We start from the raw sequence: 57,671 nt of genomic DNA on the forward strand, positions 1-57,671 counted from the left end.
CGTATCAAGTAACCAATGACTAAGCATAAAAATACCCTCATAATCAAAAGATGATAAGGGTATTGTGAAGCAACCAAGAGATCAGTCAACCGATCAAAAATACCTTAACTGATCGGTGTTAGCTAATTGCGGCTTTTTTAATGTGTTGTTTAAATTATTTAAACTCTAAATTACTTTTTTACTTGAGCATCTAACGATTCGCCATTCACTTCACTAGAATCGTCACTCATTAGATATAAATATGTAGGCATTAAATCCTCTGGTGTAGCAAGTGCGTCTCTATCTTCACCTGGATATGCAGCAGCTCGCATTGAAGTACGAGTAGCGCCTGGGTTAATACAGTTTACACGAATATTCGTTTTGCCTACTTCACATGCCCATGTTTGCATCATACCTTCTACTGCAAATTTTGAGATGGCATAAGGCCCCCAAAATTCACGACCTTTGCGGCCTACACCTGATGATGTAAATACGATCGATGCATTATCAGACTTACGAAGAACAGGAAAAAGTGCTTTAGTGATCATTGCTTGTGCAGTCACGTTTACTTTCATTATGTTTTCGAACGTAGATGAGCAAAAATGTTCAAGCGGACCGAGTGACCCTAAAATACCTGCATTATTAAGCAACCCGTCAAGGCGTCCAAACTGATATTCGATTGTTGCAGCAAGGTCACGGTAGTTTTGCTTCGTTGCGCCTTTTAAATCCATAGGGACTATTGCAGGTTTAGGGTAGCCAGCATTAACAATTTCATCGTAAACACATTCAAGTTTATTAGTTGTTTTTCCTAATAATATAACTGTAGCGCCGTATTTTGCATACGTAATTGCTGCAACTCGGCCAATACCATCACCGGCGCCTGTTATTAAAATAACTTTATCTTTAAGTGCGTTTTCAGCTGCTTGATATGTGTGCATAAAAGTACCAATTCATATAATTTTTTTGATTTTAACATAGCGAAACGTGAAGTAATCGAATTTATTGTAAAATTAGGTGGCGAAAATAGAAACTTTACGTTAAGTTTAACTGGTCTAATGTCTCATTAATAACCTGATTACATTGTTTTAACTTAATACACTGATTAAACACACTATAAAAATAAAATACGTGCGGAGCCAACAATATGAAAAAAATGCTACTTTCACTCTCGGTTACAGCTGCTTTAGCAGGTTGTGGCGGTGGAGAAACGTTAACAGATGTCAAAAACGACACAGCACCAGTTATCCCAACAGCAACAGTTACATTTGATCCAGCAGCAGGTATCTTATCGGTACCTAATGATTTATTAATGAGTGGAACTCAAGACGGTACACTTAATATTCCTGGTGAATTAGATGACAACAATGTGTCTATTTCGCGCGCAGCTTATGCAAACCCTCAACTTGCACTAGGTGCACTTGATGGTTGGTCTTCGCAGGTTCCTTATAAAATCGATTTAACATTCCCACCAAATGTGAGTTTAGATGAAGCGTCTGCTGGGACCCCTGGTACAGTAAGAATTTTTGAAGTTGTAATGGGTGCAAGTTTAACTGATGCAGAATGTTCAGTTGTAGCTGCCGGTACTGCTTGTAAATTGATCGGTGAGCTTACTTTTGGTGTTGACTTTGTAACTCAAGCTTCAGGTGATGGCGTTGCAATTATTCCTTTAAAACCATTTACGGCAGGTAGCTCATACATCAATGTATTAACTACTGGTCTTAAAGATTCATTAGGGCGCTCTATTGAGCCTTCTTCTACTTATGGGCTGGTTAAACAAGAAGCACCATTAATTACAGAAGCTCAACTTGGTTTGCAGGGTGCTGTTAACAGTTACGAAAATGTAGTTGTAAGCTCGGGAGATATCGCAAAAGAAGATATTATTTTTTCTAGTGCGATGACTATTCAATCAGCAGGCCCTGTACTTGGGACAATTAAAAAGTTACTAGCTGCAAGCTTGCAACAGCCTGCGTTACCAACTCCTGCGCTTCAAGTTCCTGAACAGCCTATGGTAAATGTACAACAAGTATTTGCTTCTCAGGGTGTAGAAGTCTCTGCTGCTTTCTCTGGTGTGCAATATCAAAAAGGTAGCATTATGTTACCGATGTATTTAGGTACGCCAACGGGTACAGATATTAGTGATTTAAGTGATACATATTGGCAAGGTATGTGTGATAACGCGGTGGCAATAATTGGTTATAAGGCCGTTGCAGGCGATGCATTTCCGACAGATCCTATTAGTGAAAATGATGGTTTATGTTCTGCATTAAGTGACGGACAATTACGTGACTTAGGACTAGACAGCACACGTCATTTAACAAAATACAACTCAATTCCAAAAGTACAAAGCATGGCAAATGTGCCAGTGCAAGTTACTAAACCTATTTTACCGATAATTAATGGTGTCCGTGCACAGTTACAATTAGATCCTATCGCAATGCCTGAAGGTGGATGGCCTGTTGTGATTATGCAGCACGGTATTACAACACAAAAAGAAAGTATGCTTGCTTTAACTGCGCAGCTTTCTATTCAAGGCTTTGCAACGGTTGCTATTGACCATCCAAGACATGGTGAGCGCGGAATAGATGTTGATGGTGATGGAACAGACGACTTTAATGCAACAACGGGTTCTGTGCTTAGTTACATGAACTTAAGTTCATTACTTGTTGCACGTGATAGCTTACGTCAATCGGCTGCTGATTTATTAGGCCTTCGTTTAGGCTTAAACTTTATTAACGATACAACTATTAATAGTAAAGACGTTACCTACATTGGGCATTCGCTAGGTTCTATTGTTGCTCCAGCATTTATTGCTCAAGCTAATACGCCAATGGCAGAAACGCTTGATCCGCTATTTAATGTAAACACGGTAGCTCTTGCAAGTGGTGGTGGCGGTATAGCAAGCTTCTTACTTGAATCTGCTGCGTTTGGTCCATTTATTCAAGGTTCAGTACTTTCACAAGCTGGTACAACAGAAGCTGATGAATTTACTGCATACTTACAAGGAGATGCAGTTTCTAACTGTGGCTCATTAATACCAGACATGGAAGCTTACTTGACATGTGGTTACAACGAATATATTGCATCACTTACCACTGCGGGTGAAACGACTAAACTTACTAACATTCAAGGTGTATTTACACAGTTTGCTTTTGCGGCGCAAACAGCGCTAGATAGTGGTGATCCAACGAACTACGCAGCCACTGTGAAAGCATTAGGTACTCCTGTTTATACTAATGTTGTTGTGGGTGATGGTGTTGATAACAAGCCTGACCAAGTGATACCACCAATGGCAGCTAATAATCCTATTTCTGGCACAATTCCATTAGCTAACTTGATGGGTCTTGAGACAGTAAGTTCTTCGCAATCATTGAGTGAAACACCAGCAAGCTACTTAGTTAAATTTACTAAAGGGCATCATGGTTCTATATTAACTCCAGCTCAAGATGCTGCAAAGGCTGCAACTGTTGAAGGCAGTGCTGCCGCTAATGCGGAAATGCAGTTGCAAGTAGCTACTTACTTAGCTGCTCGCGGACGGATGTTATTAGTTTCCAACCCTGAGGTTGTGACTGATTAATAACCAGTAAAATAATTAACCTTTAAAAGCCACTGAAAAGTGGCTTTTTTTTGCTTTAAAGCATGCTAAATTAGCTGAAATTTATAAATGGAGAAACCAGTTGGAATTTTTATACGAATACGGTTTGTTTTTTGCTAAAACAATTACTTTTGTTATCGCTATAGCAGTTATTTTAATGCTAATAGTTGGCGCTGCAGTTAAGCCAAAGGCCAAAAAAGGTGAAATACAAATTGACGATATATCAGAGCAGCTAGTTGAACTTAAAGAAAGTTTTTTACAAAATACGTTGGGTAAAAAAGAGCTTAAAGCGCATCAAAAACAACTTAAATCAAAGAGTAAAAAAGCAGATAAAGATGAGCCTAAACCTCGTTTATATGTAATTGACTTTGTGGGTAGTATGGACGCTCACGAAGTAGAAAGCTTACGAGAAGAAATAACGGCTATTATCTCTATTGCCGATCCAAGTAAAGACAAAGTACTTATTCGTTTAGAAAGTGGTGGCGGTGTTGTACATGGCTACGGACTTGCTGCATCTCAGTTACAGCGTATTAAAAGTGCGGGTATTCCTCTAAGTGTTGCAATTGATAAAGTGGCAGCAAGTGGTGGTTACATGATGGCGTGTGTCGCGGACGAGATACTTGCAGCGCCTTTTGCAATAGTTGGATCTATTGGTGTGATAGCTCAAATACCTAACTTTAATAAAATATTAAAGAAAAATGATGTTGAATTTGAGCAAATAACAGCAGGTGAATTTAAACGCACACTTACTTTATTTGGTGAAAACACAGATAAGGCCCGTGAAAAATTTCGTGAAGAAATTGAACAAACACATGATTTATTTAAAACGTTTGTAAGCACTCAACGTCCAAGCTTAGATATAAGCTTAGTTGCGACAGGTGAGCATTGGTTTGCAACTCAAGCGATTGATAAAGGCTTGGTAGATGTTATAAAAACAAGTGATGATGCATTGCTAGAGCAGCAACATGAGCGCCAAATTTATAAGATTAAATACAAAGTTAAAAAAGGGTTGAGCGATAAGCTAGCTCTTGGCTTGAGTAGTGGTGTAAATAAAGTGGGAATAAACTTACTTTCTAAGTTTAAGTCGTTAAATCCTTAGATTAGAATCTTTTTCAGGATTCAGTTTAATTATTTTTACTCGAAAAAAAACCTTGATGGATTGCATCAAGGTTTTTTTATAGCTATATAAATGTAGCTTATGAATCAATAGATTTATGATAATCTTCTAAGTCTTTAGCTGCATTAGGGTCGTTAAAGATGCTCTCATCTAGCTCACCTTCAGACTTGGCAACAACACAGGTAACCATACAATCGCCGGTTACATTAACTGCTGTACGTGTCATATCAAGTAATCTATCTACACCGATAATAATTGCAATCCCTTCTACAGGTAAGCCAACTTGGTTAAGTACCATTGCCAGCATTATTAAACCAACACCAGGTACGCCTGCTGTACCTACAGAGGCAAGTGTTGCTGTTAATATAACCATTAAATAATCAGATATTGTCAAATCGACACTAAACACTTGTGCAATGAACACGGTAGCCACACCTTGCATGATGGCAGTGCCATCCATGTTAATGGTAGCACCCAGTGGGATAGTAAATGAGGCAACCGAGTTATTAGCACCTAACTTTTTAGTAGCAGTTTCAAGTGTAATAGGCATAGTTGCGCTTGAGCTCGAGGTACTAAATGCAAATAAGCATGTGTGCTTCATTTTTGCTAAGAAAATAAGCGGGTTTAAGCCCGTTAATATTTTTAAAAGCAATGTGTAGTTTACAAAAGCATGTAATAACAGTGCAAGCACTACAACGCCAAAGTACTTCGCTAAGCTCACAATTAAGTTAAGCTCAATTGTTGTAAACAGTTTTGCCATTAAAAAGAACACACCATAAGGGGCAATATTCATTAAAAGCGTAACTAGTTTTAAAATCACAGTGTTTAAATCTTCAAATACGGTAGCAACACGTTTTCCTGCTTTACCACTTAATGCCATTGCTACACCAAATAAAAGCGCAAACACAATAACTTGAAGCATATTGCCTTTGGCCATTGCTTCAAAAGGATTTGTAGGAAACATGTCTATAATTACACGTGCAAGGGTAGGTGCTTCTTTAGCATCGTAGGTTGCATTAGATGGCAAGCTTATACCTTCACCAGGGCTAAATAATAAGGCAAGTGTAATCGCCACTGTTATAGCAATAGCTGTAGTTAATAAATATAAACCAATAGATTTACCACCTAGGCGGCCTAGTTTTTTAGGGTCGCTTAAGCTACAGGTACCACAAACAAGCGATACAAAAACAAGAGGCACAACTAACATTTTCAAGCTGGCAATGAATATTTGACCACCGACATGGAAAATACCATCAACAAAAAAGGCTTTAATTGGCAAAGAGAATAACCCAAGTGGTATTAGATAATCGTCTTCACCAGCTAATATAGCCTGAAATATAAAACCTACTGCAACCCCAAGCGCCATACCAATCATGATGCGAGTGGTTAAACTCATTGAACGGATTTTTGACATATTTCCTGATCTACATTTTATAAATTTGCCATAGACTACCAGCAAGGAAATATTTACTACAGAAAAAGTTAGTATTTATTTAAAAATATTTTGCACAAAAAAGTAATAAAAAACTGTGATTTTAGACTAAGTTATAGGTTAATATTAAGTGTAAATTAATTTTAATTATAATAACAACGCTAGGGAGAGGTTCATGCCTTTAATGCGACTGCTCGGCATTTCATTGCTAAGTTTTTTACTCACAGCCTGTGGTGGCGGTGGGTCACTTGAAAAAGACGGTTCTATAAGTGATGGTAATTCCACTACAGAGGCTGCTACATACTCGGTTTCATTAAATGGGTATTCTCAAACAGACGCAACAGAGTCAAATTCTGTTACCGCTACCTCCTCTTTAGATTTACGCGCAATTCTTACTCAAGACGGGGTAATTGTTGCGGGTAAGCGCATTACGTTTACATTAGAAGATGAGATTGGTGAACTGTCTCCATCAAGTGCATTAACCCAGAACGATGGTATTGCAACCGTTGAACTTACAGCCGGTGCTCAAGCCGGTGCTGGAGAAGTAACCGCTACTTATACAGTCGATGGTGAATCTTATACAAGTACTTTTGCTTTTCAATCAAGCGGTGGGCAGGGTGATGATACTGGTGTTAGTGGGTCAACAACTCTAACAGTAAATATTGTCGATGAAAATGGTGCTAAGTATTCGGATACAAATCCGGTTACAACTGACAACTTAGGCACGGTTACAGCGACTTTAAAAAATGATGGAGTTGCACTTAGCGAGCAACTTGTTACATTTACTACAAGCTTCACAGGTAAAATAACGCCAGACTTAGGAACTGCAATTACAAACTCAGCGGGTGAGGCAAAAGTGACTCTCTCTAGTGGTAGTTTTAAAGGCGCAGGTCAAGTTGTTGCAACTTATAATCCTACGAACTCAACAGAAGTGAGTAATACAGCTGTATTTTATTCATCAGGTGATTCTGCACCAGTTGATTTGGCACAATTCTCTATATCAGTAAAGCTCTTAACAGGCTGTAACGCAGGCTGGGACGATAATCGTTCTAGTGTAAAACTTGACCCTACACAAGCAGCATCGAGTTGTACGGTAGCTAATACAATCTCTTCATCAGAACTAGGTGAATTATTTGTTGAAGTCATTGATGAGCAAAGTGGTGAAGGTAGTAAAAATTCGCTTGTTAATATTTCAACAAATTTAGGTTCTGTTCTCCCTTCATCTGGGACAGCCCTTACCGATAACTTTGGTATTGCTTTACTAAAATTGCAGCCTGGAAATACTGGTGGCGCAGGTACTGTGACTGTAACGTCTGTAGGTGAAAGTAATTCAACTAATTTTGCTGTAGGTATTGCTGATTTAACCCTAGAGGTTGATAACGGGCTTAATAAAGATACTTCAGGAAATGTTATTCCTTTAAAAGCAGGTGGTAGTACCGTTATTGAAGTAACACTTTTAGATGAAGATGGTAATTTATACTTAACTCCAACAGATGTTGAGTTCAGCTCAACTTGTGTAATTAGTGGCGACTCAGTAATTGATGCATCAGTAAAATCATCAAGTGGTATCGCAACATCAACATACCGAGCTACAGGTTGTAGTATTGATGATGATATTAATATCACGGTTGAGACAGGCGGTAAAAACTTTACTGCTACTACGATTATTCCTGTGGAAACATCAGCGGTACAATCAATACAGTTTGTTGATGTCAGCGAAACATTTATTGCATTACCTCCAGGTGAAGGCGGCGCCCCGACTCAATCGATTGTTAGATTTAAGCTAATAGATGCGGATGGCCTTGCATCCACGCAGCAACGTATTGATTTCAAGTTAACAGATTCAGTGGGTGCAGCTAAACTGTCGCTTAGAACAAGTGATACAAATAATGAAGGCTTTGTTCAAACAACGGTTGAATCTGGCATAGTGCCTGGTCCATTAGTGGTAAAAGCGTGTTTTATTTCTAAAGAAGATGTTAATAATTTACCTGAAGGTGATGACTTAACATGTTGGGTTGATGATGTAGAACTGTGTACATCAGAACCAAACAATGAAATTTGTCCAGACGGAACACTTACTTTAGTACCATTGAGCGAGCAGATAAGTTCTGTATCGGCTCAATTAACACTGGCTTCGGGCGTAACAGACCAAAACAGTTTTGATGCAAGCCCAAATACGTTTAATACTAACTCACTTAATTATAACGGTGTTTTAAATGATATTACGGTATATTTTGGTGACCAATTTAATAATTATAACGGTGACGGTGTAGAAGCAACTATTTTAGCTGAAGCTGGTGTTATTGGCTCATCTAGCAATGAAGTTACTTGTAAAACTGACGATGCTACCTGTGTTGTAACCTGGCGCTCTCAAGGGGACCGTCCATTTTATGATTATAAGTGGGGTAACCGAATTGGCGATATTGATGGGGACGCAACAACTACTGAAGGTATTAATCCAAAAACAGGTATTATAAATTGTGACCCATATTTTGGTATTGCAGCTCCTTGTATAAATGGTATTACACGCGCTAAAAATAATGCTGATGGTGTTGTTATGGGAGGGCGTGTAAGTGTTCTCGCTGTCACTAAAGGACAAGAGAACTTTGTAGATGAGCAAACTACTGATGATGTTAAACGCACCAATGGCTTGTTTGATATTGGTGAATATTATACTAGTTACGATTTACCTGAAGCATTTATAGATCACAATGAAAATGCTGCCTTCGATAAAGCAAACTGTAGTGATGCAGATGCTTCAAATTATGACCCGTCTACGGATGAATGTTCTGAGTTAATTTCACGAGGTGGTCATAATGAAACATGGCGAGACCTAGATAATGACGGTATTTATGACTTTGCAGATGGTAAATATAATGGCTTATTATGTAGCGAAGCCGCTGAAAATGCAGGTGAGTGTTCTCGAGAGCTAATTGAGGTGCGTAAACAAATTGAATTGGTTATGTCTGGAGATAACCCATATGTTCGTTTTTCTGTGCTGAAAACAACGGATATTCTTGATGCGCCGTATCCTGTTTACGTACCAGCAGATTGCTCAAGCTCTATTGTTGCTTCTCTGGAAGGTTCTGATGTGCTAGAACGTTGTGATGCTGAATCTATTAATCTATCTACGGTTAACGTTATTATTGATAACCCAGATTATGATGATACGGATCCAGATGAAACAGATCCTGAAACACTTACTATTGATATAGGTCTAAGTGGTATTACAGTTCGTATTCACTACACAGATGAGTTTGGTAATCCACTACCAGCGGGTACAACTGTATCTATAGCCTCTACAAATGGTGACTTATCTATTATCGAAAATAACGCTATTATTCCAAGTACGAATACGGATAAACCAATGTATTCAGATGTTCGTATTTCTCGTGAAGCGGATGGTAATGATAAATTTGACGGTGTACTTTCAATAACATTTGAGTTTACTACTCAGGCTGGTGGCACTAAAACAGTCTCCAAAGGAATCGAAATTTACGATAGTAAATAAGGCTTTATTTTAAAAATGCCAACCTTTAGGTTGGCATTTTTGTTTCTGTTCTATATATTCCACATCAATTAATCTAAAAACACTAGTTTGTTTAATTTAACGACAAAAATTGTTCGTTTATTCAGTAAATACTGAAAAGTTTGTATTAAAAGCTTGTAACAACTAGTGTTTGTAGATATACCTATAAATATTCGCGCCGCTTATGTCGGCAAAACACATTTTCAATATTTGGTTAGAAATAGGCAACTATGGGCAAATCGCTAGTAATTGTAGAGTCTCCTGCTAAGGCTAAAACAATTAATAAATATTTAGGTAATGACTTCATCGTAAAGTCCAGTATTGGGCATGTACGAGATTTACCTACTTCAGGTTCGAGCAAAGCTAAAGTGCCGGCAACTAAAACGCCAGCAGAAGTTCGTAAAATGGAACCTGAAGAGAAAGCAGCGTATAAAAAGCAACGAGATTATACAAACTTAGTCGCGCGTATGGGTATAGACCCAAACCAAGGCTGGGATCCGCATTACGAAATACTGCCTGGTAAAGAAAAAGTTGTTCAAGAATTACAAAAGCTGGCTGAAAATGCAGACCAAATATATCTCGCAACGGATTTGGATAGAGAAGGGGAAGCAATTGCTTGGCACCTTCAAGAAATCATTGGTGGTGATCCTGCTAAATATAAGCGCGTAGTTTTTAACGAAATTACTAAAAACGCAATACAGCAAGCGTTTGAAACACCTGGCGAGCTTAATACTGATATGGTTTATGCTCAGCAAACACGTCGCTTTTTAGACCGTGTTGTTGGCTTTATGGTATCACCTTTATTGTGGGCCAAAGTGGCCCGTGGACTTTCTGCAGGACGAGTTCAGTCTGTTGCGGTACGTTTATTAGTAGAGCGTGAGCGCGAAATTAAGGCGTTTATCCCTGAAGAATTTTGGGATATCCATGCTGACGTTAAAAATACTGAGTCTGAATTACGTTTAGAAGTAGCCAAACAAGCAGGAAAGCCTTTTAAGCCTGTAAATGAAGCTCAGGCTAGCGCAGCGGTTAAAAGCCTTGAGAATGCAGAATACAAAGTAATTAGCGTTGAAGAAAAACCAAGTAAAAGTCGCCCAAGTGCGCCATTAATTACTTCAACCATGCAGCAAGCGGCAAGTACGCGTTTAGGTTATGGCGTTAAAAAGACCATGATGCTTGCTCAGCGTTTGTATGAAGGTGGTTATATTACGTATATGCGTACCGATTCAACTAATCTTTCAAAAGATGCCGTTGAAATGTGTCGTGAGTATGTAACAAACGAGTTTGGTGCTAAATACTTACCAAAAGATCCAATTAGCTACAGCTCTAAAGGCAATGCACAAGAGGCGCATGAGGCAATACGTCCTTCAAGCGTTACCGTGTTATCTGGTCATGTTGAAGGTGTAGACGCCGATGCTAAAAAGCTGTACGAGCTAATTTGGCGTCAGTTTGTAGCGTGCCAAATGGTACCTGCTGAATACGATTTAACAACACTAACTGTTGCAGCTAACGACTTCCAGCTTAAAGCGAAAGGCCGTGTGCTACGCTTTGATGGTTGGACAAAAGTACAACCTGCGATACGTAAGAAAAACGAAGAAGATCAATCACTACCGGCTGTTAAAGAAGGTGAAGTCCTTACTTTAATCGAACTCGATCCTAAGCAGCATTTTACTAAACCGCCAGCGCGCTTTAGTGAAGCAAGTTTAGTAAAAGAGCTTGAAAAACGCGGTATTGGTCGTCCATCTACTTATGCGTCAATTATATCAACGATTCAAGATCGTGGTTATGTACGTGTAGAAAACCGCCGTTTCTTCGCTGAAAAAATGGGTGAAATAGTTACCGATCGCTTGGTTGAAAATTTCACTGATTTAATGAACTTTGATTTTACAGCTAAAATGGAAGGCCGTTTAGATGATATCGCTGAAGGCGAGCGTGTATGGACTCAAGTTCTAGATAAGTTTTATGCTGATTTTTCAACGCAATTAACTGTCGCTAAAGACGAGCCAGAGAACGGTGGCATGCGTCTTAACGAGATGGTTGAAACCGATATTGAATGTCCTACGTGTAGCCGAAAAATGGGTATACGAACGGCATCAACTGGTGTTTTCTTAGGGTGTACTGGTTACAGCCTTCCGCCAAAAGAGCGTTGCACTACAACAATGAACTTGGTGTCGGGTGATGAAGCAGTTGCAGCTGATGTAGAAGATGTAGAAACTGAAAAGTTAATGCAGATGAAACGTTGTCCTATTTGTGAAACTGCAATGGATTCATACCTAATCGACGAAACCCGTAAATTACATGTGTGTGGTAATAACCCCGCATGTAAAGGGCATATTGTTGAAGAAGGCACCTTTAAAATTAAAGGCTATGACGGACCAATTATCGAATGTGATAAATGTGGCTCTGACATGGAACTTAAATCGGGTCGTTTTGGTAAGTATTTTGGCTGTAATAATGACGAGTGTAAAAACACACGTAAACTACTTAAAAGTGGCGAAGCTGCTCCACCAAAAGAAGATCCTGTTCACATTACTGAGTTAGAGTGTGAAAAGTCAGATGCGTATTTCGTATTACGTGATGGCGCCGCTGGTATATTTTTAGCTGCAAATACTTTTCCTAAGTCTCGTGAAACACGTGCACCTAAGGTAGAAGAGTTAAAACGCTTTAGAGACCGTATCTCGCCTAAGTTTTATTACTTAGCAGATGCACCTGCTAAAGATCCTGATGGTAATCTTGCTGTTGTACGCTACAGCCGTAAAAATAAAGCTCAGTATGTTATGACTGAAGTTGACGGTAAAGCTACTGGCTGGACTGCTCATTATGAAGCAGGTAAATGGACAGAAGAAGCGAAGAAAAAGGCAGCACCTAAAAAGAAAGCTGCTGCAAAAAAGGCACCAGCTAAAGCAAAGCCTAAAGCGAAAGCTAAAAAAGAAGATGAATAAGCACGTTATCGCTTATTCATAACTTCTTATAGGTTTTAAAAAACCATAAAAAAACCGGAACGCACAGCTTGTGTCTATTCCGGTTTTTTTGTGCCTAGTTAAATGTTTTCGCAACGGCTTTATTAGCAGTACATTCAACTAAGCGTATTGGAGATACCAATTTTATTAAAAACATGGTCATTATATTGCACTAAATAACCCACTCACTGCGTTAAAAAACATTCATATAAAACAACTATATGTCATGCTATTTCACTTGCTATTGAGCTATTTTCTTAGCGCTATAATAGATCACTAATTTAATGCAATTTGTATGATTAAATCTTAACAGAAGATACTTTTTTATAGCCTTCAGATTCAAGCTCATCATTTACGCATTTTAATACGTAGGCATTTAGCTCTTCATTGCTTACGTCATCATCTTTAGCCCAGTTAACACACATTTCTGTGTATTCTTTTACCATTTCGGCTGAAGCTGTTGGCGCATCGTCTGCTACCGCGTAAGTCGCAGATACTGCAAATAGTGGAGCTACGATTAATGCTAGCAATGCTTTTTTCATTCGTTTATTCCTAAAAAAATGGTGTGATGACTGATTTACCCAGTTTAAGATTAGGTTTAAACCAGTAGTGCCCAATCCAGAACAACTCTGTTGGTACACTGATTTTTAAACGAAAACGAAATAAAAGATAACGAAATTTTTTTATCGTGAGGATGAGTAATTTACTTGTCAGGATTTCGCAGCATTGTGTTGCAGTGGTTTATAAGCTAAGGTCGCTTTTTTTAATTAAAAGACAAACCAATGTCATCACACACCCCTAATAAAAAACCACGCCAAGCTAATAAAGTAGAGCATGCATTAGAATCTTTTATTTTTAAAGGGCGTTGGCTACTAGCCCCATTTTTTGTGGGTTTACTATTTGCAGTTGTACTGTTGTTAATAAAGTTTTTTAAGCAGCTTTATTTAATGGGTATTGCGACATTTACAGCAACCAATCAAGAGTTACTTGTCGGTATTCTAACTTTAGTTGATACGGCATTATTAGCGGGGTTATTGCTGATCATTACATTTAGTGGTTACGAGAACTTTGTTTCTAAGCTTAATATTGATAATCACGAAGACAGACCATCTTGGATGGGAAAAGTTGGTTTTTCAGGTCTAAAGATGAAATTAATAAGTGCGATAGTCGCTATTTCGGCTGTTGAGTTATTAAAAGTATTTATAAACTCAGGCGCATATCCAAGTGATGAGCTACTTTGGAAAGTGACTATTCATGTCACGTTTGTAATGTCAGGCGTTTTATTTGCTTTAACTGACTACTTAAACAGTAAAACCCAAAGTCATTAGAAAAATTAAACGCATAAAAGAGCCCAAGTAATTTACTTGGGCTTTTTATGTTTAGAGCTTAGCTGTAATATTAAGTGTAATTATTGATGTCATTAACACTTTGCATAAAAGCAAGCGAAAGGCTCAAGTGTTAGTGTGTCTTGGCTTAATTTTGCGCTGTGGTGGCTAAGCTCATTGTATTCTTTAACGATTGATGTTGGCATATCAATACTTGTTTGTTGAGAGCTTAGATTAAACATGCACAGCATTTTTTGCGGTCCAAGCGTTCTATAAAAAGCAAGCACAGGCTCAGGCGTTTCAATAAACTCAATATCACCCTCTAGTAAAACAGTTTGGCTTTTGCGCCACGCCATAAACTCACGATAGGCGTTTAAAATTGAGTTGCTATCATTAGTTTGCACAGCGACTGATTGCTGTTTGTGTGCATCATCAACAGGTAGCCAAGGTTTTACATCACTAAACCCCGCATGAGGTGAATCAACTTGCTCCCAAGGCATTGGCGTTCTACAGCCATCACGCCCTTTAAAGTTAGGCCAAAATGTTATGCCATATGGGTCTTGTAAGTCTTCAAAGGCAACACTTGCTTCACCTAAACCTAATTCTTCACCTTGGTACATACATACACTGCCACGAAGGGAGGCAAGTAGGGCGGTTAGCATTTTACATTGCTGAGGGTTTATTTCGCCATTTTCGCTCCAGCGACTTGCTACGCGCTCTACATCATGGTTGCTAAATGCCCAACACGGCCAACCCTCAGTCATACGTTGTTCAAGAGTTTGAACCGTAGTTCTAATATATTCACTTGAATAATCATTTGTTAAGAGCTCAAAGCTATATCCCATGTGCAGCTTATCGCCACCTTGTGTGTACTGCGCCATTGTCGCCAATGAATCTTCTGATGAGATTTCGCCAAGCGATACAGTACCTGGGTATTTATTAAGTAATGTGCGAATGTCTTGCATAAACTCAATATTTTCTGGCTGAGTGTTGTTGTAGTAATGATACTGAAATGCGTATGGGTTATCTTCACTAAAACCACGACCCTGGCGCTTATCTTTTGGTTTAGCTGGGTTATCGCGAAGTTGTGCATCGTGATAACAAAAGTTAATAGCATCTAATCTAAAGCCATCAACGCCTTTTTTAAGCCAAAACTCTACGTTATCAAGTACAGCTTGTCTTACGTCAGGATTATGAAAGTTTAAATCGGGTTGTTCGGTTAAAAAGTTATGCAAATAATATTGCCCACGGCGAGGTTCCCACTGCCACGCGCCGCCACCAAAAATAGACAGCCAATTATTAGGTGCTGTGCCGTCATCTTTAGCTTCAGCCCAAACATACCAATCCGCTTTATCGTTATTATGATTTTCGCGGCTATCTGTAAACCATTGGTGTTGATCTGATGTATGGCTTAGTACTTGGTCAATTATAATTTTAATATTGCGATCATGGGCTTGGCTAATAAGTTCATCAAAATCGTTTAAATCACCAAAAAGCGGGTCAATGTCACGGTAGTCACTAATATCGTAGCCAAAGTCTTTCATCGGCGATTTGAAAAAAGGTGAAATCCAAATTGCATCAACGCCTAAGCTTTTAATGTAATCAATACGATTAATAATCCCTTTTAAGTCACCAATACCATCGTTGTTGCTATCTTGAAAGCTACGCGGATAAACTTGATAAATAACCGCACCTTTATACCACTGCTTTTGGGTCATGCTTTTCTCCGTCATTCCACACAGTATTTAGACTATTCTTTATTGTGATTACGATTAATCACGTTATTTTCAAAAAGCATACGTGAAGCCTTTAATTCTGTAAAAAGTCTGCATACGTATGCACTAAAAATAATGCAATAAAATTATTTAAAATAAGCGCTTAGCGCATCTTTAGCGGTGTTCGTTTTGTGTGTTTAATGTTTACCAATTATGTTATTCATTCATTTTTTAGTTAAATTTAACCTAACAGTTTGTACTGTAAAGGAAATATACCCTCGGTTTTACTAGAAATGGTCTGACCAATTTAACACTTAGTAAATGTGCAATTATTTAAACGTTATATAACAGCGCTAATTAATTTCATCTTGTTTACATTCAAGTAGGAAGGCTATTAGTTTTCTACAAAATAGATTTAATCTGCCATGCTCTTCCAGTGTTTTTTGTTTTGTTTATTTTCAATAAAATCATATGGTTAAAATTATATGTATGTAATGTATGTTAATATTAGGCTACATTGAAATTGTTGAATACGTATGCATAAAGTTGTTAATAAAATAAATCTGGCGTTAATATTCATTCTGACAACAAAATTAGCTCGCCTTGTTTAACTATCACTTAAACATTGAATGCGGGTATCACAATATGGGTAACGGGAAAACATTATGTCTATGTTCAAACCAAGTATATTAACTTTAGCATTAACAGCTGCAGGCTTATCAAGCTTTGCTACACAGGCTGCTCAAGAAGATACAATAAAAAAAGATGATGTAGAAGTTATCGAAGTTAAAGGCTTTCGTGGCAGTGTTGTAGAATCAATCAACACAAAACGTTTTTCTACACAGGTTGTAGAATCTATTTCTGCAGAAGATATAGGTAAGCTGCCAGACTCTTCAATTGCTGAATCGATTGCGCGTTTACCCGGTTTAACCGCACAGCGCTTAGACGGCCGAGCAAGTCGTGTCTCTATTCGTGGTTTTGGCGAGAATGAAAGTGGCACAACGTTTAACGGTCGTGAGCAGGTATCGATTGGTGATAACCGTGGTGTAGAGTTTGACCTTTATCCATCAGAAATAATGAGCGGTGTAACCGTTTATAAAACGCCAAATGCAAGTATTGATGCTGAAGGTATCGCCGGTGTAATTAACATGCAAACAGTTCGTCCTTTAAGTAAAGGCGAACGTGTTGTACAAGTAAATGGACAGTATGAGCAAACCAGCTTTGGTAAATTAAACCCTGACGGCAGCGACGACGGTTACCGAGGTACAATTTCATACATTGACCAGTTTGCAGACGATACCATTGGTGTTGCATTTGCTTTAAATACGATGAGTTCACCAAATCAAGAAAAACGTTGGAACGCGTGGGGCTACCCCGAAAGAGAAGTAGGTGGCCAAACATATTCAATTTTAGGTGGTGCAAAACCATTTGTACGTTCATCGACACTTGAACGTGATTCAGCCATGCTCGTACTAGAAGCTGCACCGACTGACAAACTAAATATGACGTTTGATGCGTTATATGTAGATTTTACAGATGAAAAAATCTTACGTGGTATCGAAATTCCATTTGCATGGGGGCAAGGTGCACGAGACGAAAACTCATTCGTAATAGATGAGGAATCTGGTTTTATCACGAGTGCCGTTACCGAAGGTCAACGAGTTGTTGTTCGTAATGACTACGAAGAGCGTGAAGCAGAGCTAACCGCGTTTGGTTTTAATACTAAATACGATATTGACGATTCATGGTCAGTTGAATTTGATGCAAGTTACTCGCATGTAGATCGTAAAGTGTGGAGCCTTGAGAGTTATTCAGGAACAGGTCGCGGCGATTCACGTGGTGTTGCAGATAACCTAGGATACACTTTTAATGGCAGTAATACAGGTGCTACGTTTACTCACGATTTAGATTACAGTGATTATAGCCTTATTCAATTAGGCGGTCCTTTATCGTGGGGCGCAAGCAAGGCCTTAAATGATCAATATGGTTTAATTGATGCTGATGGAAATGACATTTCTGGTTATAAAGATCAGGCACAGGATGGATTCATAAATGCACCAACTATTGAAGATGAGCTGTCTACGTTAAAGCTAGCTGCATCTAAAGTATTAGAAAACGAATACTTCAGTTCAATTGAGTTTGGTATGTCTTATAAAGAGCGCGAAAAAACAAAAGATTCGCAAGGTTTCTTTATGACGTTATCTGGTTTTTCGCTTGATAATCCTGGCATGCTAGCTGTGCCAGAGCAATATCGCATGGGTAGTGTTGACCTAGGCTTTATTGGCATGGGTGACATGATTGCTTACGATGTTAATGGGTTAGTAAATGACGGTTACTACAGCTTGTTAGATGAAAGCTTAACGAATACGAGCCATTTAACAAAATCGTGGACAGTAAAAGAAGAAATTACCTCAGTATTTGCACAGGCTAATATTAATGCCGAAGTAAGCGGCTTAGCACTTACAGGTAATGTGGGTGTACGTTATGTTCATACCGACCAATCATCGCAGGGTAATGCATTTAACACCGTTGATGATATCGTGGTGGCATCACCTACCAATATTAGCCACGATTATTCTCACGTTTTACCAAGCTTAAACTTATCACTTGCGATTGATGAGCAACAAACAGTTCGCTTTGGTGCGGCTAAAACAATCTCTCGTGCACGTTTAGACGAAATGAATGCATCTATTGATGCATCATATAATACTACACAGGATGAAAATGGTAACTACTGGTCTGTGTCGGGTGGTAACCCTAATTTAGAGCCAAAAGAGGCAACCGGTTACGATTTAACGTACGAAAACTACTTTAGTGATGAAGGTTACTTCTCTGCTGCATTTTTCTATAAAGACTTAACGCAGTGGATTTTTGATGGTAAATACGAAATTGATATGTCGGGCGTTGCTGACCCTTCAACAGGTGAAGTTCCTGCAACATCATCAGGTACAGGCAGCGGTAAAATAAATGGCGGCGGTGGCGATTTATATGGTTACGAGCTTTCACTAGCGTTACCATTTAAAATATTCCACCCATCTCTTGAAGGTTTTGGTTTAATTGCCAGCCATACTGGTATTGAGTCTGATATTGAAGATCAAAACGGTAACGATTACGAGCTACCAGGTCTTTCGGATAAAATTCAAAGCTTAACAGCTTACTACGAAATGCATGGTATGCAATTACGTACCAGTATGCGCAAACGCAGTGCCTTTAAAGGCGATGTATATGGTTTAGGTTTTAACACTGAACAAGTTGATATTTTAGGTGAAACTATTTGGGATGTTCAAGCAGGTTATGACTTCTCTGAGGCCGGTATTGAAAGCCTTGAAGGTTTATCTGTCCAGTTTCAAGTACAAAACTTAACTGAAGAACCGTTTACGTCACTTTCTGGCGATAATGCTCTACAAGTACGTGACTACCAAGATTACGGTCGTACTTACTTGTTAGGCTTTAGTTACAAGCTATAATAAAAGTTGTGTGTAGAAGCCCTTGTGATTTGTTTTACAAGGGCTTTTTTATAGCTAGTTTATCAAACACTGATTAATACCAATTCGCTTAATTAAGTTTATTGAGCGCTGTATTAAAGTGTGGGCAATAATATGAAACCAATAAAACATGTCGTAATTGCAGGCGGTGGTACCGCAGGGTGGATAACAGCAGCACTGCTTAATAAAGTGTTAGGTAAAGTAATTAATATCACACTAATAGAATCATCAGCTATTGGTACGGTAGGAGTGGGTGAAGCAACGATACCGCCCATTATTCAACTTAATAACGCGCTGGGTATAAACGAGCAAGATTTTATTAATGCCACTAATGCTTCAATAAAATTAGGTATAGAGTTCGAAAACTGGAAAACGCCAGGGCATAGCTACATGCATGCGTTTGGCTCGTTAGGTAAAGATTTTCCCTTTTGCGATTTTTATAACTTTTGGTTAAAAGGTCAAATTACGGGCTACGAAGACGACTTATGGGATTTTTCACTCAATTACCAAGCGGCTAAACAGCATAAATTTGCACCCCTCAATACAATTCCTAATACCCAACTACCTGGGCTGAGTTACGCATATCATTTTGATGCGACGCTTTACGCTGAATACTTAAAAAAGTTGGCTATATCGCGCGGTGTAAAACACATAGATGCAAAAATAAACCAAGTTGAACAATGCGATACAGGCAATGTTAAAAGCCTAGCACTGGATAACGACAGTCAAATTAGTGGGGATTTATTTATAGATTGCACCGGGCTGCGTGCACTATTAATTGAACAAACACTAAATACAGGGTTTATTGATTGGTCTCATTACTTACCATGCGATAGTGCAGTAGCCGTACAAACAAAAAGTACTCATGAGCTTAAGCCCTATACGCGATCTATTGCACATAGTGCTGGTTGGCAATGGCAAATACCACTGCAAAATCGTATTGGTAATGGCCTTGTTTATTGCAGTAGATACTTGTCAGATGATGATGCTAAGCAGTTACTGCTAAAAAGCTTACCCGCTGAGCCAATTACAGAGCCCCGTATTATAAAATTCAAAACAGGTCGGCGTTTAAAGCAATGGCATAAAAATGTGGTGTCGGTTGGCCTCTCAAGTGGTTTTTTAGAGCCGCTAGAGTCAACCAGTATTCATTTAATTCAAACTGCGGTTACGCGTTTAATTAAGCTATTTCCACACAACGGTATTAGCGATGCGTTAGTAACGGAGTTTAATAAACAAAGCGTTATTGAATTAGAGCACATACGTGATTTTATTATTTTGCATTATAAACTCACCGAGCGAGAAGACTCCCCGTTTTGGCGTCAATGCATGCAAATGGATATACCAAATTCCCTTACCCATAAACTGAATTTATTTAAACACACAGGCAAAGTAATACGTGAAGATGATGAACTATTCGCCGAAGTTGCTTGGCAGCAAGTCATGATAGGGCAAGGGCTTATCCCTGATGACTATAACAGTATTGTTGATTCACTAAGTGATGACCAACTGAGCGATTTATTCTCTACTTTAAAAACGTTGATCAGCTCAACTGTAACGCAGTTACCAACTCACCAGAATTTTTTAGCCAGCATTAAAAAGGTATAACAATGCGATTTTTAAACACACTTTTACTAGTAAGCGTATGTAGCTTACCAAGCTTTAGTTATGCACTTAATGTAGAGCCTGCCAATTGGTGGGTCGGCATGAATAAAAATAACATTACAGTACTCGTGCATGAGCAAAATATAGCTAACGAAGAATTTAAATTAGATAAGTATAAAGGGGTTGAACTTAATAACGTAACACGTACCGACAACCCTAATTATGCTTTCCTACATTTAAATATTAGCGATAACGCCAAAGCAGGAACGCTCAAGTTTAACAGCACTAATACAGCGCATAGCTTTGAGTTTCCTTTATTTACCCGAGATAAAAATAGCGCGCAACGCCAAGGTTTCACAAGTGCAGATGCTTTATATTTAATTAACCCAGATCGCTTTGTAAATGGCGACTCCACAAATGACACCGTTAAAAGCATGCTAGAAGCTGCAAATCCAGGCTTTAAAGGCGGGCGACATGGAGGGGATATTCAAGGTGTTATTAACGCATTACCGTATTTAAATAATTTAGGTGTAACACAGCTTTGGCTTACTCCAGTGCTTGAAAACAACATGCCAGATTACTCTTATCATGGTTACGCGATTACAGACTTTTACAACGTTGATCCGCGAATGGGATCGAATAACCTATACAAAACGTTATCAATAAAGGCTAAAGAGCAGGGCATTGGGCTTGTTATGGATATGGTGCTTAATCACTTTGGTGCTGAGCACCCGTGGATGAAGGATAAACCAACTCAAGATTGGATTAACTTTAATGGGCAGTTTGAAAATGGCAAAAATGCCACAAGCCATGCGCGCCAAACAATTCAAGATCCACACGCAAGTAACTACGATAAACGCCAGTTTAGCGATGGTTGGTTTGTCGCTAGTATGCCCGATTTAAACCAGCGCCAACCATTATTAAATGAGTATTTAATTCAAAATGCAATTTGGTGGATTGAATACGCAGATTTAAGCGGTATTCGTGTAGATACCTATTCTTATTCAGACAAAGCATTTTTAAGTGATTGGACCAAGGCCATTATGGATGAATACCCACACTTTAATATTGTTGGCGAAGAGTGGACTTCAAACCCTGCAATAGCGTCGTATTGGCAGCGCGGTAAAGTAAATCAAGATGGGTATGTGTCAAGCTTACCCAGTGTGATGGACTTTTCGTTGCAAGAGGCGGTAATTCGAGCTTTAAATGAAGATGAAAGTTGGAGCACAGGCTGGGTTAAAGTATATCAGTCATTAGCTAACGATTTTTTATACCCAGACACCAATAACATTATGGTGTTTGCTGATAACCACGATATGAGCCGTGTATATACGGAGCTTGGGCAAGACTTAGCTAAAACTAAAATGGCGATGACTTTGTTTTTAACAACGCGCGGCATTGCTCAAATATATTATGGAACCGAAATATTATTGGATAATACGCCGAGTAAAGATCATGGTGATATACGCATTGATTTTCCTGGTGGGTTCAAAAATCAAAACGCTAATGCGTTTACTGGAGTCGGGTTAAGTAAAGATCAGCGCGATATGCACGAAACTATAAGCACGCTACTTAACTTTAGAAAGCAAAGCCCGGCGCTTGCAAAGGGTAAGCTCGTTCATTTCAGTCCGAATAATGGTGTTTATAGTTATGCTCGCGTTAGTGATACGCAAACAGTATTAGTTTTTATGAATAAAAACAAAGTAAAACAAAAGCATAATCTTGATTACATGCAAGAAGCCATACCAAAAAATGCCAATGCGCAGGCATTATTCACACAACACACTTTTAAACTAACTAACAGTATTAACTTAAAGCCAATGGCTGCTACGGTATTAGTGATTAATACGCCGTGAATGTTTAAGTGAATACGTATGCAGCAACTGTATGGTTGCTGCAGATATCTTTAGTATAAAGCTATAACACTACTGACAAAAAGACACACAATGAAAAAATCAGTTTATGTACCCGCATTACTATGTAGCGCACTTATAACAAGTGCGTGCTCAGACAATAATGAAATCGAACAACAGCAAGCCCCTAAACAGGCACAAAATGAGTTAACAAAGCCTGTTGTATACCAAGTATTTACACGCTTATTTGGTAACACACAGACCGCGAATGTGCCCTGGGGTACAAAAGAGCAAAATGGCGTAGGTAAATTTGCCGACTTTAACGATGCAGCACTTAAAGGTATTAAAGAATTGGGTACGACCCATGTTTGGTATACCGGTGTTTTACATCATGCGCTAGTGGGCGATTATACCGAGTATGGGATTACGCAAGACGACCCTGATGTAGTTAAAGGCCGTGCAGGTTCACCTTATGCAATAAAAGATTACTACGACGTAAACCCAGATTTAGCTATAAATGTGACCAATAGAATGGGTGAGTTTAGTGATCTGATTGAGCGTACTCATGAGCATGGCATGAAAGTGGTTATAGATATTGTACCTAACCATGTGGCTCGTAATTATAAATCAGTAGCAAAACCCAAGGGAATAAATGACTTTGGTGAACAAGACGATACAACCAAAGCATATGATAAAAACAATAATTTTTACTATGTCCCAGGTCAGTCTTTTCAGGTTCCAACATCACAAAGCTATACAGTTTTAGGGGGTAATACTCACCCTTTAGCTGACGGTTTTTTTGATGAAACGCCAGCGAAATGGACGGGGAATGGTGCGCGTGCACCCAAGCCAGATATTAACGATTGGTACGAAACCGTAAGAGTCAATTATGGCGTTAAGCCTGATGGCAGCTATGACTTTCCTGTATTACCTAAAGAGCTAGAAAACCAAGATTATCGCGCTCATTATGCGTTTTGGCAAAATAAGGAACTGCCTAATAGCTGGTATAAATTTAGAGATATCACTCTTTACTGGCTTGATAAAGGCGTTGATGGTTTTAGGTACGATATGGCCGAAATGGTGCCGGTTGAATTTTGGAGCTTTTTAAATTCATCAATAAAAATGCAAAAGCCCGATGCGTTTTTATTGGCTGAAGTTTACAACCCACAAATGTACAGAGCGTATATTCAGCAAGGAAAAATGGATTACTTGTATGACAAAGTCGGCTTTTACGACACATTAAAAGCCATTATGCAGGGTAAGCAAGCTGCTAATACTATTTTTGCAGCCCAAAGCCAAGTGGCTGATATTGAAGCGCACATGCTGCACTTTTTAGAAAATCACGACGAACAACGCATTGCTAGCCCTGATTTTGCAGGTGATGCACGCTGGGGGAAACCAGCAATGGTAGTTTCCAGCTTAATGAGTCGCGCACCTACTTTATTATATTTTGCCCAAGATGTGGGGGAGGACGGATCTGAAAACGCAGGTTTTGGCACATCTACTCGCACCAGCATTTTTGACTATATTGGTGTACCAGCGCATCAAGCATGGATGAACAACGGAAAATTCGACGGCGCTAACTTATCGAGCGAGCAAGCATCACTTCGTGATTATTATAAATCAATAATGGCTCTTAATCGTTTACCCGCTGTTGTAGGTGGAACCATGTCAGAGCTTTCAATTAGCAATAGCGAACGCGTTGTTGGTTTTGTACGCTCGCTGGGACAGCAATCTGTTTATGTTTTTAGTAATTTTAGTGAGGAGCCACAAACGGTATTAATTAATTTAACACCAGAGCAAGCAAATACCTTTGAGCGAAATAAACCGCTACACGACTTACTTGAACAAAACACGGTAAAGATCATCACTGACAAAGAAGTTACAAAGCTTATGCTTTCGCTAGATGCATTTAGTAGCGCAGTTTTAACTAATAAGGCTAATCATGAATAATCAAAATAATAATTATGACAGCAACAAACCAAATCTAAGTTTTTGGCAAATATGGAATATGTGCTTTGGCTTTTTAGGTATTCAATTTGGTTTTGCACTACAAAACGGCAATGTGAGCCGTATTTTTCAAACCCTAGGCGCACAAGTTGATGATATTCCTATTTTATGGGTTGCAGCACCGCTAACGGGCTTAATAGTGCAACCAATAATTGGTTATTGGAGTGATAAAACATGGGGACGTTTTGGTCGTCGTCGTCCATTCTTTTTCATAGGGGCGGTACTTACTACTATCTCACTCTTTATCATGCCGCATTCACCAACCCTTTGGATTGCTGCAGGTATGTTATGGATTATGGATGCCTCAATCAATGTCACTATGGAACCTTTTAGAGCACTTGTAGGCGATAACCTGCCAGAAAAACAACGCGCTACAGGTTACGGGTTACAAAGCTTTTTTATTGGTATTGGTGCGGTATTAGCCTCAGCGCTACCATGGATGATGACCAATTGGTTTGATGTTAGTAACACCGCTGCGCCAGGGCAAATCCCTGAATCTGTTAAATATTCATTTTATTGGGGTGGGGTCGTATTGCTAGTCGCAGTTCTTTGGACAGTTATGCGAACCAAAGAATATAGCCCTGAGCAATTAGCTGCTTTTGAAAACCACACTGCCAAACCGACTAACACCGCATTAGTAGATATCAACTTCAATAAAGGTGCCATTATTTTTGTGGTGCTAGGTTTAGCAACCCTTGCATTAGTAATGGGTTTATCGCTTGAAAAAGAGTTATACCTACTTGCTGGTGGCTTACTAGCGTTTGGTATTGTGCAGTGGATAGCAAGCGCATTAAAGGCTGCTAACAAAATACAAGGCGGTTTTTACCAAGTAGTACAAGATGTATTTACCATGCCAGAGGCAATGAAGCAGCTTGCTTGGGTGCAGTTTTTTAGCTGGTTTACGTTGTTTGCTATGTGGATATACACCACAGCCGCAGTAACAAGCTTTCATTACGGCAGCAGTGATGCAACAAGTAAAGCCTTTAACGATGGGGCTGATTGGGTCGGTATTTTATTTGCAGCTTACAATGGCTTTGCGGCTATTGCCGCTATGTGTATTCCATTCTTAGTTAAAAAGATGGGCTTAAAAGGCGCACATTGCTTTAACTTATTACTAGGCGCATTGGGCCTTGCGAGCTTTATGTTTATAACAGATCCAAAAATGCTTCTTATCCCAATGATAGGCGTTGGCTTTGCATGGGCTTCTATTTTATCGCTTCCTTATGCAATGTTAAGTAATGCACTACCGAGTAATAAAATGGGTGTGTATATGGGTATTTTTAACTTCTTTATTGTTATACCGCAATTGCTTGCCGCGAGTATTTTAGGGCTTATTTTACGCCACGTATTTTCTAACCAGCCTATTTACGCATTATTAATTGGTGCTGCATCATTCGTTGTTGCTGCGATTGCTGTAATGCGCGTTAAAAATTCAAACTAAGGGTCACACAATGAAAAAATATAACCTTATTACTACCGCTCTTTTAACTTTGGGCTTAACAGCCTGTGGTGCACAAAATACGAATAACGAAAATATTGACGCTACAGTTTCAGCAGCTCCTGGCGCACCAGGTGTTGAACCATTTTGGGCTTACGCGGGTAAAACCGGAATTGGTACTTCTTTTGAGCAATACCAAAACGGCCAATATAATAACAACGCTGCGACAGGTGAAGTATCAAAAGTATGGTTTTCAATTGCTAAAGGTATGATCACCGAAACTATGTTTGGACTCATTCACCAAGCTCAAATTAAAGATATGCAGTTTGTAGTAACCGGTAAAGATTTTACAGTCACTGAAGCTGACGACTTAGACGTTACAATTGATTACTTACATAAAGACGATAAAGGCAGACCACTATCGCTTGCTTACAAAGTAACTAGTACAGATAAGAAAGGGCGTTTTACCCTCGAAAAACACATATTCACCGACCCTGACGGACAAACATTGTTTGTACGCAGTATTTTTAATACATCACTTAAAGGCGTGAAAGCGTATGTTGCTGTTAATCCTTATATAAACAACAACGGCTTAGGTGATTTTGCAAAAACCACTGAGCAAGGCTTAGTAGCATGGGAAGATGATAATTTTTTAACGTTGCAATCATCTACGTCATTCAAAATGCAAAGTGTAGGCTTTACAGGTGTGAGCGATGGCATCACCTCACTTAAAAAACAACACACACTAAGCAAAAAATATTCAAACACAGGCGATAAAGCCGGTAACGTCACTCTGCTGGCAGAGCTTGGTACTATCGATAGTAATACCACATTTGATTTAGCACTAAGCTTTGGTAAAACGCAGCAGCAAAGCCAGCAACAAGGTGCACAGAGCTTATCTAAAGGTTATCAAAATGTGCTTGATGCCTACAACGGTAAAGGTGAAGCGCTAGGCTGGGAAGATTATTTACAAAGCCTTGAGCCATTAAATACAATGGTTAAGCAAACAGCCGATGACGGTAAGCTACTTTATACCAGTGCAATGGTACTAAAAGCGCAAGAAGACAAAACTAATGCGGGTGCGCTCATTGCCTCACTTTCTAATCCTTGGGGTGAAACTGTTTCAGCCAAAGAGGGTTCGACTGGTTACAAAGCGGTATGGGTTCGTGATTTTTATCAAGTAGCTATGGCATTTATGGCCTTAGGCGATACAGCGACTGCAAAAACGGCCTTCGAATACCTTGAAAAAGTACAAGTTACTAGCAAAACCCCCGGTAACAATGGTGATACAGGATGGTTTTTACAAAAAACACATGTTGATGGTGAACTGGAATGGGTAGGGGTACAGCTAGATCAAACGGCTATGCCAATTATGCTCGCGTGGAAGTTACATCAAGCAAACGTACTAAGTGATAACGAACTTAAAGATTGGTACGCACGCATGCTAAAACCGGCAGCTGACTTTTTAGTTGATGGCGGAAGAGCTAAAATTTTATGGAACGACATGCAAATCACTCCACCTGCAACACAGCAAGAGCGCTGGGAAGAACAAAGTGGTTATTCTCCCTCTACAACGGCTGCCGTTGTTGCTGGCCTTATAACAGCCAGTGACATAGCAACACTCAGTGGTGATACTCAAAATGCAGATCGCTATTTAGCAACGGCTAAAAAGTACAACAGTAATATAGAATCGCAAATGTTTACCACCGAAGGTAATTTAAAAGGTGATAGCACCGATGGCGAGTATTTTATTCGTATAGGTCAAGACACCGATGCTAACTCTAATACTAAAATTAACGCCAACAATGGCCGTGAAGGTTTTAACAAAAAGCAGGTTTTAGACGGTGGTTTTTTAGAATTAGTCCGCTATGGAGTAAGAAGTGCCAACGATTCAAGTATAGTTAAAACCCTGCCTGAGTATGACGACGAAACGCTTGAAGATAACTTACAAGTTAAATACAGCTTTAACTTTACCGATGGTAGCGGCACATTTGCAGGCTATCGCCGTTATGGCAACGACGGTTACGGCGAAGATGAAACCACAGGTACTAATTACGCCGAAAGCGGGAGCAACACGCCAGGCCAACGTGGTCGTGTATGGCCATTTTTTACAGGCGAACGCGGACACTATGAAATAGCGGCCGCAAACGCAAATAATACGCTAGATGATGCAAAACAAGCGGACATTAAAAATAGTTACGTAAAAGGCTTAGAGCAGTTTGCTAATAGCGGAATGATGCTACCTGAGCAAGTATGGGATGGCGTTGGCGTAAATAAAGCAGGTTATGAATTAGGCGAGGGCACAAACTCAGCAACACCTCTAGCTTGGACACACGCAGAATACATTAAGCTTGTACGCTCACTCAGTGATAAACAAGTTTGGGACTATTATCCGGTGGTTGCTGAATCGCTTAAAGACTAATATAAAAATATGCTGTAGTTATTAAAAAAGGCTTCTAAATAAATTTAGAAGCCTTTTTGTTATGTACTCACTTAATATTAAGACAAAAGAATGCTCTTCAAATAAAATGAATGTCACTTTTTAGTTACATTATTTGAGGCCACACTTATTATCAAACCATGATAACAACTCGGTATAAAATTCTTTTTTATGATCGTAGAAAAGCGTATCAGAAAAGTGATCGGCATCTTCAAGCTCAATATATTTAAAGTCTTTTTTGTACTTTTCAAGCTCAGATACGAAGTCTCTACTGTGTTTTACTGGAACACGACTGTCGATATCGCCATGTACAACCAGTATAGGAATATTTACTTTATTTACTTGCTCTACAGGAGAGACACCAGAAATAGTAGGGCGTTGTAAGATACTTAAAAAGCGATTTTCGTTAAGAGTTGCATTGATACGACTTAAATCACTTACACCCGCACCGGCAACAACACATTTATATATGTTGTTTTCACGCATAGATGCAGCAAATGCAGCATAACCGCCATAACTCCAACCAAATAAAGCAAGCTTATCTTTTGTTGCTAAGCCTTTATCTATTAAATATTGTGCCGCGTCGTCTAAATCATCTTGTTTTTTTAAGCCCCAGTTATTATCACCTGCCACCCAATGCTCCAGACCGTAACCAGTAGAACCACGATAGTTTGGTTGAATAACGACGTAACCATGATAGGCGAGTAACTGCGCCCAGTCATCAAATACAACAGAGTCACGCACCCAAGGACCACCGTGAGGGAGTACTATCGCAGGGTAAGGACCTTTAGTAGCAGGGATGGTTACATACGCTTTTATTTTGCGTCCATCTCTTGCTTTATAAGAGATATATTTAACGGATCCTAATTTACTTTTATCAATAAACGGAAGTCGATCACCAATTTTAGTCAGCTTCTGTTTATTAGTAACAATGTAATAGCTGCCAGGATTATCGTCAGCAGATACTCTCACTACTAATACGTTATCGTTATCAGAACTACTAATGATTTGTACAAATTTATCTTTAAATAAAGAAGCAACAGATTCGTTAAGTGCTTGAAGGTTTGGGTCTGTGAAATAAAACTTAGGCTGCTTGGTTGTATAGCGAAAGCCTTGTAAAGTACCGTCGGTATCAAGTATAACACCGTCTGTATCTACAGATTTAAGACCAAATTGACGTTCAGAATACTGACCTGTTTTAATGTTGTAAATATAAATGCCAGTCGTATTTTCGCCTAAGTTGGCGTTAACATAAACTTCGTTAGGATTACCTTTTGCAAATCCTAATATCTCAAAGTTTTCACGCTTTTTAGGACTAACTTGCTTAATTACTTTCCAATCATCATTGCCTTTATCTCGGGCATAATAATCGATTGCGTTATCAGACTTATTCCAACCTTGGGCTATTCTTATTTCACCATCGTAGTCAGAAACAAACGAGCCTGATACTTTTTCATTTCCGCGCATTACAGTAACGCTTCGTCCAGTGTTAATATTAAATCTCACTACATCTGGAATGTAGTTATTGTTAATATCAACTTCTACGAGTACTTCATCTTTTTTGTCTGGAAGTATATTTATTATATTAAATTGAACATTTCGCTTTTTCTTAAATGGTAATAACCAGTCGCCTTCACCATCTGCATCAGTTATTGCAAACTTATTAACCCAGTATTTGCGACTTCCGTCTTCTAGTATTTGTCTAAACATAACGCCAAGTTTTTCATCGTTTAACCACACGATGGAAGATATCAGCATTTTATCAGCGCCCAACCTTACGGGGTCTGCTTCTAGGTTATTTGGATCTCTTATCTCAATTATATAGTCACCATTTTTGGTAGTCGCTCTTAAAATAGCAAGCTTCTTACCATCAGGTGATGCTACAACACTACGGATAGCAGATGACATTGAGAAAGCATCGATACTGCTCACTTGTGTCGCATCTTCAGTTTCGCTATTAGCGAAAGAAGATAGGCTTAGTAAGGTAAATCCTACTAGCATTCTTTTTTTAAGTTTCATTTTTTATTCCCTCAAAAAAAATGGCCTAAAATTTTAGGCCATCTGGATTGAATATATACTCAGCCAATTCTAATTAAAAAGAAGCTGTAAAGCTGATGTATGGGCTACGTCCTGAAGTATCATAACCAACACCTAGAGGAATGTTAGTATTTGAGAAAGAACCATTTGGATCTACTTTTGGTGGAGCTTCATTAAATACGTTACGTACACCAAAGTTCACTTTATAAGCATCGTTAGACCAAGTCATACCGATGTTATGTACAAAGTAGTCATCAGTGAAACCAACAGGGCGACATTTAAGTGGAGCACCATTTGCGTCAGTTAAACCACGACAACCTGCAGTACCTTCTTCGAATTCACCTAAATCATCTTCATCTTCACGACCTTTACCGATGAAACGTGTTTCCCAGTTAAATCTAAAATCAGAATATTTAAGTTGTAAGCGTGCTGTACCGCGCCATTCTGGTGAATCTGGCTCACCCATATTGTCATCAATAGTACCAAGTACATCAAAAACTTGCTCTGTCATACGCGTAGCTTGAAGGTCTAGTGTAATACCTAAGTTTTCTTCTGCAATTACCGTATCTGTTTCAAAGTAGATATTGTAATCAAAACCTTTAGAAGAGATTAAACCAATATTGATAAAGCTAGCATCAACTAAATCAATTTGACCATTTTCGTCACGGCCGATACGGCTACAGAAAGCATCATTACCATCAGCAGAATAACACTGACCAATACTGTAACCAGCGCTTGGCTCTGCAATACTATTTGTTACTTCAATATCAAAACGAGTTAATGACATTGTTAAATCAAATGCATCAGTGAACGGTTGTTCAAAGATAAAACCGTATGTTTTAGCCACTGATGTTTCAGCACTAAGCTCAGTTGTACCGCCAGTTTCAATCTCAGCGCTATAAGTTCCAGTATATGAATCAGTCCCACCTTGACCTAAACCAAGAGTGGTTGGATCAATACCTGATGCTTGACAGGCGTTTAGTACCGCTGTGTCACGTGTTTCTTCAGCTGCATTATATGTAGCTGCTGAACCTGGGTTCAATGGGTCAATATCACGAGCATCTTCCGGAACAACACATGGATCGGCAACTGTATTAAAACCAGACGTACCGTTTAAGAAGCGTTCACGTAAGTTTGGCGCTCTATAAGAAGTACCTTTTGTAGCACGAAGAGTAAACCAATCAACAGGACGGTAGATAGTTTTAAGACTATAAGTTGATTCAGCATCGTAGAAAGATTCTTCAGAAACACGGCCAGAAGCTGTAAATGTAAGTTCTTCAGCACCTTTAACTCCTTTAAGTAAAGGGAAGTCAACTTCTGTGAATATTTCTTTTAGATTACGAGAACCATCAGCGCCTTGGTCAGCAAAGTAGCCCCATAGTAAGCCTTGTGATGCTGCTGCATTAGGATTTGATTCAATCTCATCACGACGATATTCAATACCAACGATACCTGCAACAGTTTCGTTATTCCATGGTAGTGCAAAGAAGTCACCACCCATGAATGCATTAAAAACAAACTGGTTTACTTTAGTTTCGATGTCGCGATCAATAAATAAATAGGCCGCTTCTTCAGGTGAAAGCGTACCGCCACCTTCTTGGTAAATACTGTCTGCAAATAAATTAACAGGAACACATCCATCAGAACCGGTACCACAGGTAACAGTACCATCATCATTAAGAACAGCGGTTTCTAATGAGTTAATTAAGCGCTCTTCATCAATACCAACACGGTGGTCAGTACCTTTAGATGCGCTGTACGATACAGACGCGTCGTAGTACCAATTGTCTAAACCAATGTTTTCAAACATACTGAGGTTACCAGTAACACCAGTAACTAAACGATATTGTGAAACTTCAACTTCAGTTTGATCACGGTCACCACGAATATTGATGATTGGCTGAACGGCTTCTGGTCCACCAGGGCCCACACCTAACACGCCAAAACAGTCAATACCGTTTGTTCCACAAGGGTTATATGGGTTTGATGCCGCTACTTGTTGAAATATTTGTGCACCAGGGCTAAAAATTGGTGATTTACGACTCGCATATAAACCTTCGTAGTAGAAAGTTGTATCGTTATCATCTTGGAAGTTATATTCACCATTAAGCATTAGTGAAATACGTTCATTTTTACTTCTGTAATCACCACTTTTGTAGTAATCAGATTGTTGGAAAGCGTATAGAGGGTCTTGGAAATCAACGTCACGGAAACCATCGCCGTTTCCATCAACAAATACACCATCGTTTATACCGTCACCATCGAAATCGCCAGCTACCCATGAAGGTAAAAATCCTTCAAGACTTGATGGTACAGTTGATTCGCTGAAGTTTGGAATACCAGTATTTGTGAAGTTAGGAGTGTAATAAACACTGCCAAAGAAAGAAGGTACGCTAATACGATTTGTTAGAGGGAAAATATCACATGAATCTTCACCACTCGCCACAGGACCATAGCCACTGTTTCTCGTTACGATACTGCCATCTTCAGCTTCCCAAATACGCTCTTCACACCCTTTAACAAAAGGGTTACCAGATAAAGATTGAGATTTTTGTTCTGAATATTCAACGCCTACAGTGATAAAACCATTATCCATGGTTTTGCCCCACATACCCGAAAGTACAGTTTCTTCACCGCCTTCACCTTTAGGTTGACGATAAGATGCATCAAAAATAAAACCTTCAACATCTTTTTTCAATATTACGTTAGCTACACCAGCTACCGCATCAGAACCATAAACGGTTGATGCGCCATCAAATAAATTCTCTACACGCTCAATCATTACGCCAGGTATTAAATTCAAATCAGGTGATGTTGGTGCACCACCAACGCCAGCAGGAGCCATTCTTCGGCCATTAATAAGTACAAGAGTTCGTTCAGCACCTAAACCACGAAATCCGATTGTTGCAGCGCCCGGACCGTTATCTAGTACAAAACCACCAAATGTATTATCTATTTGAGCACCAGCCGCTTGGCTGGTCGATTGAAGCATTGAGCCTGCATCAAATAAACCCATTTCACGAGATAAGTCGCCATTGATAATTTGAATTGGTGATGCATTTGAAAATTCAGCTTTTCTTATACGTGAGCCTGTTACAACTATTCGTTCAGGTGCTTCTTCTTCTAATTCTACGTCTGAATTCAAGTCATTTTCTTGAGCTAGCGCGTTAGGCGCTAAGGCTACAGAGCCTAGCAATAAAGAGTATCTTATTGCATTTGATAGAGCTTTAGTTTTAAACATATGTAAATCCCTGAGGTATTATTGTTATTTAAGCTATAAAGTTACAGAGTAAGGTTATAGCGGCACAATAAATTTACATTACAGAAACAAAATAGTAAATACAGTTAACGACTAGCTATTGCTAAGGGGGGAGGAATTGATGTCTTTTTGACGGAAAAGTATAGTTTTTCAGATTATTTTTATTTTAATCTATTGTTTATTATACAATTTTATTGTTTGTAAATGGATGTGAACAGATGTAGCCGGTGTTTGCTTAAAAAATAGGCTCAGCTTGACCTTCTAGGAATGAGAATAGGAGCTAATAGGGTACTTTGTACTTCTTCACCACGTATCAGTTTTAATAAGTTCTCTACGAGCATTTGCCCAGCAACAGTGGTGTTTTGCTCTATCGTCGTCAGCGGTGGGTTTACATAACTAGCAATGGCTATGTTATCAAAGCCGACTACCGCAACATCTTTTGGCACGTTAATATTTGCTTCTTTAAGTGCACGTATAGCCCCAATAGCAATTAAGTCACTTGCAGCAAATAAGGCGTTAAATTTAATATTATTAGCGATAAGCGAACGAGTGGCGTGATATCCAGATTCTTCAGTAGATATAGCATTAGCCATTTTACGTTCGTTTATTTTTACGTTGTTAGCCAGTAGCTCATCTTTAAAGCCCTGAAAACGACTAAAGAATTCAGGGCTATGATCAGATGCATCACCAATAAAAGCGCAGTCAGTTCTGCTGTGAGCAATAAAGTGCTCAGCGGCAAGCTTACCGCCACCGTAGTTATCACAACAAACAGTTAAATCTGGGCGATTATCGACCGTTGCACCCCAACAAACAAACTTAGTGTTTTGTTCAAGTAAGGTATTAAATTTTGGTTGGTAATCAATGTAATCGCCATAACCGAGTAAAATAATACCATCGGCTCTGTGGCTATCTTCATAATCTGCTTGCCAATCAGCACTGGCCGATTGAAATGATACTAATAAATCGTAACCTTCTTTAGCGCAAGCACGGGTAATGCTGCCAAGCATGGCTAAAAAGAAAGGATTAATTTGTGACTCATCAGAAGTAGGGTCTTCGAAAAGAAGTAATGCAAGTGTGCTGCTTTGTTGTGTACGCAAGTTGCTGGCATTTTTATCAACTTTATAATTAAGCTTTTTAGCTATATCGAAAACACGCTTACGTGTTTCTTCATTAACAAGATGGCTGTTACGTAAAGCGCGAGATACAGTTGATTGAGATACCCCTGCATAGTGGGCAATATCAAATGAGGTGGCTTTACCTTTCATTGTTACAACTTAATTAATTTGATAAATAATTGTGTCATTTTCGTTTATTAATGAATAATTTCAAGCTTTTTGTGAATTAACGTATATTTTTATTGATAAACGGCTGACACCGGTGTCATAATGTAAATGTTTTATCATTTTGTTGTCAAAACGTATTCGCTGTTTATATATTTTAGGCAGCATTTTTTACTGTGATAGCTACTTTGAGGTGATAGCTCAAAGTATAAATAACAATGGTATACCATTGTAAAATAATAAGCACGAGTCGCTTAACAAAAGAGATAATACTATGAGCCTAAACTCTTCTGCCCAATTTGATCCCATCCTAGTTGCTGATGTTGGCGGCACCAATGCCCGCTTTGCTTTAATAACTGCTTTTAATAAACATACTAACCAATTTGTAATAGAGCACATTAATATTTTTCCTAGTGCTAATTTTGGTTCACTTGAAAGTGCGCTTGAGCAATATTTACAAACAGTCTCGCATATTACACCTAAACGCGCATGTTTAGCCGTTGCAGGTCCAATAAAAGCTGGGCAGGTACATTTAACCAATTTAGGTTGGCATTTTAGTGTTAGTGAATTTAAAACTCATTTTGATTTACAGCAACTAGAGGTCATTAACGATTTTGCTGCCTTTGCATATGCGGCTCCTTACTTAGATCCTAAACAAAATGTCATTGTTAAATCAGGTCAAGCTGATGACAATGCTAACATTGGTGTTATAGGTCCAGGTACTGGTTTTGGTGCCGCGTGCTTAGTTAGAACGTCGCAATCTACCGCTGTTTTAAGTTCAGAAGGGGGGCATATATCGCTTGCACCTGTTAATGAACTCGATACTTTACTATTAAATGAATTACGTAAAGATCATCCTCATGTTTCTATCGAAACTGTATTTTCAGGCCCTGGCATAACGCATTTATACAAAGCGATGTCTGCGGTTAAGGGTGTAACAGCTAAAAATTTAGATGCTGCGCAAATAAGTAGTCTAGCAAATAGCGGTGAATGTGCTGTGTGCGATGCAACGCTTAATCAATTTTGTGATTGGATCGGCAGTGTAGCTGGCGATTTAGCCGTTGTTTACGGCGCTTTAGGCGGACTATTTATTGGCGGTGGAATACTGCCTCGTATGCAAGCAAGACTTCTAGAGAGCCGTTTTGTTGAACGATTTTCTCAAAAGGGTATTATGTCGCAATACGCAGGGCAAATTCCTGTAATACTTGTAACACAAGATAATATTCCACTAATTGGTGCCGCAGCGTGTTTGCACAACAGCAAATAAGGAGCTTTCCTTGTTCGCATTTGGAAAAATAGAGTGATGAAAAAAGTAACAATAAACAGTGTGGCAAGTCATGCTGGTGTTTCTAAAAAAACCGTATCACGCGTTTTAAATAACGAGCCTAATGTTAGTGCTGCAACCCGAGAAAAGGTGCTTGCGGTATTTAAAGAACTCGATTACACCCCAAATCCAATTGCACGAGGCCTCGCACAAAATCGTAGCTTTATTATTGGGTGTCTTTACGATAACCCAAGTAAAAGCTACATTACTCGCGTGCAAACGGGTGCTTTAGAAGCATGTAAAGAAAATAACTATAATTTATTGATACATCCTTGTGAGTTTCGTGGTGAAGCCCTTATAAATAATATTGAGCAATTACTACAGACTTCTCGATTAGATGGCATTGTGCTAACACCTCCTTTTGGTGATTTTGCAGAGCTTGTTGCTTTTTTAAAATCTAAAAAAATTCCTTACGCAAGAGTTGCGTCAGCTTTACTTCAAGATGATTCTATTTCAGTTCGTAGTAATGATGAGCAAGGCGCATTTGAAATTACTGAGCATCTAATTAGCCTTGGGCATAAATCTATAGCGTTTATTAAAGGGCACCCGGATCACAGTGCCACGCAACAACGCTTTAAAGGCTACAGGCGTTCACTTGCAAGCCATGGAATAGAGTTTGATGAGCGCTTAGTAGAGGAGGGTAACTTTAGTTATCACTCAGGTGTAGATAGTGCACGCAGTATTTTAGATTTATCTCCTAGGCCAACAGCTGTATTTGCATCAAACGATTACATGGCGGCAGCGGTATTAAAATTAGCTACCCAGCGCCAATTAAAAGTGCCTGATGATATTTCAATAGCCGGCTTTGATAATGCACCCATTGCACGTCATATTTGGCCTGGTTTAACGACTATTGCACAGCCCGTTGAAGAAATGACTAAACAAGCCGTAACTCAACTTATTTCACACATAGCTCAACCGCAAGAACAGCCGTATCAGGTAACGCTTGAGTCACGCTTGATTACACGCGAGTCTACTTCTGCGATAAAATAGTGAGTTAAAAACACTTTCACAGTAGCCCGAATATGAGTGACGCTTATTCGGGCTTTTTTTTGCTCTGAACTTGCTAAAATATACTTTGTGCCTAAAAATCAATTAGGTCATTATTCGGTCATGTTAAAATATTAAACTATTTTTGTTACCCGGGGTTGACACCGGTGTCATTGCTATGCGTTAATACAGTGACACCGGTGTCAGGGCTGTTGTGAGAGGCTCCCTGGTAGCGTACCTTTGAACGGGTAAATCAAAGATGCTCAGTACAGTTATTTACGTGGAGTCTGTAGTTGCTACTGAGCCTTTATCCTCTAACTAATAGAGATGAGTTAAATTATGTTACATCCTCGTATTCAAGAAGTTACCCAGCGCGTTATCGAACGCAGTAAAAATACCCGTCAAGATTATTTAGAACGTATTTCGCACGCAAAAAAACAAACAAGAGTTCGTGCCGGTTTAGGTTGCGGAAATATAGCCCATGTTATGGCTGCATGTAGCAGTGATGACAAAGCGCGCTTGAAGGCTGATGAGCAGCCAAATCTTGCTATTATCAACTCATATAACGATATGTTATCGGCTCATGTGCCATACAAAGATTACCCAGATTTAATTAAAGACATTGCTACCAAATACGATGCTACAGCACAAGTTGCTGGTGGCGTTCCTGCAATGTGTGATGGTGTTACGCAAGGGCGTGACGGCATGGAGCTTTCGCTTTTTTCTCGTGATGTAATTGCTATGTCTACGGCAATTTCCCTTTCGCACGATGTGTTTGATGGCGTTTTTTGTTTAGGCGTTTGCGACAAAATCGTCCCGGGTTTATTAATTGGTGCATTGTCGTTTGGTCATTTACCTGTGTTCTTTTTACCAGCAGGCCCAATGCAATCAGGTATTCCGAATAAAGAAAAAGCACGTATTCGTCAAAAATTTGCACAAGGTCTAGTAAGTCGCGAAGACTTATTAGAGGCTGAAAGCGCGTCTTACCACAGCGCAGGTACTTGTACGTTCTACGGTACTGCAAACTCAAACCAAATGTTAATGGAAATAATGGGCTTACACCTTCCAGGTAGTTCGTTTATTAATCCTTACACTGAGCTTCGCGATGGTCTTACAGGTAATGCTGTAGAAACTATGCTTAAGCAGCTTACAGATGATAAAGAAAGCCCGTGTTTAGCCGATGTGATCAGCGAAAAAACGATTATAAACGGTTTAGTAGGTCTTCTTTCTACAGGTGGTTCTACTAACCATGCTATTCATATTGTTGCGATAGCAAAAGCGGCGGGCATTCAGGTTACGTGGAAAGATATGTCTGATTTATCAGAAGTTGTACCACTACTTACACGCATTTACCCTAACGGCTCTGCAGATGTAAACCACTTCCAAGCAGCTGGCGGTATGGGTTTCTTAATGCGAGAGCTAGCAAGCGCTGGTTACTTACACACAGACGTTAAAACAATGCTAGGCGATGGTTTAGCACCTTACATGACAGAGCCTCGTTTGGATAAAGACGATAGCCTGATCATGAGCAACTCAACCGGCCCAACTAAAGTTAAATGGGTAGATTGCCCAGCAAACTCACACGATGAAGAAGTACTTCGCCCAGTGAGTAACCCTTTTAGTAAGCAAGGTGGTCTGCAACTTCTAACGGGTAACTTAGGTAAAGCTGTTATTAAAGTGTCAGCTGTTGCTATTGAACATCAGGTTGTTACTGCTCCTGCAAAAGTATTTAGCTCACAAAGTGCTCTGCAAGATGCATACACGCGTGGCGAATTAAACCAAGACTTTATTGCCGTGCTAAAAGAGCAAGGCCCTAAAGCGAAAGGTATGCCAGAGCTACATAAATTAACGCCAGTAATGGCAACGCTTCAAGATGAAGGCTTTAAAGTAGCCATTGTTACTGACGGTCGTATGTCGGGTGCATCAGGTAAAGTACCAGCTGCTATTCACTTAGCACCAGAGGCAGTAGAAGGCGGCATTATTGCTAAAATCCGAGAAGGTGATTTAGTGACACTTGATGCGCCAAACGGAATATTAAAAGTACACGTTAGCGACGAAGAACTTGCTAAACGTGAAGCAGAACTTAGCCTGCCAAGTGCAACATTTGGTACAGGTCGCGAATTATTTACTGGATTTAGAAATATCGTAAGCAGTGCCGATTTAGGCGCGAGTGCTTTTGGACTTGAATAAATATTAGCCATACTGGGTAATGAGGAACAAGTAATGAGTATTGAAAAAATCTTAGCATCGGCACCAGTGGTGCCAGTGGTTGTAATCGAAAAATTAGAAGATGCAGCACCACTTGCAAGAGCGTTATATAACGGTGGCTTAAAAGCCTTAGAAATAACACTACGTACACCTATTGCTGCAGAAGCTGTAAAGCTGATGAAAGCAGAAGTACCTGAAGCCTATGTAGGTACTGGTACGGTAGTAGATAAAGCAAGTTTTGATCTTTCGGTTGCCGCAGGTGCAGATTTTATGGTGAGTCCAGGTGTGAGCGATGAGCTTATTGCTTTGGCTAAAACATCAGATATACCATTTTTACCAGGCGCTGCAACTGCAAGTGAAGTTATGCAACTTGCGTCGCATGGTTTTAAGTATTTAAAATTCTTTCCTGCAGAAGCAGCAGGCGGAACAGCAATGCTTAAATCAATCGGTGGCCCATTACCACATATTACTTTTTGCCCAACTGGCGGCATTAGCCTAGCAACTGCACCGAACTATTTAGCGCTTAACAACGTTATTTGTGTTGGTGGTACGTGGATGCTAGATAAACAACTAATTGAAAATAAAGACTGGCAAGCAATTGAAGCGCTTGCTCGCCAAGCAAGTGAACTTAAATAGGAGTCTAAAATGATTAATGTAGCAATTAACGGTTACGGCCGTATCGGTAGAAATGTTTTACGTGCACTTTATGAGTCAGCTCAAAACAGCGAAATTAAAATTGTAGCAATTAACGATTTAGCACCTGCTAACGTTAATGCCCATTTAACGCAGTATGACTCAGTTCATGGTCAATTTTCTAAAAAAGTAACACTTGAAAATAACACCATGTTAATTGACGATGACGTAATTACGTTAACGCAAGAACGCGACCCTGCAAATTTACCGTGGAAAGCACTAAACGTAGATATCGTTTTAGAATGTACTGGTTTTTTCACTAAACGTGATGACGCTGCTAAGCATATTACAGCGGGTGCTAAAAAAGTAATCGTTTCTGCTCCAGGTAAAGATATGGATGCAACCGTGGTTCATGGTGTAAACAGCGATGTAATTAACGCTGATAGCCAAATCATCTCAAATGCATCGTGTACTACTAACTGTTTAGCACCACTTGCAAAAGCAATTAACGACACCGTAGGTATTGAAAAGGGGAGTATGACAACGATTCATTCTTATACGAATGATCAAAACCTATCTGACGTATACCACCCAGATCTATACCGTGCTCGTAGTGCGACTCAATCTATGATCCCAACTAAAACAGGTGCTGCGGCAGCTGTTGGTTTAGTATTACCAGAACTTGCTGGTAAATTAGACGGCATGTCGGTACGTGTACCAACAATCAACGTATCTTTAGTTGATTTTACGTTTATTACTAAGCGCGATACGACTGCAGAAGAAATCAATGCAATCATGAAAGAAGCGTCAACGGGTTCAATGAGAGATATTTTACAATATAATGAGCTTCCGCTTGTTTCTATCGACTTTAACCATAACCCAGCGTCATCTATCTTTGATGCAACGCAAACTAAAGCCGATGGCAATCTAGTTAAAGTAATGGCTTGGTACGACAACGAATGGGGTTTCTCAAACCGCATGTTAGACCAAGTTAAAGCATTAGGTGCGTTTTTATAATACAGCCCTAATGATGTAAAGTTTTAGCTTTATCCAACCAAGCCACGCATTGCGTGGCTTTTTTGCGTTTGGTTTATCTGTATATTTGCAACTCAGACTATGGAGGGAACTATTTGTATTTTTTATACCCTAAATTTTGTTAATATGTGGGTGTGTAAATCAATGGAATTTCGTTGTATTTAATCAACTCAACGAAGCAAGGAATAATAAAAATGATCAGAGCTTTATCACGAAAGGTATTTCGCACAAATCATCTTCAGATAGGTGAGGGCAACATAAGTGGCTACATAGCCTGCTTTTTAGCAATACTGAGTTGCTTAGGCGTATTAGCGTTTCACTTTCCTGAATACTTAACCACACCAGAACTGAGAAAAAGCTACAGTGTCGACTTTTTACGTCAGCTTATGTTTGCATCATTATTGGTCTCGGGCAGTTTAGGGCTACTTAACTTTGTACGTAATACCAATAAACGCTTAGGAGCTACAGCGTGGTTTTTTATTATTCTGGCAATTATGTTTGGCGGACCAAACGTTGAGGTAAACGAGTTTGCCACCGACACACCTTACATAGGGCTCGATTGGTTTATTTTAGATTTACTCGGCTCAACACTCATATTTATTGTTATTGAAAAGCTGCTACCCCATCGAAAAGAGCAAAAAATATTACGTAGCGAATGGCGAGGCGATTTAAACCACTTTTTCTTAAACCATTTAATTATTGGTTTTGTGTTACTCGTTACTAACCACTTTGTGCATTATGGCTTTGGCTGGGCTGTATCATCTACAGTACAAGGTTATATAGAGCAAACACCATTTGTAGTGCAGTTGTTTTTAATAATACTCGTGGCTGATTTAATGCAGTATTGGGTGCATCGTGCTTATCACGAAGTCCCTTTATTATGGCGCTTTCATGGCGTACATCACAGTGCTAAAGAAATGGACTGGTTAGCGGGCTCTCGCCAACATATTCTTGAAATACTCGTAACGCGCAGCTTAGTGCTCACACCCATATTTGTACTTGGATTTTCACAGCAAATAATTAGTTTGTACGTAATTATTGTGGGTTTACAGGCTGTGTTTAACCATGCAAATGTACGTGTGAAATTTGGTTGGCTAAAATATTTTATGGTTACACCGCAGTTTCACCATTGGCATCATGCGTCAGATAAAGCCGCGATTGACCGCAATTACGCTGCGCATTTTTCGTTTTTAGACTACGTGTTTGGTACTGCTGTTAAAGGCCAAAAAGAGTGGCCAGAAGCATATGGCGTAGTCGGGGATTACATGCCGGTAGGTATGCTTAAACAACAGGTTTACCCGTTTAAGCGCACTAAATGAGCTCGATTAATTCAATAAACATAAACTAAAAAAAGAGCAACGTGTTAAACGTTGCTCTTTTTTTATGACTCTACTCAATTATATGTTCAGCTCTTCTAATAACTCAGTAAATGTAGGTCTTTGATTTAATGAAGGTTGCATAGCACACTTTGCCATATCGGACATTTCACCAAATAGCTCACTTTGCCTATCATCGCCGGTTACCGTGCCTAATAAGTCTTCAATTAAACAGCCCAAAGCTCTTACTTCTATCCACTCTAGTTGCTTTTGTTGATACTCACTTAGCATCGTTAAATTAGTTGCAGCACCAAAATCACCAAATAAAACATCAGCACCTTTGTTTATCATGGTGTTATGCGCATAAATGTCGCCATGACTTACTTTACGAACATGTAAGTGATGCAGTGTACTTACCATTTGCTGTGCAATTTTTAAAATAGCTTGAGTTGAGTAATGGCAATCATTGTTAAAGGTATCACGCGTACAGGTTTCAAGGCTTGGAGGCAGGCCTAAATTAGCGAAGCTTTTATCTATTAGCTCCATCACTAAACCTAACTGATCACTTTGTTCAATGTAGGCAAGTACTTTAATTAAATTAGCGTGATCGCCTGCTTGTAAGCAGCAATTTACTTCATCAAGCGGGTAGCCGTCGCTGGTAATTGCACCTTTAAATAATTTAATCGCTACAGCGCTATTAGCAGCTTGCGCTAAATGAATAACGCCCGATGCACCTTGGCCAATAACATGACTAAGCGTGTAATCGTCAAGAGGCTTATTTTCTAAGCTGCACTTTGTAAGGCACTGGGCTTTATTAAAATCGTTACCGGCAAACGCAAGCCAAGCAAGTTTAGGCAGTTCAAACAGCCAGTCGTCTACGTGTGTTAAGTTATTAGCAGAGAGCCTAACAAGCTCGAGGTTTTTACACTGCGCCATGCTACTTGGCAGTTGCTTAAGTTGATTGCCCGCAAGCGCGAGCTTTTTAAGTTGGGTGTAATTACCAAAGTCTTCAGGCAATTCGCTTAACGTATTATCGGTGAGTATGAGCCACTCAATATTTTTTGGCAGGCTGTTTAAAGCAAATTCAGAAATTTGGTTACCCTTCAACGCGACCATAATTAAAGCAGGGCATTTAGCCAGCACAGCAGGAATATGCTTAAACTGATTAAACGATAAAAATACACGCTTAAGGTGTGTTAAACAGGCAAATTCATCAGGTAGTGTTGATAAGTTATTATTTGATAAATCGAGAACTTCAAGCGTGTCAGCTAAGCTAAAAATCTCTTCCGGGAATATTGTTAGCTCTTCTACTAATTGCAGGCGAGTAGCACCAGCAAGTTTGCCACTTTTAAGCTCTTTAAGGGAGTTCATATTAATACCATGTTCTAAAAATGAAAAAGCCAACATAGCTGTTGGCTTAAAGTCGTTCTAACTTACTAAATCGCTCTTTAGAATTGCGCGTTATGGTAAACGTTTTGTACGTCATCGCAATCTTCTAGCATGGCTAAAAAGCGTTCCATAACTTCAACGTCTTCGCCTTCAATCGGCGTTTCAATTTGTGGCACAAAGCTAATTAGGTCTTCGTCAAATTCAGTCACGCCCATTTCTTCAAGCGCTGTACGTGTGTTGTTGTATTCTGTGTGAGGAGCAAAAACAGTGACTTTACCGTCATCTACTTCTACGTCAGTTACATCAACATCAGCCATCATAAGAGCTTCAAGTACTGCTTCGTCGTCATCACCGTCAAATACAAAAATAGCAAGGTGATCAAATAAATGTGAAACAGAGTTTTGAGCGCCAATTTTAGCATTTGCTTTGGTAAAACAAACACGTACATCAGCAAAGGTACGCTTGTTATTGTCTGTTAAACAATCAACAATAATCATACAGTTACCTGGGCCGTAACCTTCGTAACGTGTTGCTGAGTAGTCTTCGCCGCCGCCACCTTTTGCTTTGTCTATTGCGCGGTCAATAACGTGTGCTGGTACTTGGTCTTTTTTAGCGCGTTCAATTAAACGACGTAATGATAAGTTACCATCTGGATCTACACCGCCGTTTTTAGCACAAATATAAATTTCTTTGCCGTACTTAGAATAAACTTTAGTTTTAGCACCCGCAGTTTTAGCCATTGAATCTTTTTTGTTTTGGTAAGCTCTTCCCATCTGCGTTTCGCCTTAATATATGTAAATAATAGAATAAAATTATAATGCGTATTCTAAAGGTAAATGCATTCAAGGGCTAGTAAGTATTAAACTGTAGCGTTTAAAAACCATTTAAAGTGCATTTTATTGAGGAGATTATCGAGGGATTTAGACGTTGGAATTATATCTATTATTGTAAATTTAACTCAATAAAAAAGGCAACCTGTATAACAGGTTGCCTTACTAAGTAATAAAAAGTAAGTATTACTTACCAAATACGTACACGTTCATCTTCAGGAAGGTATAACTCATCGCCTGGTTTTACATCAAACGCTTTGTACCATGCATCGTGGTTGCGTGGCGCTTGTGCTCTAAAGCGACCTGGGGCATGTGTGCCACCACGAAGTTGGTTAAGCATGCTTTGCTCAGTACGTTTTTCTTTCCATACTTGTGCCCACGCAAGGAAGAAACGTTGATCGCCAGTAACACCGTCAATAACAGGCGCTTCTTTACCATTTAAACTTAGCTTATAAGCGTGATAAGCCATTGATAGCCCACCTACATCACCAATGTTTTCGCCAAGGCTATTTCGACCATTAACAAAGTTACCTTCGATTGGCTCGTATTTACTGTACTGCGCAGCCAGTTGATCGGCTTTTTTGTCAAATGCAGCGCGGTCAGCATCAGTCCACCAGTTACGTTGCACACCGTTTTCGTCTGATTTTGAACCTTGATCGTCAAATCCATGACCCATTTCGTGACCAATTACAGCGCCAATACCGCCATAGTTTACAGCCGGATCGGCATTTGGATCGAAAAACGGCGGTTGTAATATCGCAGCCGGAAATACAATTTCATTAAACGAGCTATTGTAGTAAGCGTTTACGCGTTGTGGCGTCATGCCCCAGCGGTTACGGTCTGTTTTTTGTAGCTCTTTTTCAACACTTTCTGCGTGGAAAAACTCACGCATGTTTTTCACATTACCAATCAAATCATTTTTAGTAATGCTTAAACCATCATAAGACTGCCATACATCGGGGTAACCAATTTTTGGTACAAATGCAGCCAGTTTAGCGCGCGCATTTACTTTAGTTGCATCGCCCATCCATTCTAGATTATCAATACGTTCGCCAAGGGCTGTACGAAGGTTTTCAACCAGCTCTGACATTTGTTGTTTTGATGACTCAGGGAAGTAACGTGCTACGTATATTTTACCAATAGCAAAACCAAGCGAACTTGTGCCTGACATTTCACTTATTGCACGTTTCCAACGAGGGCGAGGCTCTTGCTGTCCGTTTAGTTCTTTACCAAAAAAAGCAAAGTTAGCATTAAATACGTCCTCTGATAGTAAACCTGCGTTACCGCTAATAGCGTGATACGTTAGGTAGTCTTTCCATACTGCAATATCTTCTTGATTGATTAACTCAATCATCGCTTTTATTGGCTCAGGCTGAGACACATTTAACTGAGGTACTTTATAACCTGTTTGCGCAAAGTATAAATCCCAGTTAAAGCCAGGATAAGCAGTGCTTAAATCAGCACGTTCAACTTGGTTTAAGGTTAAATCGCGATTACGACGCTTTTCACGTGGCCAGTGACCTTGTGCAATTTTGGTTTCAAGATCAACAATTGCTTGAGCGCGCTCAGCGGTATTTTCGACTCCTGTAAACTCAAGCATGTCAGCAATGTGAGCAACATAAGCTGCACGCGTTTTAACAAAGCGCTCAGCGTCTTCAAGGTAGTAAGAGCGATCTGGTAAGCCTAAACCACCAGCACCTAGTGACATTTCATATTTGTTAGGGTCTAGGCGATTAAACCACATACCGCCGCCAAAAGGGGCTTTATTACCGGTTAACCAAGACTTACCAAACATTTCAGCTAAATCGTCAGTCGACGATATATCACTAATTTCACTTAACAATGGCTTGATAGGCGCTACACCTAGTTTATTAAGTGTTTCGGTATCCATATACGCATTGTAAAAATCAGCGACGAGTTTTTCTTCTGCGTTTAAATCTTTACGTGCGGCTATTTCTTCAATAATAGCTTTAACATCGTCTTCACTGCGCTCAGCTAATCCTGAAAATGCACCGTAGCGGGTTTTATCTGCAGGCATTACGTAGTTGTCATACCACGTGCCACTGGCATACATAAAAAAATCATCGCCTGGTTTAACGGCTTCGTTGCGGGCTGTTAAATCAACACCAAAACTACCTAACTCTGCTTTTTCTGTTACTGCTGCAGTGGCTACTTTAGGTTGTTGCTCGTCTGTTTTTGTTGTTTGCGGCTCTGAACAACCGGTAATAAATGTGGCAGCTAATGCTGCGGCAATTAAACTCTTTTTCATTACTTACTCCTGAGTATCACTGATTGAATTAAAGCAGCAGTGAATCATTTTTATTGTTACGAATATTTAACTTATCGATTGTTATTGATATTAATCAGACAAACAAACCTTTTGAGGTGAATCACCACAGTGCTCGATAAAACTAATATAGAGGAAAAGAGAAAGGCTAATAGGTTCTATAAACGCTTTATTTAGCTCTAGTACCGGCAAGCATAAGAGCTAAAAGGTGTTACACATTATTTATTTTTTATGCTGTAGCTCCCACATACGGGCATATTCTCCGGCGAGAGTAAGTAACTCATCGTGCCTACCTTGCTCAATAATCTCACCAGCTTTGAGTACAATAATAGTGTCTGCGTCGGTAATAGTAGAAAGGCGATGAGCAATAACAATACTCGTATGGTTACTGGCAACTTCACGCATTGCTGCGAGTATTGCTTGCTCAGAATGAGAATCGAGTGCAGATGTTGCTTCATCAAAAATTAAAATAGGGGACTTTTTCAAAATGGCGCGCGCAATAGCAATACGCTGTTTTTCACCGCCAGATACTTTTAAACCACGTTCACCAACCAGCGTTTTATCGCCTTTATCGAGTGTTGCTATAAAGTCTTTTAAATGCGCCATAGCAATGGCTTCGTCAATTTCAGCATCGCTTGCTGATGGTCTACCGTAAGCGATATTTTCACGAATTGTGGTGTTAAACAGCACAGTATCTTGCGGGACTATTGCAATGGCTTTTCGTAAACTATTAAGTGTTACTGAGTTTATAGCTTGATTATCAATACTAATTTCACCAGCGCTTACATCATAAAAACGATAAAGCAGTCGCGCTAATGAACTTTTACCAGCACCACTGGCACCAACAATAGCTACCTTACTGCCAGCTTTAACGCTAAAGCTAAGGTTATTAAGAATAGGGCGATGCGCATCGTAACTAAAACTTACATTGTTAAATGTTATTTCACCTTGGCTAATATTGAGCTCTTTAGCATTAAGTGCATCGGTTATTTGTGGCTTTTTGTTAAGTAGCCCAAGCATGTTTTCAAGATCGGTTAGGGCGCGTCTTATTTCGCGGTACACAAAACCTAAAAAATTGAGCGGTAAAAATAGCTGAATCATATAAGCATTAATCATCACAAGTTCACCAATAGAAAGCGTACCTGCAACTACCTCGGTTGAGCCCAACCACATTAACGCGGTAATAGCACAAGCAATAATAAGTGCTTGGCCTGAATTAAGGGCGAGCAGCGACATTCTATTTTTTAAACGGGCTTTTTCCCAGCTTGCTAAAAAGGTGTCGTACGTTTTTGCTTCAAACTGTTCGTTATTAAAATACTTTACAGTTTCATAATTAAGCAAGCTGTCTATTGCGCGGGTATTACTTTGATTGTCGGCAGCATTTGCTTCTCTAATAAAGCGGTTTCTCCACTGGGTAACCACCACAGTAAAGGTAATATAAATAGCGACTGCCAGTAATGTAATAAGCGCAAACCAAACAGAAAACAACGTGCCAAAAATAATCGCAACGGTCAGTATTTCAAACAAAGTAGGCACAATATTAAACATTAAAAAGCGCATTAAAAAGCTTAACCCGCTCGTACCGCGTTCTATATCGCGGCTAATGCCACCGGTTTGCCTGTCTAAATGAAAAGCCAGCTCAAGTGAGTGCAAATGCTTAAATACTTTTAAACCAATATCACGCATAGCGTGCTCGGTTACACGAGAAAATACAGCATCTCTTATTTCACCTAAAAATACGCTAGCAAAACGCAGTCCACCGTACATCAATAACAATAAAGCAGGAATAACTAACAGTGGGTTAATGGACTTATCTACAGAGTCTATTATTTCTTTAAGCGCCCAAGGCATTAAAAGCGTGGCACCTTTTGCGCCTATAAGCGCCATAAGTGCAATAAAAACACGGCCTTTAAATTTTGTAAGGTAGGGCCACAGTGTTTTTACACTTTGGCGTAAATTCATGGCGTCTGGTCGTTTTTCACTGCTTTGTCTGGGGCGCATTAAAAGTCTCAGTAAAATTAAATTAGATAGTAAATAGCTAAGGGCTATTGTATTTCAAATACTAGCCCTTATATACTACGCATCCCTTATTTTAGTTTTAAAACGTGAATGTTTAAATTTAGAGTGTTTTTAACTGCCTTTTTGCTACTTGCTGCACTTTTTAGTGTGCAGAGCAATGCTATGGGCGCCTCACAAAATTTAAATATCAATGTTAGTACGCAGGTTTCGCTTACTGATATTGCCGATTTAACTAAAATACAGCCTATTAGTAAGTCTGTAGATATTTCGCAGCATAAAAAAACGCATCAAACCGATTTTGACGCGCACCAACCAAGGTTAACTGCCAATAATTCATCATTGTTTTTGCACACTGTTCAAAGTGAGCCAGAATACGATGTGGTTTTTGAATTTTTTGCTCAAAATCTTGTTAGGCATATATTCTTACGACCAAGAGCGATTAATCCTATACAGCCTTGGTATACGCTTGTAACTAATAGTAAAAAGTCGCGCTTGAGTGGCTGGAAAGACGTAAACTTACTCTACAGAGCTGTAACTACCTACCACGCTTAATTTTCCTTATTTAATTTTATTAGGTTTTAACTTTTAAAGTTTTAGCCTGCAGATTAATTGTGCTTTTAAAAAGTACGTTGCTAGCATTTCTGGCAATAAGGATTAAACATGTTAAGTTTTAAAAAAGATAAAAAGCCGTCTACGGCTAAGTTCAAATTAAGCTATATAGCCATGCTAATAGTATTGGTTTTATTAGCTATCAGCGCATTACCAAATTTATACCCAAATAAATCGTGGTTGCACATCAGTGCTGCTCCCCACAGCGAAACGCAATCTTTACCGAGCACTAAAACGCTAGTTACTTTTTTGAATAAACAAGGGCTAGAGGTTGAGCAGGGTTTAGATAAGCAATCCACTATTAATATACTTTTAAACGAGCCAACTAAAAGCGCTCAGGCGCAAGCGGCTATAAAAGCGCAATATCCAAACACGCAAGTTAAAATTGTTGAGCATGCAACCAGCCCAACATGGTTACAAGATTTTGGTTTATCACCAATAAAGCTGGGCCTTGATTTAAATGGCGGTGTGCTATTTGTATTAGACGTAGATTTAGATAAAGCCGTTGATGAGCAATTAGTCAGTGCGTATCAACAAGCTAAATCAATCATCATTAAGCAAAAAGCACATGGCGTAAAAGCGCAGCAAACTCAGCAGGGGTTTGAAATAAACGCATTGCCTAATGCAACCGACAAGTTAACCCCCGTTATTGAAGAGCTACAAAGCCGATTTGCTAATTTAGCCGTTGTAACAAGCAATAACGGCAGCGTTAAAACTGCCAAATTTAGTTATTCGGAGCAAGGCCGCAGCAGCTTTGATAAAGAAGTAATGGGGCAAACACTCACAACCCTTCGTTCACGTATTGAAGAGTTAGGCATTACCGAAGCGGTAACACAGCGCCAAGGAAAGCACCGCATTCGTATAGAGCTACCAGGCGTGCAAGATCCAACCGAAGCAAAACGTATTATTGGTGCAACAGCATCGCTTGGTTTTTATCAATTAAAAGAAATTGGCGGGCAAACATTTAATATGCAATCGGGCGGAACCATAAAGCTCGATCCTGTGCCAATTTTTACAGGCGATCATATTAATAATGCAAACATAGGCCGCGACGATTGGGGTAAACCACTTGTACAACTAAGCCTAGACGGCCAAGGCGGGGATGCAATGTCGGCGTTTTCAAAAGCCAATATTGGTAAGCCAATGGCGACGGTTTACTCTGAGTACTCTCAAAATGCTAAAGGCGAAGTAGTTAAAAAAAGCGAAGTTATTAACGTTGCCAATATTGCTCAGCATTTAAGTTCGCGTTTTAGTATTACCAATATGAAAAGCCAACAAGCGGCAGCCGATCTGGCATTATTACTACGTGCAGGCTCGCTTACAGCACCCGTTACAATTGTGCACGAACAAACAATAGGGCCAAGCCTCGGCAGCGAAAATATTAGTAATGGCTTAGCCGCGCTTATGTTAGGCATGGGTATTACGCTTGCATTTATGGCGCTTTGGTATCGCCGTTTAGGCCTTATTGCAAACGTGGCACTTATATTAAATTTAACGTCGCTTGTGGGCTTAATGTCATTATTACCAGGGGTTGTGTTAACGCTTCCGGGTATTGCAGGTCTGGTGCTAACCATAGGTATGGCGGTAGACACTAACGTAATAATATTTGAACGCATTAAAGAAGAACGTCGCCAAGGCCGTGCACCATATCAAGCTATTCAAGAGGGTTATAAACAAGCCGCAAATACAATATTTGATGCCAATATAACCACCATGATCACCGCACTTATCTTATACGGCATAGGCTATGGGCCCGTTAAAGGTTTTGCCATTACACTCGCATTGGGGCTTTTAACGTCTGTATTTACAGGTGTGTACGTATCAAAAATATTAAGCCAAACGTTGTATTTAAAAATGGGTAAAAAAGTAGGAGAAAAAGCACATGCTTAACACTTTTTTGAAAGGTGAAAAGGGCACACGTTTACGCTTTATGGGTATGCTTTTAAGTGCCATTTTAGTGCTACTATCCGTATTTACGCTTACGCAAAAAGGTCTAAATTTTGGCCTAGATTTTACCGGCGGTTATTTAACTGAGTTTACAACCAGCCAAAGTGTTGAACTAAAAGAGCTTCAATCGTTTATTGCTAAAAATCACAACGGTGAGTTTGAGCTAACCGCGCAAGGTAATAGTCATTTTCAATTAAGAGAAGCGCCAAGTGCATCAACTACATCAACAACAGCTAATAGCCCTGATTGGCAAAGCGCCGTTACACAAAACGATGATATAAACGCACAGGTATTATCGTCAGCTTATATTGGCTCACAAGTGGGCGATGAGTTATTTGATCAAGGTTGTTTAGCAATGTTTGCTGCAATGATTGCGGTAATGATTTACCTTGCAGTGCGTTTTGAATGGCGCTTAGCACTCGGCTCTGTGGTAGCGCTAGTGCACGATTTAATACTCGTACTTGGGTTATTTTCACTATTACAAATTGAGTTTAACCTAACCGTACTAGCAAGTTTACTGGCTATTATTGGTTACTCACTTAACGACTCAATAATAGTAGGGGATAGAGTACGTGAGCTTTTACGTGTTCAATCAAACAATGTACTTAGCCCAGCGACTATTATTAATAATGCGATTAAGAGTACGCTAACACGTACCTTAATAACTTCGGGTACCACACTTGCAACGGTCGCGAGCGTTTGGTTACTTGCAGGCGCACCACTGCAAGGCTTTGCTATTGCATTATTTACCGGCATTGTAGTGGGTACGTTCTCGTCTATTTGTATAGCGGCAACCTTGCCAGAACTATTGGGCTTAAGCGCTAAAAACTACGAAGTTAAAGTAGATGCCCACACGCAAACATTATTAGATATGCCATAAGGTTTTTAATAAAGCATAAGCAAAGAGCTGCACCAACCAATCAGCGGCTCTTTGTTAGTTTAATGCTTATTTATACCCCGCTAGTATTCCCACCAAACTTGCGGGGTTTAAAACAATGGTTTTAAGCCTAGCAAAAATGTTAAACTAGCTGCCTTATTTTTACAGCCTGTATTGTACTAATCCCCATGAATAAAACCCACGTTATCGAACATCTTCGCTTTGCGCTAGAAGCGCAGCTTACAACAGCAAAAGTAGCGGCAAAAACTGCGCACGACACCGCCACACATGAAGAAAACATAGCCGAAAATAAATACGATACCCTAGGGCTCGAAGCCGCTTATTTAGCACAAGGCCAAGCCCAGCGCGTAAACGATTGCTATAAAAGCATAGAATTGTTCGAACCTGCCTTTAACGAAAAACCAACCGACAAAATAGCTATCGGTTCGCTGGTATGTTTAGAAGATGATAACGCAGCCCAAAAATGGTTTTATTTAGGCCCCGCAGCTGGTGGGTTAACAGTAAACGTTAAACAGCACGCAATTGCTGTAGTAACACTCGGCGCACCAATGGGTAAGCAGTTATTAAATAAACAGATTGATGATGAAATTACGTTAACAATTGCAGGTAAAGCCCACGAATACGTGGTGGTAGAGATCTTATAAAGCTTTGGTTTTTAAGAGAACACCATCTGACAAAGCTATGCCAACGTAATAATCGCTTATTTATATTCATAAATTAATTGTCGGATGGCATGGCTCCGCCATTTATCCAACCTACAGCTATGTTTTTATAGCGTAACGTGGTGTGTATTTCAATTTGTGCAAAGGCATATAATGAGAAGTACCTAATAGTTTAAAAATGAGCAGGGTTGACGTTAGGTGCTCCCTTTTTAATTGATTTTAGTGGTTATACAGCCTCGTTAGTTGTATTTCCCAAGTTGGCTACTCGGTGCTACTATAGTGATACATTTGTTTGGGGATTATTATGAGAGTAGAACTAGTAACAACATTGAAGCGTCAAGCAACGAAGATATTATCTGAACTTCATTCCTCTAAAGAACCTGTGTTGATAACTGAACATGGACAACCATCTGCATACTTAGTAGATGTTGATGATTATGAATTTATGCAAAAGCGTATGCAAATTCTTGAGTCTCTTGCAAAAGGAGAGCAGGCAATAAGTCGTGGTGAAACCATGTCGAATGTTGAAGCTAAAGATAAAATGAATAAATGGCTGAAATAATTTGGACTAATCCAGCTTTGGATGATCTTAACGATATCGCTGAATATATCGCATTAAGCAATTTGCAGTCAGCGAAAAAATTGGTTTCCAAAATATTTGAAAAAGTTGAGCGTCTCGAACTCTTTCCTGAATCAGGTAAAAAACCAATTGAGTTAGCTAACCTAAATTATCTTGAACTGGTCGTGAATCCTTGTCGTATATTTTACAAAAAAGATAACGATAAAGTATATATTTTGCACGTAATGAGACAAGAACGAGACTTACGAAAATTTTTGTTGCTAACGCAATATACAGCTAACAAGTAGGTAATCCCTGAGTGAAATTAGTATGACCCCCATACTAATTATTATAAAAAGCAATTATTAAAAAGCCATCCAAACATCTATCAAAATTCCAACTTAACCAATATAAGAACTAAATTATAGTTTGTTTATTAAAAAAATTGCTACACACGTTCCTTAAGTGTTTAATATACCGTACATAAATAATATGGAGGTTGAAATATGAGACATAACAATTGGTCTTGCTCTAAGTGTAATAATAACGAATTTGATACCGGTGAAATAAGAGTTTCGGGTGGCTTTTGGTCAAGAATTTTTGATGTTCAAAATAAAAAGTACACCGCTGTGACATGCAGTCGATGTAGTTTTACTGAATTTTATAAAGGTTCATCATCAACACTTGGTAACGTATTTGATTTCTTTACTGGGTAATCAAAGCTTAAAAAGCACTTTAACTGAAATGTAAACAGATCAGTTCAAGAGATACCTCCTCATTAAGGTGAGGAGGTTAAATGCTTAAATATACCTAAGCGATAATTCGCCCTATTAAATGTAGGTGGACCTTTAGATATACACAACTAATAGCAGTTAAACAAAATCTATTACACGCACTAATAATAGGCTTCAATAACAGACCATAAGGCTTGGATGAATTTATTTTTATGATTTTTCATCTAACATCCTATATTTTAAATATCCAATTTTAGGTAGCTTTTTTCACAAATTTCGCTGTTACCATCATTTCGCCAATGCCATCTACTTTACAATCAAGTTCGTGATCTTTTTTATCAAGCACTCTTCTAACTACCGCTTTGGTGCCAATTTTAATTACTTGCGAGCTGCCTTTAATTTTTAAATCTTTGGCTACTGTCACTTTGTCACCATCATTTAGCAAAGTGCCATTGGCATCTTTAACTAAAATTGCGTGTTCATCGCTTGTATTATTAGGGTTCCACTCATGGGCGCACTCGGGGCAAACAAGCAGTTGTTGGTCCTCGTAAACATATTCACATTGGCATTTTGGGCAAGCAGGCAGCGACATTTTTAACTCTCATAAGGTATTGTTTTGCGTATTTTAATCTGCGTTATTAGTTAATCAATATTTTTTATCTTCACGCTAAAAATATCTCGTTTGTGCGTTTTTAAAAAAGGGCATATAAAGCACATGTCGCTTAAGCAATTTAAGCGCTAACTCGTACAGTAGGTACCTGTTAAAGCACCCATCATATTAAGTGATTCGCGCAATGCCCACTTAGTACGATGGGTGTTTCTATTTATAATGCTTAGTATTTTACTAAGCATGCTTTTTATATTTTGACTTAACTAGGAAAAGTCGTGTTTAAAACCTTAATTGTGGTTGATAACAACGAGCAAACGCTTGCTCAATCGTTCGAAAATGTAATTACGTTTAATACCTACTTACGTGATTACCCAAAACATAACGAACCAAAAACACGCATTATTAATCTGTGCGACTCAAGCCAATACTTGAGCAAAGGTTACTATTGCTCGTTACTTGCAGAGGCGCGCAAGCACCAAGTTTTACCCAGTGTAAAAACCATTAATGCTCTTCGTAGTGGCCAAGCACCTATGTTAAATGTGGGCCAAATAGACGGCACTCTTTACTTTGGCAATGCCCAAAATGATTTACAATCAAAAGCAGCAAAGTCGGTATTTAAACAATACCCAGCGCCTATTTTATTTGTTGATGAGCAAGGCTTATTACAACAAGGCTCGATGTCGTCTTTAAGCGAGCAACAGTACAGCGAATTTGTAGCCAAGCTAGATAACTTTACTAAAACGCAGTGGCGTATTAGTTCGGTACAACGTCGTTTTAGATGGGACATGGCAATACTTGTTGATCATAACGAAAAAGTACCACCGAGTGATAAAGACGCCATTGCACGTTTTATTAAAGCAGCGGCTAAACACGGTATTAATGCACAAGCATTAAGCTTTGACGAAATTGATAACATTGCCCAGTTTGATGCGTTATTTATTCGCCAAACTACAGCGATTGACCATCCAACGTATCGCCTTGCAAGCAAAGCGCAAAGCCTGGGTTTAGTGGTTATTGACGACGCTGAGTCTATTTTACGTTGTTGTAATAAAGTGTATTTACACGATGCGTTTAATTACCAAAAAGTGCCAAGTTTAAAAACGGTTGTAGTGGCTGATCAAGCAAATGAAACGCTTGAGCAATTAGAAGAAGCGTTTACGTATCCGCTTGTTTTAAAAATGCCTGAAGGGTCGTTCTCAAAAGGTGTGTTTAAAGTTTCAAACCGTGATGAGCTTGCCGCTAAGCTTACAGAGCTGTTTGAGTTTAGCGCATTAGTGCTTGCACAAGAGTACATGTATACCGAATACGATTGGCGAGTGGGTGTGTTAAATGGCCGTGCAATTTATGCATGCCGCTATTTAATGGCGCGTAACCATTGGCAAATTTATAACCACGACGCTAAACGGTTTTTCTCTGGTGGCTTTGAAACCTTGCCAACCTTTGAGTTACCAAAAGCGGTATTAGATGCAGCATTAAAAGCATGTAAAACAGTGGGTAGGGGTTTATATGGCGTAGATGTTAAAGAGCATCAAGGCAAAGCATACGTGCTTGAAGTAAACGATAACCCAAGTATTGATCACAAAGTAGAAGACGGCTATTTAGGCGATGAGCTATACATGATCATTATGGATGAGTTTAAACAACGCTTAGAAGCACGAGGCCGTGGGTAATAACATGAGCAACCTTGTTATTCGAAAGGCGCTTAGCAGTGATTTAAACGCACTGATTGACGTTGAAAACGCCTGCTTTAATAACGATAAATTGAGCCCGCGCAGTCTAAAACGCTGGCTTAGTGCAAAACACGGTATTTTACTCGTTGCAGAAAGTGGCGAGCAAATATGCGGCTATGGGCTAGTATGGTGCCATAAAGGGACTCGCTTAGCGCGTTTATATTCGCTTGCTGTTTTACCAACTATGCAAGGTAAAGGCATTGCAAAAGCACTGCTTACTAGTCTAGAAAAAGAAACGTGTGAGCGGGCTCGTATTTACCTTCGTTTAGAAGTGGCTGTAAATAACGAAAGTGCGATTGGGCTTTATAAAAGTTTAGGTTACAGGGTATTTGGTCAATACAGCGATTATTACGATGACCACAGTGACGCATTACGAATGCAAAAAAACATTCGACAAAAAAGTGAGTTAAAAGTGGCGCGTTTAACACCGTGGTATCAGCAAACAACTGAGTTTACGTGCGGACCTGCTGCATTATTAATGGCAATGGGCGCACTTGAGCCTACTACTGAGCTTACTCAATCACATGAGTTAGCACTTTGGCGTGAAGGTACCACTATTTTTATGACATCGGGTCATGGTGGTTGCCATCCGTTTGGTTTGGCACTTGCGGCTAATAAGCGTGGTTTTAAAAGCGAGGTAATGGTTAATACCACCGAGCCTTTATTTTTAGATGGCGTACGCAACGAAAACAAAAAAGTGGTACTTGCCACCGTGCATCAACAATTTGTAGATGGTATTGCACAAGCAAATATACCGCTTACGCATAAAGATGTAGAGCTTGAGCATATTGAGCAGTGGTTAAGTAAAGGCTTTAGTGTGCTGTTATTAATTAGTACATAC

38 protein-coding genes (1 of these 38 running past the window's edge) are annotated in these 57,671 nt (G+C 39.4%); 26 read left to right on the top strand and 12 right to left on the bottom strand.

Annotation, left to right across the window (positions count from 1 at the left end; all coding sequences use genetic code 11):
* Positions 1–170: 170 nt before the first annotated feature.
* The gene (locus AAEY62_RS16080; protein ID WP_007375386.1) at positions 171–917 is read right to left on the bottom strand and encodes a YciK family oxidoreductase; all 747 of its coding nucleotides are present in this window, start codon (positions 915–917) and stop codon (positions 171–173) included.
* A 206-nt stretch (positions 918–1,123) separates the two neighbouring features.
* Between AAEY62_RS16080 and AAEY62_RS16085 the strand changes: the two genes are divergently transcribed.
* Positions 1,124–3,553: a VolA/Pla-1 family phospholipase gene (locus tag AAEY62_RS16085; protein WP_024590093.1), complete on the top strand. Its 2,430-nt coding sequence runs from the start codon at positions 1,124–1,126 to the stop codon at positions 3,551–3,553.
* 100 nt (positions 3,554–3,653) lie between these two features.
* The gene (gene sohB, locus AAEY62_RS16090) at positions 3,654–4,670 is read left to right on the top strand and encodes a protease SohB (protein WP_024590094.1); all 1,017 of its coding nucleotides are present in this window, start codon (positions 3,654–3,656) and stop codon (positions 4,668–4,670) included.
* A gap of 97 nt (positions 4,671–4,767) precedes the next feature.
* On the opposite strand, the gene AAEY62_RS16095 is transcribed toward sohB, so the two are convergent.
* Positions 4,768–6,102: a dicarboxylate/amino acid:cation symporter gene (locus AAEY62_RS16095; RefSeq protein WP_024590095.1), complete on the bottom strand. Its 1,335-nt coding sequence runs from the start codon at positions 6,100–6,102 to the stop codon at positions 4,768–4,770.
* A 193-nt stretch (positions 6,103–6,295) separates the two neighbouring features.
* Here AAEY62_RS16095 and AAEY62_RS16100 point away from each other — a divergent pair, with 193 nt between their 5' ends.
* Entirely contained in the window at positions 6,296–9,631 is a 3,336-nt protein-coding gene (locus tag AAEY62_RS16100; RefSeq protein ID WP_350635351.1) for a hypothetical protein, read from the top strand.
* Positions 9,632–9,879: 248 nt separating this feature from the next.
* Positions 9,880–12,588: a type I DNA topoisomerase gene (topA, locus tag AAEY62_RS16105; RefSeq protein WP_024592543.1), complete on the top strand. Its 2,709-nt coding sequence runs from the start codon at positions 9,880–9,882 to the stop codon at positions 12,586–12,588.
* 317 nt (positions 12,589–12,905) lie between these two features.
* On the opposite strand, the gene AAEY62_RS16110 is transcribed toward topA, so the two are convergent.
* The gene (locus tag AAEY62_RS16110) at positions 12,906–13,148 is read right to left on the bottom strand and encodes a hypothetical protein (RefSeq protein WP_007582596.1); all 243 of its coding nucleotides are present in this window, start codon (positions 13,146–13,148) and stop codon (positions 12,906–12,908) included.
* 240 nt (positions 13,149–13,388) lie between these two features.
* Between AAEY62_RS16110 and AAEY62_RS16115 the strand changes: the two genes are divergently transcribed.
* Positions 13,389–13,934 (top strand): TIGR00645 family protein, encoded by a 546-nt coding sequence (locus tag AAEY62_RS16115; RefSeq protein WP_007582598.1) that lies wholly within the window; start codon positions 13,389–13,391, stop codon positions 13,932–13,934.
* A 92-nt stretch (positions 13,935–14,026) separates the two neighbouring features.
* Here the strand turns inward: AAEY62_RS16115 and AAEY62_RS16120 are convergent, their stop codons facing one another.
* Entirely contained in the window at positions 14,027–15,649 is a 1,623-nt protein-coding gene (locus tag AAEY62_RS16120; RefSeq protein ID WP_350635353.1) for an alpha-glucosidase family protein, read from the bottom strand.
* Positions 15,650–16,311: 662 nt separating this feature from the next.
* Here AAEY62_RS16120 and AAEY62_RS16125 point away from each other — a divergent pair.
* The 6 genes from AAEY62_RS16125 (at position 16,312) to AAEY62_RS16150 (ending at position 28,456) form a co-directional block, all read left to right on the top strand.
* The gene (locus tag AAEY62_RS16125; protein WP_350635355.1) at positions 16,312–19,113 is read left to right on the top strand and encodes a TonB-dependent receptor; all 2,802 of its coding nucleotides are present in this window, start codon (positions 16,312–16,314) and stop codon (positions 19,111–19,113) included.
* Between the two features lie 132 nt (positions 19,114–19,245).
* Positions 19,246–20,736, top strand: a complete 1,491-nt coding sequence (locus AAEY62_RS16130) for a tryptophan halogenase family protein (protein WP_350635357.1) — start codon at positions 19,246–19,248, stop codon at positions 20,734–20,736.
* Positions 20,737–20,738: 2 nt separating this feature from the next.
* Positions 20,739–22,589 (top strand): glycoside hydrolase family 13 protein, encoded by a 1,851-nt coding sequence (locus AAEY62_RS16135; protein WP_350635359.1) that lies wholly within the window; start codon positions 20,739–20,741, stop codon positions 22,587–22,589.
* A 90-nt stretch (positions 22,590–22,679) separates the two neighbouring features.
* Entirely contained in the window at positions 22,680–24,539 is a 1,860-nt protein-coding gene (locus AAEY62_RS16140; protein ID WP_350635361.1) for an alpha-amylase family glycosyl hydrolase, read from the top strand.
* Entirely contained in the window at positions 24,532–26,037 is a 1,506-nt protein-coding gene (locus AAEY62_RS16145; protein WP_010555040.1) for an MFS transporter, read from the top strand. Before AAEY62_RS16140 ends, AAEY62_RS16145 begins: the two co-directional genes overlap by 8 nt.
* A 10-nt stretch (positions 26,038–26,047) precedes the next feature.
* On the top strand, positions 26,048–28,456 hold the full coding sequence (locus AAEY62_RS16150; RefSeq protein ID WP_350635363.1) for a glucan 1,4-alpha-glucosidase: 2,409 nt from the start codon (positions 26,048–26,050) through the stop codon (positions 28,454–28,456).
* Positions 28,457–28,585: 129 nt separating this feature from the next.
* On the opposite strand, the gene AAEY62_RS16155 is transcribed toward AAEY62_RS16150, so the two are convergent.
* From AAEY62_RS16155 to AAEY62_RS16165, 3 genes are all read right to left on the bottom strand, one after another.
* Positions 28,586–30,493, bottom strand: a complete 1,908-nt coding sequence (locus AAEY62_RS16155) for an alpha/beta hydrolase family protein (RefSeq protein WP_024590104.1) — start codon at positions 30,491–30,493, stop codon at positions 28,586–28,588.
* Between the two features lie 73 nt (positions 30,494–30,566).
* Positions 30,567–33,752: a TonB-dependent receptor domain-containing protein gene (locus AAEY62_RS16160; protein WP_350635365.1), complete on the bottom strand. Its 3,186-nt coding sequence runs from the start codon at positions 33,750–33,752 to the stop codon at positions 30,567–30,569.
* Positions 33,753–34,018: 266 nt separating this feature from the next.
* Positions 34,019–35,035, bottom strand: coding sequence for a LacI family DNA-binding transcriptional regulator (locus AAEY62_RS16165; RefSeq protein ID WP_007582612.1), 1,017 nt, complete (start codon positions 35,033–35,035; stop codon positions 34,019–34,021).
* A gap of 289 nt (positions 35,036–35,324) precedes the next feature.
* Between AAEY62_RS16165 and glk the strand changes: the two genes are divergently transcribed.
* From glk to AAEY62_RS16195, 6 genes are all read left to right on the top strand, one after another.
* Positions 35,325–36,317, top strand: coding sequence for a glucokinase (gene glk, locus AAEY62_RS16170; protein ID WP_101164483.1), 993 nt, complete (start codon positions 35,325–35,327; stop codon positions 36,315–36,317).
* Between the two features lie 36 nt (positions 36,318–36,353).
* Positions 36,354–37,367, top strand: a complete 1,014-nt coding sequence (locus AAEY62_RS16175) for a LacI family DNA-binding transcriptional regulator (RefSeq protein ID WP_010555045.1) — start codon at positions 36,354–36,356, stop codon at positions 37,365–37,367.
* Positions 37,368–37,703: 336 nt separating this feature from the next.
* Positions 37,704–39,554, top strand: coding sequence for a phosphogluconate dehydratase (gene edd / locus AAEY62_RS16180; protein WP_007582619.1), 1,851 nt, complete (start codon positions 37,704–37,706; stop codon positions 39,552–39,554).
* 33 nt (positions 39,555–39,587) lie between these two features.
* A complete protein-coding gene (eda, locus tag AAEY62_RS16185; protein ID WP_002959756.1) occupies positions 39,588–40,208 on the top strand; it encodes a bifunctional 4-hydroxy-2-oxoglutarate aldolase/2-dehydro-3-deoxy-phosphogluconate aldolase in 621 nt (206 codons plus the stop codon).
* 9 nt (positions 40,209–40,217) lie between these two features.
* Entirely contained in the window at positions 40,218–41,222 is a 1,005-nt protein-coding gene (gap, locus tag AAEY62_RS16190) for a type I glyceraldehyde-3-phosphate dehydrogenase (protein ID WP_350635367.1), read from the top strand.
* 212 nt (positions 41,223–41,434) lie between these two features.
* Positions 41,435–42,559 (top strand): sterol desaturase family protein, encoded by a 1,125-nt coding sequence (locus tag AAEY62_RS16195; protein ID WP_350635369.1) that lies wholly within the window; start codon positions 41,435–41,437, stop codon positions 42,557–42,559.
* A 78-nt stretch (positions 42,560–42,637) separates the two neighbouring features.
* Here the strand turns inward: AAEY62_RS16195 and AAEY62_RS16200 are convergent, their stop codons facing one another.
* The 4 genes from AAEY62_RS16200 to AAEY62_RS16215 form a co-directional block, all read right to left on the bottom strand.
* Positions 42,638–43,963 carry a leucine-rich repeat-containing protein kinase family protein gene (locus tag AAEY62_RS16200; RefSeq protein WP_350635371.1) on the bottom strand — a complete coding sequence of 442 codons (1,326 nt, stop codon included), beginning with the start codon at positions 43,961–43,963 and terminating at the stop codon, positions 42,638–42,640.
* 41 nt (positions 43,964–44,004) lie between these two features.
* Complete coding sequence (locus tag AAEY62_RS16205) at positions 44,005–44,718, bottom strand: YebC/PmpR family DNA-binding transcriptional regulator (protein ID WP_010555049.1); 714 nt, start codon at positions 44,716–44,718, stop codon at positions 44,005–44,007.
* A gap of 247 nt (positions 44,719–44,965) precedes the next feature.
* On the bottom strand, positions 44,966–47,044 hold the full coding sequence (locus AAEY62_RS16210; protein WP_350635373.1) for a M13 family metallopeptidase: 2,079 nt from the start codon (positions 47,042–47,044) through the stop codon (positions 44,966–44,968).
* A 240-nt stretch (positions 47,045–47,284) separates the two neighbouring features.
* Complete coding sequence (locus AAEY62_RS16215; protein ID WP_350635375.1) at positions 47,285–49,063, bottom strand: ABCB family ABC transporter ATP-binding protein/permease; 1,779 nt, start codon at positions 49,061–49,063, stop codon at positions 47,285–47,287.
* Positions 49,064–49,171: 108 nt separating this feature from the next.
* Between AAEY62_RS16215 and AAEY62_RS16220 the strand changes: the two genes are divergently transcribed.
* The 7 genes from AAEY62_RS16220 (at position 49,172) to AAEY62_RS16250 (ending at position 54,472) form a co-directional block, all read left to right on the top strand.
* Positions 49,172–49,633, top strand: a complete 462-nt coding sequence (locus AAEY62_RS16220; RefSeq protein ID WP_101217294.1) for a hypothetical protein — start codon at positions 49,172–49,174, stop codon at positions 49,631–49,633.
* Positions 49,634–49,741: 108 nt separating this feature from the next.
* On the top strand, positions 49,742–51,580 hold the full coding sequence (gene secD, locus AAEY62_RS16225) for a protein translocase subunit SecD (RefSeq protein WP_101217295.1): 1,839 nt from the start codon (positions 49,742–49,744) through the stop codon (positions 51,578–51,580).
* The gene (gene secF, locus AAEY62_RS16230; RefSeq protein WP_350635377.1) at positions 51,573–52,517 is read left to right on the top strand and encodes a protein translocase subunit SecF; all 945 of its coding nucleotides are present in this window, start codon (positions 51,573–51,575) and stop codon (positions 52,515–52,517) included. Before secD ends, secF begins: the two co-directional genes overlap by 8 nt.
* 185 nt (positions 52,518–52,702) lie before the next feature.
* Positions 52,703–53,179 carry a GreA/GreB family elongation factor gene (locus AAEY62_RS16235; protein WP_101217297.1) on the top strand — a complete coding sequence of 159 codons (477 nt, stop codon included), beginning with the start codon at positions 52,703–52,705 and terminating at the stop codon, positions 53,177–53,179.
* A gap of 322 nt (positions 53,180–53,501) precedes the next feature.
* Positions 53,502–53,759: a type II toxin-antitoxin system Phd/YefM family antitoxin gene (locus AAEY62_RS16240; RefSeq protein ID WP_010555056.1), complete on the top strand. Its 258-nt coding sequence runs from the start codon at positions 53,502–53,504 to the stop codon at positions 53,757–53,759.
* Complete coding sequence (locus tag AAEY62_RS16245) at positions 53,747–54,064, top strand: type II toxin-antitoxin system RelE/ParE family toxin (RefSeq protein WP_024592928.1); 318 nt, start codon at positions 53,747–53,749, stop codon at positions 54,062–54,064. The genes AAEY62_RS16240 and AAEY62_RS16245 overlap by 13 nt, the downstream gene beginning before the upstream one ends.
* A gap of 198 nt (positions 54,065–54,262) precedes the next feature.
* Positions 54,263–54,472 carry a zinc ribbon domain-containing protein gene (locus AAEY62_RS16250; RefSeq protein ID WP_007582647.1) on the top strand — a complete coding sequence of 70 codons (210 nt, stop codon included), beginning with the start codon at positions 54,263–54,265 and terminating at the stop codon, positions 54,470–54,472.
* Positions 54,473–54,743: 271 nt separating this feature from the next.
* On the opposite strand, the gene AAEY62_RS16255 is transcribed toward AAEY62_RS16250, so the two are convergent.
* Entirely contained in the window at positions 54,744–55,082 is a 339-nt protein-coding gene (locus AAEY62_RS16255) for a zinc ribbon domain-containing protein YjdM (RefSeq protein WP_101217298.1), read from the bottom strand.
* A gap of 293 nt (positions 55,083–55,375) precedes the next feature.
* On the opposite strand from AAEY62_RS16255, the gene AAEY62_RS16260 reads away from it, so the two are divergent.
* Both AAEY62_RS16260 and AAEY62_RS16265 read left to right on the top strand, forming a co-directional pair.
* Entirely contained in the window at positions 55,376–56,770 is a 1,395-nt protein-coding gene (locus tag AAEY62_RS16260) for a RimK family ATP-grasp domain-containing protein (protein WP_101217299.1), read from the top strand.
* A gap of 4 nt (positions 56,771–56,774) precedes the next feature.
* Positions 56,775–57,671 carry the 5' portion of a GNAT family N-acetyltransferase/peptidase C39 family protein gene (locus tag AAEY62_RS16265; protein ID WP_101217365.1) on the top strand. 216 nt of this gene lie beyond the right edge of the window, so 897 of the gene's 1,113 nt are visible here — the first part of the coding sequence; its start codon is at positions 56,775–56,777; its stop codon lies beyond the right edge, outside the window.

Source organism: Pseudoalteromonas sp. GW168-MNA-CIBAN-0100 (assembly GCF_040309225.1).
Lineage (GTDB): Bacteria > Pseudomonadota > Gammaproteobacteria > Enterobacterales > Alteromonadaceae > Pseudoalteromonas > Pseudoalteromonas arctica.

Coding starts and splice junctions, on each gene's coding strand:
- topA (WP_024592543.1), top strand. CDS start 9,880: ATGGGCAAATCGCTAGTAATTGTAGAGTCTCCTGCTAAGGCTAAAACA.
- AAEY62_RS16135 (WP_350635359.1), top strand. CDS start 20,739: ATGCGATTTTTAAACACACTTTTACTAGTAAGCGTATGTAGCTTACCA.
- AAEY62_RS16210 (WP_350635373.1), bottom strand. CDS start 47,044: ATGAAAAAGAGTTTAATTGCCGCAGCATTAGCTGCCACATTTATTACC.
- AAEY62_RS16220 (WP_101217294.1), top strand. CDS start 49,172: ATGTTTAAATTTAGAGTGTTTTTAACTGCCTTTTTGCTACTTGCTGCA.
- edd (WP_007582619.1), top strand. CDS start 37,704: ATGTTACATCCTCGTATTCAAGAAGTTACCCAGCGCGTTATCGAACGC.
- AAEY62_RS16235 (WP_101217297.1), top strand. CDS start 52,703: ATGAATAAAACCCACGTTATCGAACATCTTCGCTTTGCGCTAGAAGCG.
- AAEY62_RS16165 (WP_007582612.1), bottom strand. CDS start 35,035: ATGAAAGGTAAAGCCACCTCATTTGATATTGCCCACTATGCAGGGGTA.
- AAEY62_RS16250 (WP_007582647.1), top strand. CDS start 54,263: ATGAGACATAACAATTGGTCTTGCTCTAAGTGTAATAATAACGAATTT.
- AAEY62_RS16100 (WP_350635351.1), top strand. CDS start 6,296: ATGCCTTTAATGCGACTGCTCGGCATTTCATTGCTAAGTTTTTTACTC.
- AAEY62_RS16205 (WP_010555049.1), bottom strand. CDS start 44,718: ATGGGAAGAGCTTACCAAAACAAAAAAGATTCAATGGCTAAAACTGCG.
- AAEY62_RS16240 (WP_010555056.1), top strand. CDS start 53,502: ATGAGAGTAGAACTAGTAACAACATTGAAGCGTCAAGCAACGAAGATA.
- glk (WP_101164483.1), top strand. CDS start 35,325: ATGAGCCTAAACTCTTCTGCCCAATTTGATCCCATCCTAGTTGCTGAT.
- AAEY62_RS16120 (WP_350635353.1), bottom strand. CDS start 15,649: ATGACCCAAAAGCAGTGGTATAAAGGTGCGGTTATTTATCAAGTTTAT.
- secF (WP_350635377.1), top strand. CDS start 51,573: ATGCTTAACACTTTTTTGAAAGGTGAAAAGGGCACACGTTTACGCTTT.
- AAEY62_RS16195 (WP_350635369.1), top strand. CDS start 41,435: ATGATCAGAGCTTTATCACGAAAGGTATTTCGCACAAATCATCTTCAG.
- AAEY62_RS16255 (WP_101217298.1), bottom strand. CDS start 55,082: ATGTCGCTGCCTGCTTGCCCAAAATGCCAATGTGAATATGTTTACGAG.
- AAEY62_RS16085 (WP_024590093.1), top strand. CDS start 1,124: ATGAAAAAAATGCTACTTTCACTCTCGGTTACAGCTGCTTTAGCAGGT.
- AAEY62_RS16200 (WP_350635371.1), bottom strand. CDS start 43,963: ATGTTGGCTTTTTCATTTTTAGAACATGGTATTAATATGAACTCCCTT.
- AAEY62_RS16125 (WP_350635355.1), top strand. CDS start 16,312: ATGTCTATGTTCAAACCAAGTATATTAACTTTAGCATTAACAGCTGCA.
- AAEY62_RS16150 (WP_350635363.1), top strand. CDS start 26,048: ATGAAAAAATATAACCTTATTACTACCGCTCTTTTAACTTTGGGCTTA.
- AAEY62_RS16215 (WP_350635375.1), bottom strand. CDS start 49,063: ATGCGCCCCAGACAAAGCAGTGAAAAACGACCAGACGCCATGAATTTA.
- AAEY62_RS16110 (WP_007582596.1), bottom strand. CDS start 13,148: ATGAAAAAAGCATTGCTAGCATTAATCGTAGCTCCACTATTTGCAGTA.
- AAEY62_RS16145 (WP_010555040.1), top strand. CDS start 24,532: ATGAATAATCAAAATAATAATTATGACAGCAACAAACCAAATCTAAGT.
- eda (WP_002959756.1), top strand. CDS start 39,588: ATGAGTATTGAAAAAATCTTAGCATCGGCACCAGTGGTGCCAGTGGTT.
- AAEY62_RS16175 (WP_010555045.1), top strand. CDS start 36,354: ATGAAAAAAGTAACAATAAACAGTGTGGCAAGTCATGCTGGTGTTTCT.
- AAEY62_RS16160 (WP_350635365.1), bottom strand. CDS start 33,752: ATGTTTAAAACTAAAGCTCTATCAAATGCAATAAGATACTCTTTATTG.
- secD (WP_101217295.1), top strand. CDS start 49,742: ATGTTAAGTTTTAAAAAAGATAAAAAGCCGTCTACGGCTAAGTTCAAA.
- AAEY62_RS16130 (WP_350635357.1), top strand. CDS start 19,246: ATGAAACCAATAAAACATGTCGTAATTGCAGGCGGTGGTACCGCAGGG.
- AAEY62_RS16245 (WP_024592928.1), top strand. CDS start 53,747: ATGGCTGAAATAATTTGGACTAATCCAGCTTTGGATGATCTTAACGAT.
- AAEY62_RS16080 (WP_007375386.1), bottom strand. CDS start 917: ATGCACACATATCAAGCAGCTGAAAACGCACTTAAAGATAAAGTTATT.
- AAEY62_RS16155 (WP_024590104.1), bottom strand. CDS start 30,493: ATGAAACTTAAAAAAAGAATGCTAGTAGGATTTACCTTACTAAGCCTA.
- AAEY62_RS16095 (WP_024590095.1), bottom strand. CDS start 6,102: ATGTCAAAAATCCGTTCAATGAGTTTAACCACTCGCATCATGATTGGT.
- AAEY62_RS16115 (WP_007582598.1), top strand. CDS start 13,389: ATGTCATCACACACCCCTAATAAAAAACCACGCCAAGCTAATAAAGTA.
- gap (WP_350635367.1), top strand. CDS start 40,218: ATGATTAATGTAGCAATTAACGGTTACGGCCGTATCGGTAGAAATGTT.
- AAEY62_RS16140 (WP_350635361.1), top strand. CDS start 22,680: ATGAAAAAATCAGTTTATGTACCCGCATTACTATGTAGCGCACTTATA.